This window comes from Vibrio sp. 1249-1 (assembly GCF_033340495.1).
Genome location: NZ_JAWOWJ010000003.1, coordinates 440,261 through 497,931, shown reverse-complemented (window position 1 = coordinate 497,931; position 57,671 = coordinate 440,261). Strand labels below are relative to the sequence as shown.

The 57,671-nt window shown below is 44.9% G+C and carries 37 protein-coding genes and 1 pseudogene (1 of these 38 cut by a window edge); 14 read left to right on the top strand and 24 right to left on the bottom strand.

Features of this window, described 5'->3' with window-relative positions; translation table 11 throughout:
• Nucleotides 1-728 carry the 5' end (the start) of an anaerobic nitric oxide reductase flavorubredoxin gene (gene norV / locus R7Z50_RS08895; RefSeq protein ID WP_318149024.1) on the bottom strand. The gene continues 775 nt to the left of window position 1, outside the view, so the window shows 728 of its 1,503 coding nt (coding positions 1-728); it begins with the start codon at nt 726-728; the stop codon falls past the left edge of the window.
• 190 nt (nt 729-918) lie between these two features.
• Between norV and norR the strand changes: the two genes are divergently transcribed.
• From norR to azu, 4 genes are all read left to right on the top strand, one after another.
• Nucleotides 919-2,451, top strand: coding sequence for a nitric oxide reductase transcriptional regulator NorR (norR, locus tag R7Z50_RS08890; protein WP_005375220.1), 1,533 nt, complete (start codon nt 919-921; stop codon nt 2,449-2,451).
• Between the two features lie 397 nt (nt 2,452-2,848).
• The gene (locus R7Z50_RS08885; RefSeq protein WP_053307894.1) at nt 2,849-3,367 is read left to right on the top strand and encodes a hypothetical protein; all 519 of its coding nucleotides are present in this window, start codon (nt 2,849-2,851) and stop codon (nt 3,365-3,367) included.
• Between the two features lie 269 nt (nt 3,368-3,636).
• Nucleotides 3,637-4,287 carry an HAD family hydrolase gene (locus R7Z50_RS08880; protein WP_053307895.1) on the top strand — a complete coding sequence of 217 codons (651 nt, stop codon included), beginning with the start codon at nt 3,637-3,639 and terminating at the stop codon, nt 4,285-4,287.
• Between the two features lie 335 nt (nt 4,288-4,622).
• On the top strand, nt 4,623-5,075 hold the full coding sequence (gene azu, locus R7Z50_RS08875) for an azurin (RefSeq protein WP_005375211.1): 453 nt from the start codon (nt 4,623-4,625) through the stop codon (nt 5,073-5,075).
• 226 nt (nt 5,076-5,301) lie between these two features.
• Here azu and R7Z50_RS08870 read toward each other — a convergent pair whose 3' ends face one another.
• The 6 genes and pseudogenes from R7Z50_RS08870 to R7Z50_RS08845 form a co-directional block, all read right to left on the bottom strand.
• Complete coding sequence (locus R7Z50_RS08870) at nt 5,302-5,652, bottom strand: ethanolamine utilization protein EutQ (RefSeq protein ID WP_005375208.1); 351 nt, start codon at nt 5,650-5,652, stop codon at nt 5,302-5,304.
• Nucleotides 5,649-6,965: an FAD-binding oxidoreductase gene (locus tag R7Z50_RS08865; protein ID WP_318149023.1), complete on the bottom strand. Its 1,317-nt coding sequence runs from the start codon at nt 6,963-6,965 to the stop codon at nt 5,649-5,651. Before R7Z50_RS08865 ends, R7Z50_RS08870 begins: the two co-directional genes overlap by 4 nt.
• A gap of 12 nt (nt 6,966-6,977) precedes the next feature.
• Nucleotides 6,978-8,261, bottom strand: coding sequence for an NAD(P)/FAD-dependent oxidoreductase (locus tag R7Z50_RS08860; RefSeq protein ID WP_318149029.1), 1,284 nt, complete (start codon nt 8,259-8,261; stop codon nt 6,978-6,980).
• A pseudogene (locus R7Z50_RS08855) lies at nt 8,250-8,411 on the bottom strand (rubredoxin); the annotation flags it as partial. The gene R7Z50_RS08860 and the pseudogene R7Z50_RS08855, both read right to left, overlap by 12 nt.
• Nucleotides 8,412-8,553: 142 nt before the next feature.
• Nucleotides 8,554-9,990, bottom strand: a complete 1,437-nt coding sequence (locus R7Z50_RS08850) for an aldehyde dehydrogenase family protein (RefSeq protein ID WP_318149022.1) — start codon at nt 9,988-9,990, stop codon at nt 8,554-8,556.
• Nucleotide 9,991: 1 nt separating this feature from the next.
• Nucleotides 9,992-11,179, bottom strand: coding sequence for an aromatic ring-hydroxylating dioxygenase subunit alpha (locus R7Z50_RS08845; RefSeq protein WP_318149021.1), 1,188 nt, complete (start codon nt 11,177-11,179; stop codon nt 9,992-9,994).
• A 319-nt stretch (nt 11,180-11,498) separates the two neighbouring features.
• Here R7Z50_RS08845 and R7Z50_RS08840 point away from each other — a divergent pair, with 319 nt between their 5' ends.
• Nucleotides 11,499-13,235, top strand: a complete 1,737-nt coding sequence (locus R7Z50_RS08840) for a BCCT family transporter (RefSeq protein WP_044129598.1) — start codon at nt 11,499-11,501, stop codon at nt 13,233-13,235.
• A gap of 93 nt (nt 13,236-13,328) precedes the next feature.
• Here R7Z50_RS08840 and R7Z50_RS08835 read toward each other — a convergent pair whose 3' ends face one another.
• The 6 genes from R7Z50_RS08835 to R7Z50_RS08810 all read right to left on the bottom strand — a co-directional run bounded on the left by R7Z50_RS08835 (nt 13,329) and on the right by R7Z50_RS08810 (nt 20,494).
• Complete coding sequence (locus tag R7Z50_RS08835) at nt 13,329-14,255, bottom strand: LysR substrate-binding domain-containing protein (protein WP_005385892.1); 927 nt, start codon at nt 14,253-14,255, stop codon at nt 13,329-13,331.
• A 247-nt stretch (nt 14,256-14,502) separates the two neighbouring features.
• Nucleotides 14,503-15,867: a TrkH family potassium uptake protein gene (locus R7Z50_RS08830; RefSeq protein WP_206970760.1), complete on the bottom strand. Its 1,365-nt coding sequence runs from the start codon at nt 15,865-15,867 to the stop codon at nt 14,503-14,505.
• Nucleotide 15,868: 1 nt separating this feature from the next.
• Nucleotides 15,869-16,522 carry a potassium channel family protein gene (locus R7Z50_RS08825; protein WP_005375180.1) on the bottom strand — a complete coding sequence of 218 codons (654 nt, stop codon included), beginning with the start codon at nt 16,520-16,522 and terminating at the stop codon, nt 15,869-15,871.
• A 151-nt stretch (nt 16,523-16,673) separates the two neighbouring features.
• Nucleotides 16,674-17,372: a response regulator transcription factor gene (locus R7Z50_RS08820; protein ID WP_086047254.1), complete on the bottom strand. Its 699-nt coding sequence runs from the start codon at nt 17,370-17,372 to the stop codon at nt 16,674-16,676.
• On the bottom strand, nt 17,369-18,403 hold the full coding sequence (locus R7Z50_RS08815) for a DUF4118 domain-containing protein (RefSeq protein ID WP_176225771.1): 1,035 nt from the start codon (nt 18,401-18,403) through the stop codon (nt 17,369-17,371). The genes R7Z50_RS08820 and R7Z50_RS08815 overlap by 4 nt, the downstream gene beginning before the upstream one ends.
• Before the next feature lie 237 nt (nt 18,404-18,640).
• A complete protein-coding gene (locus R7Z50_RS08810) occupies nt 18,641-20,494 on the bottom strand; it encodes an ABC transporter ATP-binding protein (RefSeq protein WP_318149020.1) in 1,854 nt (617 codons plus the stop codon).
• Between the two features lie 145 nt (nt 20,495-20,639).
• Between R7Z50_RS08810 and R7Z50_RS08805 the strand changes: the two genes are divergently transcribed.
• Genes R7Z50_RS08805 through fhuB form a run of 4 tightly spaced genes read left to right on the top strand, consistent with a single transcriptional unit; the run spans nt 20,640 to nt 26,463 of the window.
• Nucleotides 20,640-22,742, top strand: a complete 2,103-nt coding sequence (locus R7Z50_RS08805) for a TonB-dependent siderophore receptor (RefSeq protein ID WP_206970759.1) — start codon at nt 20,640-20,642, stop codon at nt 22,740-22,742.
• Nucleotides 22,743-22,793: 51 nt separating this feature from the next.
• Nucleotides 22,794-23,579, top strand: coding sequence for an ABC transporter ATP-binding protein (locus R7Z50_RS08800; protein ID WP_206953489.1), 786 nt, complete (start codon nt 22,794-22,796; stop codon nt 23,577-23,579).
• Complete coding sequence (locus R7Z50_RS08795; protein ID WP_206959020.1) at nt 23,570-24,499, top strand: iron-siderophore ABC transporter substrate-binding protein; 930 nt, start codon at nt 23,570-23,572, stop codon at nt 24,497-24,499. Before R7Z50_RS08800 ends, R7Z50_RS08795 begins: the two co-directional genes overlap by 10 nt.
• Nucleotides 24,496-26,463, top strand: coding sequence for a Fe(3+)-hydroxamate ABC transporter permease FhuB (fhuB, locus tag R7Z50_RS08790; RefSeq protein WP_206959023.1), 1,968 nt, complete (start codon nt 24,496-24,498; stop codon nt 26,461-26,463). Before R7Z50_RS08795 ends, fhuB begins: the two co-directional genes overlap by 4 nt.
• A gap of 95 nt (nt 26,464-26,558) precedes the next feature.
• Here fhuB and R7Z50_RS08785 read toward each other — a convergent pair whose 3' ends face one another.
• The 11 genes from R7Z50_RS08785 to R7Z50_RS08735 form a co-directional block, all read right to left on the bottom strand.
• Nucleotides 26,559-27,407 (bottom strand): mechanosensitive ion channel family protein, encoded by an 849-nt coding sequence (locus R7Z50_RS08785; RefSeq protein ID WP_005375171.1) that lies wholly within the window; start codon nt 27,405-27,407, stop codon nt 26,559-26,561.
• 97 nt (nt 27,408-27,504) lie between these two features.
• Nucleotides 27,505-28,410, bottom strand: coding sequence for an OmpA family protein (locus tag R7Z50_RS08780; RefSeq protein WP_206959025.1), 906 nt, complete (start codon nt 28,408-28,410; stop codon nt 27,505-27,507).
• A gap of 9 nt (nt 28,411-28,419) precedes the next feature.
• Nucleotides 28,420-31,935 (bottom strand): hypothetical protein, encoded by a 3,516-nt coding sequence (locus tag R7Z50_RS08775; RefSeq protein ID WP_206959027.1) that lies wholly within the window; start codon nt 31,933-31,935, stop codon nt 28,420-28,422.
• A gap of 68 nt (nt 31,936-32,003) precedes the next feature.
• Nucleotides 32,004-43,301, bottom strand: coding sequence for a hypothetical protein (locus R7Z50_RS08770; protein WP_318149019.1), 11,298 nt, complete (start codon nt 43,299-43,301; stop codon nt 32,004-32,006).
• Between the two features lie 1,365 nt (nt 43,302-44,666).
• Nucleotides 44,667-46,007 carry an HlyD family type I secretion periplasmic adaptor subunit gene (locus R7Z50_RS08765; RefSeq protein WP_206959032.1) on the bottom strand — a complete coding sequence of 447 codons (1,341 nt, stop codon included), beginning with the start codon at nt 46,005-46,007 and terminating at the stop codon, nt 44,667-44,669.
• On the bottom strand, nt 45,982-47,700 hold the full coding sequence (locus tag R7Z50_RS08760) for a type I secretion system permease/ATPase (RefSeq protein ID WP_206959034.1): 1,719 nt from the start codon (nt 47,698-47,700) through the stop codon (nt 45,982-45,984). The genes R7Z50_RS08765 and R7Z50_RS08760 overlap by 26 nt, the downstream gene beginning before the upstream one ends.
• A gap of 152 nt (nt 47,701-47,852) precedes the next feature.
• Nucleotides 47,853-48,443: a calcium-binding protein gene (locus R7Z50_RS08755; protein WP_206959036.1), complete on the bottom strand. Its 591-nt coding sequence runs from the start codon at nt 48,441-48,443 to the stop codon at nt 47,853-47,855.
• Nucleotides 48,444-48,649: 206 nt separating this feature from the next.
• Nucleotides 48,650-49,306: a LuxR C-terminal-related transcriptional regulator gene (locus R7Z50_RS08750; protein WP_031777174.1), complete on the bottom strand. Its 657-nt coding sequence runs from the start codon at nt 49,304-49,306 to the stop codon at nt 48,650-48,652.
• 228 nt (nt 49,307-49,534) lie between these two features.
• Nucleotides 49,535-50,203, bottom strand: coding sequence for a LuxR C-terminal-related transcriptional regulator (locus R7Z50_RS08745; RefSeq protein WP_065275456.1), 669 nt, complete (start codon nt 50,201-50,203; stop codon nt 49,535-49,537).
• A 246-nt stretch (nt 50,204-50,449) separates the two neighbouring features.
• Nucleotides 50,450-50,650, bottom strand: coding sequence for a restriction endonuclease subunit S (locus R7Z50_RS08740; protein ID WP_005375165.1), 201 nt, complete (start codon nt 50,648-50,650; stop codon nt 50,450-50,452).
• A 56-nt stretch (nt 50,651-50,706) separates the two neighbouring features.
• Complete coding sequence (locus tag R7Z50_RS08735; protein WP_017821859.1) at nt 50,707-52,623, bottom strand: methyl-accepting chemotaxis protein; 1,917 nt, start codon at nt 52,621-52,623, stop codon at nt 50,707-50,709.
• A 310-nt stretch (nt 52,624-52,933) separates the two neighbouring features.
• Between R7Z50_RS08735 and R7Z50_RS08730 the strand changes: the two genes are divergently transcribed.
• The 5 genes from R7Z50_RS08730 to R7Z50_RS08710 all read left to right on the top strand — a co-directional run.
• A complete protein-coding gene (locus tag R7Z50_RS08730; RefSeq protein ID WP_033906738.1) occupies nt 52,934-53,890 on the top strand; it encodes an AAA family ATPase in 957 nt (318 codons plus the stop codon).
• 13 nt (nt 53,891-53,903) lie between these two features.
• Entirely contained in the window at nt 53,904-54,830 is a 927-nt protein-coding gene (locus R7Z50_RS08725) for a DUF58 domain-containing protein (RefSeq protein ID WP_033906737.1), read from the top strand.
• Nucleotides 54,831-54,867: 37 nt separating this feature from the next.
• Nucleotides 54,868-55,344, top strand: coding sequence for a DUF4381 domain-containing protein (locus R7Z50_RS08720; protein ID WP_017821862.1), 477 nt, complete (start codon nt 54,868-54,870; stop codon nt 55,342-55,344).
• Nucleotides 55,337-56,341 carry a vWA domain-containing protein gene (locus R7Z50_RS08715; RefSeq protein WP_050550100.1) on the top strand — a complete coding sequence of 335 codons (1,005 nt, stop codon included), beginning with the start codon at nt 55,337-55,339 and terminating at the stop codon, nt 56,339-56,341. The genes R7Z50_RS08720 and R7Z50_RS08715 overlap by 8 nt, the downstream gene beginning before the upstream one ends.
• Nucleotides 56,334-57,671, top strand: a 1,338-nt coding sequence (locus R7Z50_RS08710) for a VWA domain-containing protein (RefSeq protein WP_318149018.1), incomplete at its 3' end; no start/stop codon positions are given. The genes R7Z50_RS08715 and R7Z50_RS08710, both read left to right, overlap by 8 nt.

The window sequence follows — 57,671 nt, the reverse complement described above, 5'->3', positions numbered from 1 at the left end:
AAGTATTGCTCGATGATTTGAACCGGATTATCGCGCCATACAATACCGTGTGACGTTGCGATCATGTCGACAGGCAAATTGAAACTCAGCACTTCTTTGATTTTTGCGGTTACCAAGCTGCTGAATGGCGTTAGGATGTTTGAGTAGTAACGCAAACACTGTTCCATCAACTCATTTTGATCCACTTCATCATTGAATAAGCGTTCATCGCAGTAGTGCTGACCAAATGCGTCATTGCTGAATAATACTGCATCGCCAGTTAGGTAAGTCATCATGCTGTCTGGCCAATGCAGCATCGGCGCTTCCACGAACACCAATTGCTTACCGTTGCCAATATCAATGCTGTCGCCTGTTTTTACGGTTTTGAAGTTCCACTCAGGATGGTGGTGATGACCAACGATGGAATCAATCGCCGCTTCTGTACAGTAAATTGGCGTGTTCGGAATCTTCTCCATTAATGCCGACAATGCGCCTGAGTGATCTTCCTCTGCATGGTTTACCACGATAAAGTCGATAGACTTAAGATCGATTTCCATTTCTAAATTTTGGATGAATTGTTGACTGAATCGATGATCGACCGTATCAATCAATACGGTTTTCTCTTCACGAATTAGATAACTGTTGTAGCTGGTACCTTTTGTCATTTTGTATTCTGTACCGTGGAAATCTTGGACTTCCCAATCGCGTTGACCTACCCAGTGGATGTTGTTTTTTACGTGAATTGTCATAATTACTACCTTGAATGACGGGATAAACAAAACTAATTTCTTCTTGTATTGCACTGGGCATGCCAACTTTTAATTGCCATATATTTCAATATCTTAATTGAAATCCAACTTTAACAAGTGTCATTTAGACACAGTTGAAAATTGTCATTAAGACACTACAATAGTCATATTGACACAATCGGTATTGGCTATGACTTCTTTAATCGCGCAATGGCTACACATCACGCAAGACCTTAACTCGGCCCTCACTCAACAGGCTCGCTTCGATACGTTGTTAACCACGATTCGAGAGGTATTGAAGTGTGACTCTTCTGCCCTTCTTTTGTATGAAGACCAACACTTTAAACCTTTAGCGATCAATGGATTGGCGAAAGAAGTGCTTGGACGCCGTTTCTCCATTGAGCAGCACCCAAGATTAGAAGCCATTGCCCGAGCAGGCGATATCGTGCGCTTTCCCTCTGACAGCGACTTACCTGATCCATACGATGGCTTGATTCCAAACCACGATGACAAACTGCATGTCCATTCCTGCATTGGTTTACCTCTGCTGATCGACGATCAACTGATTGGTGCCATTACGATTGACGCCTTCGACCCCAATCAATTTGATGGGCTACGCAACCAAGAGTTACGTTTTGTCAGCGCGTTGGCAGCAGGTGGCCTACACACTGCACTCCTACTAGAACAACTAGAGACACAAGCGAGCCTGCCACGCGACTCTTACGCCGAGAAGCGCACCTTAAGTAACGAAATCATTGGCAACTCTCAGGGCATGAAGAATCTTCAAGAGCAGATTGATGCAGTCGCCGATACGGAATTGTCTGTGTTGGTCATGGGAGAAACGGGCGTAGGTAAAGAGTTGGTTGCCAGCGCTATTCACCATCGCTCTAGCCGCTCTAGCAATACTTTGGTTTACCTCAACTGTGCGGCGCTGCCAGAATCAGTCGCGGAAAGCGAGTTGTTCGGCCATATCAAAGGCGCATTTACAGGCGCAATCAGCAATCGCAAGGGTAAGTTCGAACAAGCCGATGGCGGCACACTGTTTTTAGATGAAGTCGGCGAACTGTCGTTAGAGCTGCAAGCCAAGTTACTTCGAGCCCTACAATACGGCGACATTCAACGTGTGGGTGATGACCGCCATATTCGAGTCAATACACGCATTGTCGCCGCCACCAACCGTATATTGCATGAAGAAGTGACTGCTGGTCGCTTCCGAGCCGACTTATATCACCGTCTAAGCGTCTTCCCGCTTCATGTTCCACCTCTTCGTGAACGTGAAGACGATGTGGTGTTACTCGCAGGCTTTTTTGCCGAACGTTTAAGAAGCAAATTGGGATTGAACAGCATTCGTTTGTCCCCCACTTTGGTGCAGGCACTCAAAGACTATTCATGGCCAGGCAACGTGCGAGAGCTTGAACATGTCATTAAACGTGCTGGTGTTTTGGCAAAAGCGCGTACCCACGCCATGGACATTGAGTTAGTTGAGCAAGATTTTGACATCCGAACGCCGAATCAGAACATCAAGAACGTTGAAGAAACGGAACAAAAATCTCGGCTTGAGCTACCAGAAGGCGGATTAAAGCCTGCCACAGACGCCTTCCAAAAAGCGATGATTGTTCGAGTTCTGGAAGAGAACCAAGGTAACTGGGCAGCAACGGCACGTCAGCTTGAATTAGATAACGGCAATTTGCACCGATTAGCAAAACGGCTAGGGATAAAATAGACACTAACGAATATCACCTAATATGGCATATTCATCGCCAAATAAAGAGCCGATGCCCAACCGCTCACTCAGCCCACTATAAGTAGTGAGCTGAGTGCTCAGATAGAATAGCCACCTAAGTTTGACGGTATTTTCTTCTAAATTTTATTGTCTTGAACCACCTCACAGATTTAATAACCCTTAACAATAAACACAATAATAGTTAAGGTATTTTTATGAGCCAGATCTAATAAAATTAAATATATAGTATTTATTTTAAGAATCTAAACTTTCAAAGTTCATCATAATAAATACAACCTCTATGTATACACTTTACCTTCAAAAAACATCAAAATATAATCCCTTCGATAAAAACACTTAAATGAATTTAACTGTATAAAAGTGAGGAGAATAAAATATGGGATATGGGGCGACAGTATATTCATTAGATACTGAAAAGGTTTTTAACGTACTAAAGAATGAGCGTAATCCAGAGCTAGAAAAAGCCATCATGGAAAGGTGTCAAGACTCCTTTAAAGTGATTAATGAAATGCTGGAAAGTAGTGGCGAAAGCATCCGAGCTGAAGAGCTTCTTATGCAGATGCTGTCTGAAGAGATAAAATACAGTCACTTGGGTTACGCCTATGCTTACTTGCTTGAAGCTATATGTAAGATCACTGGTTATTACTTATCCAATAACTCTTGGTATCCTTGCGATGTAAACGATTTCTGCGATATTCCATTCACTAATACCGATTATCCCATAAAATTCCCACTCCCTGACGATTTCCCTGTTGTTTTTATGATAAAAAATCAAGATATTCACCAAGATAACGTTGACTTCGGAGGCTTATCAGAGCAACAAATATCTGAAGTCAAGAGCTGGTACACTCATGCAGTCGTAAACAATCGTGACTTGGTATTATTTTATTATTAATTTTAACTATTAATAAATTATCCAATAGTTAAAATAACAATAGAATATTAATAAAACTCTAGCTTATATTAAGATAGAGTTTTATCTATTTAACTGAAATTTTTATAATTTTAAAAATATTATATTTCACACCTAATTTATAGACTCTGTGTATAGTGTGTTCAGAGGCAATGTGAACTCATAGGATCAAAATCAAGTTCTAATTTTTAGAAGAAAAAACGATCTGCTTGTGTCAAAATGCGCCATCCCAACCAAAAAGTCTTAATGTAATGAACTACCAAGCTGCTATTTTTGATATGGATGGTTTGCTCCTTGATACTGAGCGCGTCTGTATGCATATTTTCCAAGAAGCATGTGAAGCCCAGAACCTACCCTTCTATAAAGATGTTTACCTTTCAATCATTGGTCGCAATGCAGCGGGCATTGAAGTGATTTTTCGTAAAGCTTATGGGGATGATCTTGACCGCTTACACCAAGAGTGGCGCGACCGTTACGACGCTGTGGTTAAGCACCAAGCGATACCGGTAAAAGAAGGGGTGATTGAGCTGCTTGAGTGGTTGAAAGGCCAAGGGTTGCCAATTGCAGTCGCCACTTCTACAGCAAAAGAAGTGGCACAGAAGAAGTTGGAGTTAGCGGGCCTAAGCAAGTATTTCGACAACTTAACGACAGGCTGTGAAGTGTCACACGGCAAACCTGATCCAGAGATCTACCTGCTTGCAGCAAGTCGTCTAAGCGTAGATCCAACCAAATGTCTCGCCTTTGAAGATTCAAATAATGGCGTACGTGCTGCGGTAGCAGCGAACATGATCACTTATCAAATTCCTGATTTGGTTGAGCCTTGTGACGAAATAAAGCAATTAGGCCATACTGTCGCACCTTCACTGCATGATGTGTTGCATGCGTTAAAACAAACTCGCTAGGTCTACTTGTCGTCTGTTCTCTAGAAGCTCAGCAATTTAACTGAGCTTCTTTCTTGAAACCTCTCCAATACCGTAAAACCAAACAATTCTGCCAACCGTTTAGAGAGATTATTTTCACCTTAACTCTGGCTAATCACGACTTTTGATTTAACTCACGCAATCGCATGAAATAAGGCATTTGAGTGATCAAATAGCGGAACTGACCAGTACAAGCTTGCAACAAAACGTCAATATACCGATTGAAGCACGTTTTTGGAGTGAAAATTGGCTGATAATGAGAACTATTGGATAAGATCAATCCAAGTCAGCCTAAAATACAAAATGGAGAGTGTTATATGTCTTTACGTTTATTAGCAACAACCTTCGCATTAGTAGGAATGAGCTTTGGTGCCCAAGCCAGTGCCGAGTGTGAAGTGTCATTAGATGCTAACGATATGATGCAGTTTTCTACTAAAACATTGAGCGTACCAGCCACTTGTAAAGAGGTAAAACTGACGCTTAATCACACAGGTAAGATGCCAGCGCAATCGATGGGTCACAACGTGGTCATCTCTGACACAGCCAACCTACAAGCAGTCGGTACTGATGGCATGGCAGCTGGAGCAGAAAATAACTACGTAAAACCAAATGATGATCGCGTCTACGCTCACACAAAAGTAATTGGTGGCGGTGAAAGCACCAGCATTACGTTCAGTACTGAGAAAATGAAAGCCGGCGGTGACTATTCATTCTTCTGTTCATTCCCGGGTCACTGGGCAATCATGCAGGGTAAATTTGAGCTAAAATAAAAGATTTAGCCAAGCCAAAAGAAGACTCATTATAGGGAAGCCAAGGCTTCCCTTTTTGATAGATAAAATAGCAATTGAGAAAGGTCTAACACGTCTGGAAACGTGACCAAGAAACATAGCAAGTAAGAAACCCTTGCTCCATTGAGATTAAGTTCTTTTACGAAAACTCATGGGTAAAAATCGGATTTTTGTTTTGCCTTTCCGAGACACTACTAAATGATAAAAGTCATTCAATACCATGTAACTCTTTCCAGTTTCCTGGATGAACCACATAGCCGAACAGAGCATGCCCACCATAAACCAATTCAGTCCCTTCCGGTATCCACAGCATCTGACCTGGGTGCACAAAATGTGTTTCACCATTTGCGGTCAGCTCGAAACAGCCTTCAATCACGAAAATAACTTCATCATAAAGCACTGTCCAAGCCACTTTAGCGCCTTCCCATTTAGCAAAGCCTACGCCTATGTTTGGTGAAATTTCTGGGCTTAACGCCCTTGCAACATACGCCATTCCCGGCGTATCACCACGAACATTGAAATCTAGACTTTTACTATCAACAAGTTTGACTTGCTTCATAATTCACTCCGGCTTTGCCATTTTGCTAATTGGATACGCGTTTTTACTCCCAAACCTAAAAAAGGCTCTGGCGGATTCAAACAAGGCATTCCTGTCACTTGCTGTATGTCATCCAATGATTTAGATGTCGCACCAACGACATAGTCAGCTAACAGTGTTCCAGAAATGGTTCCCCACGCAGCACCAACACCATTGTCGCAAGCGCTGGCATAAACACCTTCATCTAATTGACCAAAAAAGTTAGTAAAGTTACGAGAGATGGCATATACCCCACCCCATGTGTGAGTAAATGGTACGTCGGCCAGCTCGGGGTAACGCGCCAAAAAGACTTGACGATGATCGTCTCGGATTTGTTCTCTGACTTTATCGTTCATGCTTGAGCCATATTTCGGCACGTGTTTGTAAGTATTGCGGATCAAAATACGTCGATCGGCGGTCATACGTAACGTCGTTCCCGCATGATCAGCTGGAGTTAGGCCCCAATTCAGCTCTCCTCCGTATCGCTGCATTTCTGCGTCAGTCAATGGACGCGTCCAGCTTGCAAACGTCATCACTGGAAGTAGTCTGTTTTTAAGATAACCAAACTCCCGAGTAAAAATGCTGGTCCCAAGCAGCAGTTCAGGGGCTTCAACAGAGCCACTATCTCCATGTAATACCCAGCAACCGTTTTCTTTACTGAGCTTGCGGATTGGCGAGTTCTCTAACACCTCGACGTTCTCTGGAAGGCTTTCCCCTAGCCCACGCACCAAAGCAGCAGGTTGCATTAAATAACCACCTGGCGTGTAAATTGCGCGGCTGTAGTAGTTGGTTCCCAAGACTTTCGCCAGCTCACTGCCATTAACATGGAAGTATGGTTCGCCAAGGTCTTTCATTAGGTGCTCAAAGTGATCGAGATACGCTTCACCGCGCGCCCCTACGGCTCCTTGATATTTGCCCTTTGCTGACCACTGACAAGAAATACTGTGCTTCGACACTAAAGTGTTTAGCTGAGCAATCGCAGAACGGTTGAGCGACAATAACTTTTGTTTGTGCTCAGGGTCGGGATGCTCAAGTGAAAACTTATGAGGCAAATCGATAACAAAGCCCGAATTTCTTCCTGAAGCCCCTTGGCCGATACGTTGCGCATCAATCAGTATAATTCGTGCATTAGGCATAAGTTCAGCTAAACGTCTTGCCATAGCTAGGCCTGAGAAACCGGCACCTAACACGGCATAGTCAGCAATTTGTTTACCTTTTAACGCCAGTTTTTCTGGAATACTTGGCAACGCATGGTACCAACCACACGTCACGTCATCATTGGGTAAATGAATCATCTTTTTTCTCCGCTACGCTGCTGACAGTTTCAATGACAATTGATCTAGCCAAGGGCCGCGTAATGACTGTACTTTTCTTCCTAGCAACGCAAAACCGAGCATTGCTCCTTCTGGTGAATAAAACGCAGCGGTCAATTCATCTGCTTGGTTCTCGATGTACCATTGTCCCTGTTCTTCAGCGGCTACCGGGAAAATCGTGAGTGGAAGAATCGGCGTTTTTACAATCACTGGAGTTGGTGTTAACGAGATAGGGGCGACATCGCCTAGCAAGCTTTTCGCTACAGAAGGGATCATTTGATTAATCGGCGCAATATAGGGCTGCCAACCTTGCTCAGTTTCAACACAGTCACCTAGCGAGTAAATATTCTCATCACTCGTCTGGCCGAATTGATTCACTTTAATGCCGCGGCCCACTTCGAGCCCTGCTTGCTCAGCCAGAGAAACATTTGGCTTGAGTCCAACCGCGCTCAGCACTAGATCTGCTTCAATCTGCTTGCCACTGTTTAGATGTAAAACCGCACTAGATTCCGACCTTGGTTCGATTCTGGTGATACTGTCTTGTAGAGCCCATTGCACGCCTCGATCGGCAAGTGCGCTTTGTAATGATTCACCCAACTGTTGCGGGATCAAACGCTCCATTGGCCATTGACCCAACCCGATAACTGTTACTTCATAACCGCTTTCGATCAGATCATTTGCGAACTCACAGCCAATTAAGCCATCACCTAGGATCGCGATGCGCTTTTTGTCTTGCAGCTCCGCTCTGAAACGGCGGTAATCAACTAAGTCGTTCACACTCATAACCCAAGAGCGATCGCCCTCAATTGGGATTTCAATCGGTGATGCACCTGTTGTCAGTACCAAGCGGCTGTAGGCGTATTTACCGATGGAGGTATGTAACGTTGAATTGGCACGATCGATCTGTTCAACACGGGTATGCGGGTAAACTCGGATATTGAGACGGCTTTCCCACTCCAACGCGCTCTCACTTTGTAGCGCGTCGCCGTCTTTGTTCATGACCAGTGCATTAGACAATGCTGGTTTGCTGTACAAAGCGCCATCATCAGCGGTAAAGATGGTGATAGCAACCGTCTCGGATTGTGCTCTAAGTGCCGCCGCCAACTGGTAACCACTGTGGCCACTACCGATGATAACGATAGGGTCATTTGAGAATACAGGTTGAGTAACTTCAGATGGAAGAGGCTGAGCCGTATTTGGCTGAACAGACGATCCTACCGATACCGAAGACACTGCCGCGACCTCTTCTACTGGCGCATCGTCGGTAATTTCGATCATTTCAAAATCGGCCTTACCCACTAAACAGTCAGGACATAACCAGTCATCCGGTACATCTTCCCATGCTGTTCCTGGTGCAATTCCATCGGATGGCCAACCTTGTGCTTCATCATAGATTAAGCCGCAAATAATACAGAGCCACTTTCTCATCACTTATACTCCAACTACCTTGTTCAGAATTTCCGTGTTTACAAACCGCTGTCAGATTTGTTGTGATTCCATCAACCTCGCCCTAGCTTGTGGTCTGAAATCCAAGCCGGTACGAGGTGATGAAAATACAGTTACACGGTAGCTATACGTTGCTGTCTTGCTGCAAACGAATGGCAATATTGCGTGTCTGGACGTAGCTATAAATCGCTTCTTGTCCTTTTTCTCGCCCAAACCCGGACAAGCCCACGCCACCAAATGGTGTTTCGATGCCACCAGCAAACCATTCATTGATGAACACTTGTCCACCACGCAGTTGCTGTGCCACACGCAATGTTTGGTTTAGGCTTTCACCAAAGACACCAGCGACCAGGCCAAAATCGGTGCCATTCGCGATTTCAACGGCCTCTTGCTCGGTTTCAAACGGTGTAATTACCAGTACAGGACCAAACACTTCTTCTTGAGCAATACGCATATCTGGTGAGGCTTCAATCACCGTCGGTGCCACAAAGTAACCCGACAAATCAGGGGCGTATCCACCCGTTAGGATGTTCGCGCCGTCGGCTTTTGCTTGTTCTATCATTTCAAGCACGCGCGCTTGTTGATCAGCCGATACCAACGGTGTTATATCCGGCTGGCTTTCACCTTGACCAATGGTTAGGTCTTGCGCCATTTTCACTACCGCCGCTTTTACTTCTTCATAACGCTCTTTTTGAATTAGCAAACGAGACATTGCCGAACAAACTTGACCAGCGTTAAAGAAAATACCGACTTGAACGCTTTGTAAAAGCGTTTCGAGACTCACATCTTTCAGTGCGATAGCGGCCGATTTACCACCCAGCTCCATCACCGATGGAGTAGCGCGTTGCGCTGAATCTTTCAGTATGCGTTGGCCGGTCGGCACAGAACCTGTAAAGACAATTTGATCAACATCTTGATGCTGCACCAAGTGGCTGCCAACTACGGAGCCTTTGCCACATAGCAAGTTAATCGTGCCTTTTGGGAAGCCCGCTTTTTCAATCGCTTTAATCAACAACGTCATGGCAAGTGGAGAAATCTCTGGCGATTTGATCACCACTGCGTTACCAGCAGCTAATGCAGGTGCTAATGAGCGTGCACAAATAGAAACTGGGAAATTCCACGGCACAATCTGCACTGACACACCAAACGGCACATATTGGGTGAAATCGACATAATCTTTACCCAACGGAATTGACGTGCCTTCCAGCTTGTCGGCCATGCCAGCGTAGTATTCGAAGTAACGTGCCGATTCTAAAAACTCATCTTTGGCATCTTGCAAAGATTTCCCATTTTCACGACAGGCAACTAACCCACCTTCATCAACCATTTCACGAATAGCCGCGGCGGCTTTTAACATCCACTCGGTTCTGACGGCTGGACGAACGTCCGAAAGAAGGCCTTGATTGACCACTCGACGTGCCGCTGCCATTGCGCGATCTGCATCGGTGATAGTGGCTTCTGCAATCGTCGCATACGCTTCGGCTGTGCCAGGGTTAATGACGGTCAGCGCTTGCTCTGAATCGCACCACTCACCATCAATATAATTAAGGTAATGCATCATATTACTGCTCCAGTGCCGCTTTCACTTGCTTTGCCAACCAGGTTTGGAAGAAATGCGTCGGAACATCCATTTCTGGTGAGAACACACCACCACCAAAGCCAGGTGAGTAACGACCTTCCTGCATACCTTCGACCGCTCCAATATCTTCGCCGAATACAACTCGCCATGACTCAACGGTAGCAGTACGGCACGCCGCGAACTCATCTTTCGTTGCTTCATCACCCACATAGAAAACACGTAGGTGCTCAACACTTTTATTCGCAGTGATTGGTTCAATCATCATTGCAAAGGCATGATCGGCTTGAATACCAAGCAACACGTTTGGAAAGAGTGCAACGTATTCTGCATGACGCAGTTTATCTTCTGGCCAGCTTGGAAATTTAGGTAAGTGTGTTCCTGCTGTATCAGAAAGGTTGTACGCGAGACTACCTTGACCAGCAAAGCGCTCTGCAAACATGATGTTGTAGTGATCCTCTAGGCGAGAATAACTGTTCAAACTCGGGTGCACCCAAGGTAAGTGGTAAGCCTCACAGTAGTTTTCTACGGCAAGCTTCCAGTTACTTTTCACTTCTATCTCTAAGTTGCCACCCATGTTCACGCGGCGAAGAAGACCTAACCCATCTTCACCTAAGAACTGCTGCCAACGTTGCTCTAGCGGCGCGATATGCTCTTCAAAGCTTTCAGCATTGTCCGATAAGTTGACGAATACCATGTCCATCCAAACGGCTGAACGAAGTGGCTTAAGGCCATGCTTTTCACACTTAAATCGGTCATCTTTGTGTTTTGCGATACCACCGATGTGTGGTGTGCCTTTTAGATTGCCGTCAAGATCGTACGTCCATGAATGGTAAGGACAGCGAATCATGCCTTGAACTTCGCCTGCCTCATGAACCAGCTTCATACCTCGGTGGCTACACACGTTGTGGAAGACTTGGACTTCACCTTGACGATTTCTCATCATGAGTAGTGGAAGATTCATGAAATCAAGTGGCATTACATAACCATTTTTAAGCAGGTCTGATGCAAAACCAATACATACCCAAGTGTTACCAAACACCTGATCACGCTCAAAAGTAAAATACTCTTCGCTGGTGTAGGCCTGATTCGGCATTCCTGTTGCTTCACTGATTGGGTTCAGTACATTATCAACAAGTTCAACAGGAATAATGGTTTGGTTGACATTGCTCATATTCTTATCTCCGAGAGTCGAGTTGCATCCAGTGCGTACAACATCGTGTTGTGTTAGTGGAGATAATTTTGATTAACAACCCGGCAACAAACAAACGACTTTTTCGCCGGGCTTGGATGAGTTTTTGTCATTCATGCATTGATCTCGAACAAAAAAATAACCTTTTAATTAACAATGATCTTCTTGTCATGATTAATACTCATTAACCGATGAGTATTAATCAGTTGAAACACAAAAGCCCTCTCTCTACTCTCTTTCAAAAATTAACAATAACGCAACAAACAATAACGTTAAAACAAACGCACTGTGAGGGATGCCTATGAGAGCAACATCTGGGATATTGAAAGGACTCAATCCGACTGTGACAATCGCATCAAAGATCGTCGTTATCGGTTTTGTACTTTTCTGCGCAATTCTCGCCAATCAAGCGGGCCAATACTTCGAAACGATTTCCGGCATTTTGCTACAGAATATGAAGTGGTTTTACATCGGACTTGTTTCACTCGTTGTCGGTTTTCTTCTTTACCTTATGGTTAGTCGATATGGGCATATTCGTTTGAGTAAAGATGACGAAAAACCAGAGTTTAGTTATTTGTCTTGGGTATCCATGCTTTTTTCCGGAGGCATGGGGATAGGCTTAATTTTCTGGTCGGTCGCCGAACCGATGTGGCATTACGCTGACAACCCATTTACTCAAGGCCTGACCAATGAAGCCGCAACAACATCAATGAAACTGACATTCTTTCACTGGGGTCTACATCCTTGGTCTGTCTTTATCATTGTTGCACTCGCATTAGCTTACTTTTCCTACCGTAAAGATCTGCCTTTTACCCTACGCTCTATCTTGTACCCTTTGATTGGTGATCGTATTTATGGGCCTATCGGGCACACGGTTGATATCCTAACAGTCGCGGTGACTGCTTTCGGTATCTCTCAAACCTTGGGGATGGGAGTTATCCAAATAAACTCTGGTTTGAATCAAGCCTTTGGTCTAGACATTAGTTTGGGGATTCAACTCTTTATTATCGTTTCCCTTTGTACTTGTGCGGTTGCGTCGGTGCTATCTGGTGTAGGAAAAGGTATTCGCCGTTTATCAGAATGGAACATGCTGCTTTCACTCGCACTCGTGCTAGTCGTACTTTACATTGGTCCAACTCGCTATATCTTAAATACGCTACTCGAAAGTACGGGGCTTTATGCACAAAACATTGTCGGTATGAGCTTATGGAGCGATGCACAGAATGACTCTGGCTGGCAAAACTGGTGGACGGCTTATTACTGGCCTTGGTGGATGACTTGGGCGCCTTTCGTTGGCATGTTTGTAGCTCGTATCTCTAAAGGACGCACAATACGTGAACTTATCGGTGGCGCATTAATCGTACCTACGCTAATCACGTTTTTATGGATTTCAGTATTTGGTGGTGCAGCGTTGAAGGTAGAGCAAGACGCTCGTGTTGCTCATCAAGAGCAAGTCACTGCGGCACAAGAAGCCAAACAAACACCACCTGCGGATTTTTCTGGCGGCCCGATTCTTGAAGCGACTAAAGCCGATACGACACGCGCTTTGTTTACGCTATTCGACAATCTAGATACAGGTATGTTTGGTAAACTACTTAGCGTGCTTGCGTGTCTATTACTCGGTACTTATTTCATTACCTCCGCAGACTCGGGTACCTTGGTTCTATGTACCCTCGATGCCGCTGGGCACAGTGAGCCTCCTACCTCTATACGCGTATTGTGGGGGATCATGATCGCAGCCATTGCGGGAGTACTTCTATACGCAGGAGGGTTAAAAGCAATGCAAACGGCCTCCATTATTGCCGGTTTCCCTATCGCCATTTTTATCGCAGTGATGAGCTTAACGCTGTTTCATAGTATTCGACGCGAACCTAAGCCATGGGCAATGCTTCCAGAGCACGTTCACCCAGAGCAAGAGAAACTTGATGGTCCTGTTGAACCGCTTGTTGAAAGCAAAACAGTGGTTTCCGAGCCTATCGCTTCAACATCCTCACTAAAAGATGATTCCACACTCAATCAGGGACCAGTACTAAGTTAGTGCGTCGTTTCATCAATCAATTAAAACAAAGCGGGAACTGGTACTCCCGCTTTTTAACATGACCAAACTCTGTTATTTTCTCTGCTTATTGATTTAGGCTAAACCTCGATCACCCACCTCATCTGGCAACTGTTGCAAAAGCCACTCTCTAAAACGCTTGACGCTTGCTGGGATTAAACCTCTATTTTTAGGTTCAAGCATAGAGAAATTGGAAGGTGTTGAAAGCACGTGTTCGACTGGCCTAACTAAAGCACCGCTTTGTAAATAGTCGTCCACTAATGATCCCCAGGCTAACGCGATGCCCTGACCATTAATTGCCGCTTGTAACAGCATTGGATAGTTATTGATGTTCATGCGATTACGAGGCGAAATATTTGGCAATCCTACACTCGCAAACCACTGCTCCCAATTCACCCAATCTCTTTGAGACTCCTCCAGATAGAGTAACGTTTTATTGAAGATTTCTTCTGGCTCACTAGGCTGGCCGATTTTCTCTAAATAAAGCGGGCTACACACAGGGAATACTTCTTCTGAAAATAGCGTTGTCACATCCATTTCCGCAGGTGGAGTGCGACAATAAAACAAGGCGAGATCGCAATCTAATCGGCGTAAGTCCAACACATTATCTGAGGCCAATATTCTTATATCGATGTCATCATGTTCATTTTGAAATTGAGCAACCTTAGGCAACAACCACAAGGCTGCCATTGCATTTGTCGTCGCAACCGTGATCTTTTGTTCGCCCTGCCACTTCTTCACTTCACCCGTGATTTGAGCAATATCGAGCAAAGATTGGCTGACAGCTTGATAATATTGAAGACCTGTAGGCGTTAAATTAATGCTTCGATTGGCTCGCGTGAACATAGCCTTGCCTAAGTATTCTTCTAATTGTCTAATTTGGCGACTGATAGCACCTTGGGTCACGTTTAGCTCGTCAGCGGCTAATGTAAAACTCAAGTGCCGCGCCGACGCTTCAAACGCAACGAGGCTATTTAAAGGTGGGAGGGGTTTGATTTTCATGTATCTTCCAGTAAGGCAGTATTGTAATTATTTTTATTCCCGGCAATCTTATGTTGCACGTGGATAATGCCATTCTGGACAACACCTCAAAAACGACAATTTATAAATGATAAAAAATAGAGATGAATCATAAATTGTTGTGAGAGAGACTGCCGTATACAGTTTCGTGGCTACAACGAGCACAAAAAGAGGAGCAGTTACTCCTCTTTTGTCTAGCCTTTTGCTCACTTTGTACGAGTTAGCCCATTTACCCTATTGCCAGTTTAGTGCTCGCGTAACGCGCTTTTTTCTTTCTTGGACTGGCTAAGAAGTACGCCAAAGTAAGGGGGCCTAATCGTCCCATAAACATCATGAAGATGATCACTAACTCACCCGGTTCGGATAAACTGCCCGTTAAGCCTCGCGATAACCCAACCGTACCCAGTGCCGAGACCGCTTCGAACATAATGTCTAACATAGACGCTTTCTCTGTCAGTAACAGCGTGAATATGGCAAACCAAGTCACCCCCACCGAGATCAGAGTCAGCGCCAATGCCTTGCTGATGGTCTCTTTGGGAATCTCGCGTTGAAAGGCATAGGTTGCTTCATCGCGACGCAAATAGCTGTAAGTCGCCAAGACTAACACTATAAATGTCACAACTTTAATGCCACTTGCCGTACTCAATGATCCACCGCCGATAAACATCAACACCAGAATGATCGCCGTTGTGGCATCTTCCAACTGATCGATAGCTAAAGTGTTGAACCCTGCCGTTCTTGGCGTCACCGCTTGAAACCACGATGCCCACCATTTCCCTGCTTCGCTCAACGGGGCAAGCGTGTTGGGGTTGTCATATTCAATCAGATAAATCGCGATAAGTGCCACCACGTTAATGATCATCGTGCCTAAGATCATCATTCGACTGTAAACGGTGAGTCGATGCCAACGGCGATTGCGTTTTAAGTCAATCCAAACCGAGAAGCCTAAACCACCAATAATGAACAAACTGGTAATGGTGAAGTTAACGATCGGGTCGTCCAAGTAAGGCATTAAGCTATCGGCACTCAACGCAAAACCTGCATTGTTAAACGCACTGATGGTGTAGAAGAAACCATGGAACAAACTGGTTTCCCAACCCAGCTCTTCACTCCAATAAACGCTCAAAATAGTGAAACCAATAAGTTCAACGAGCAGAGCGAACATCAATACAGATTTAGCAGTGGCAATGAGTGTCGATGAATCAGTCTGGTTGAACGCCTCTCTCGCGACTGCTCGCTCCAAAAAGCCAATTTTTCCGCCCAGAGCCAGCAAGGTCACGATAGCAAACGTCATCAAACCTAGGCCACCACATTGAATCAGGAAAGCAATAACCACTTGCCCAAAAGGCGTAAACGCCGTGCCCGTGTCCACCACAACTAATCCCGTCACCGTAATGGCCGATGTCGCAGTAAACAGGCTTTGAATCCAAGTGATGGGCTCTGTGGTGGCAATCGGCAGTTTGAGTAAGACCGTGCCGAGCATGATCAAGCACGCAAAGCTGAGGCTAAGTATCAATGGCGGTGCGCCCAACAATTTTTTGCCCGCTTTGGGTTTTCGCTCGATTGGGATAATAGAGGGATGCCACAAAACCATGTTACACCAACCTTGGAGCGACGTATTTCAGCTCAGCGCGACTACCGCAAAGCAACAGCGTGTCGAACTCATTAAGCACAAACTCATCATTGATATTGGTGTAGACGGCTTCTTCGCGCTTCACCAATATCGGCTGAATGTTGTAACTGCCTCGGCTGATCAACTTAGAAAGCGGTGTATCGTGCAGATTGGATTTAACGTGGATTTCCACCACATACAAACCATGCCCCATTTCCAAATAGTTATTCACCATCGGATAGTTGAGTGCCTGCGCGACTCTTACGCCCATCTCCTCTTCCGGATGAATAATGCGTTGTACACCAAGCTTAGACACGATGGTATGGTGCGCTTTGGTGCTAGCTTTGACCCAAATAGATTTCACACCCAGATTTTTCAGCGCCAGCGTACACAACAAACTGGCTTGCATGTCTTCGCCAATCGCCACCAACACCACATCACTGTTCGCTAGCGCTAACTCTCTGAGTGCACCTTCGTCTGTTGCGTCACATATGACCGCTTGCGTTAACTCTTCGACGTATTTTTCGACGATTTTCGGGTCGCTATCCACCCCCGTTACGGTGTGTCCAAGATGAATAAGTTCTAAGCTGGCGGCAACGCCAAATCGCCCTAAACCAATTACTGTAAAGTGAGCCATATCAATACCTAACTGTGTTTTATGTATAGAAAATGCTAATGCGTTAAGGGCTAGACTGATTTTCCGTCGCGGAAAATAGGCAACACGAATCCTGTTCGAGTGCTGATAACCAGCACTAAACCTTGGCATTAACGTTGATTAAATTTGGAATTTAGTGGTGCTTGGACGTCTCAAGCACTAAACGATAACCCAGCCCCGGCTCGGTTTTTAATAGCCGCTGTTCGTCAGCACTATCGTTCAGTTTTTTGCGTAGTTGACTCACTAGCACGCGTAAGTAGTGAGTATCTTCGACATGACTTTTTCCCCAAATCACCGCTAGCAAATGAGTTTGCTCAATGAGTTTTCCCGGCTTGAGAATCAATTGTTCAATGAAAGAAAACTCTTTCTTGGTGAGTGGAATTTCCCTCTGATCCAACCAAAATTGGTGAGTGCTTTTGATGATTTTGACTCGGCCAGCCACCAGCTCATCAGCGATGGATTGCTCATCCACCAAATCTCGAACCAGCACTTTGATGCGCGCGATGAGCTCTTTTACACCAAAAGGCTTGCTCAAGTAATCATTCGCGCCCGCTTCTAAAAGGCGGATTTTTTCCTCTTCTTGATCGCGAGCCGTCAGCACTAGCACTGGCGTTTTATACGTCTGACGAAGCGTAGTGAGAAACTCCTTCCCATCGCCGTCGGGCAAGCCTAAATCTAGCAGAATGACGTGCGGCGAATGTGCTTCGAAACACGCTTTGGCTTCTGCAATGGTACTCGCGCCAATGTAATCAAACCCTTCAGCAGACAGCGAAATTCGAATAAAGGTATGAATGCGAGGCTCATCGTCCACGACTAAAACTTTGTAACTCACGCCTGCTCTGCTCCTTGATTGAGTGGAAGTAGAATGCGGATCAGCGTCCCTTCTGATACTGGCATAGATTGAATCTCTCCTTGGTGTGCGATGATGATGCCTTTGGCAACCGCGAGTCCCATTCCGGTGCCTGAATCGGCCGATTTGTTGTTCGCGCCGGAATAGAAAAGGTTGAATATTTTTTCCGCATCTTCAGCTTTGATGCCAATCCCCATGTCCCGAACATCAATCACGCACGACAAACCCTGCTTAGAAAGTGAAACCTCAACAGATTCATTCTCTGGTGAAAATCGCATGGCATTATCCAGCACATTAAAAATCGCTTGTTCGATGAGCGAACGACTTACTGATAAATAACCAACGGAATCATCCATATTCATGGACACTTTCTCGGTGTAATTCGGCAAACGAGAAACCGCATCCCGCACAATATCTGCAATCAGCTCATCTTTTTTGGTAATTTTTAATGTGCCATGCTGGAGCTTAGTCGCCTGTAAAAGGTTCTCGATATATTGGTGCAAACGGTGGCTTTCTGAAGTCGCACTGTCGAGCAATTCTTTGCGCTCTAAGTCATTGAGCTTGGGCATGTACTCGTTGAGTGTGGTCAATGTTCCAATAATGGTTGCCAGCGGCGTGCGTAGGTCATGGGACACCGATAGCAGGATGCTGTTTTGCAGCTTGGTTTGTTTTAACTCTCCCTGCTGGCGACGATAAAGATCCGCAAAGGTGCTGGTGATAAATGCCACCACCATAAACACGACTAAATTAAAAATGTCTTCCGGACGAAACATCTGCAAAGAGTAACGAGGCGTCGTGAAAAAGAAGTTGAAGCTCAACGCTTCGATCACCGCCGCTGCATAAGCGAATCGCGAGTTGCATTGAAACGCCACTACCACGACCGCTAACTGTAAAATCAGCAGGACTGCGGCTGTAGAGCCAAACAGTTGGTCTAACAGCCATGAGACGACAACCGCACCAACAATCACGGTAGTAGAAAAGAGAAAGGTGTTATCTCGCCATTGAACAAACATAAAATACATCAACCAAAATTCGATGTAGAAAACTTTAGCAAAAGCCCATTCGGAGTTCGCGTAAAAAAAGCGTAAAAAATTCAATAACGACAGTGAGTTATAAACATAATCATCATTAAGTTGGCCTAACTCAATGAATAATCACAAGTTAACGTTGCCCATTAACACCTACTTACTCGGTATAAACGACAGACACAAAAAAGAGGAGCATTTGCTCCTCTTTCGTGTAGCGTCATATTAGGTGACTTGCAGTTGAGCATCACCTTGCTCAGACAAAAATCCGCCGGTTTGATGCTTCCACAACTGAGCGTAAACACCACCCAATTGCAGCAGCTCGTAATGCGAGCCTTGCTCAATGATTTTGCCGTCATCCATTACAATCAAACGATCCATCGCGGCAATCGTTGATAAACGGTGAGCAATCGCAATCACTGTTTTTCCTTCCATCAGAACTTCAAGGTTTTCTTGAATTGCCGATTCTACTTCTGAATCAAGTGCAGACGTTGCTTCATCCATGATCAAAATTGGCGCGTTTTTCAGCAGAACGCGAGCAATCGCCACACGTTGACGCTGACCACCAGACAGCTTCACACCGCGTTCACCCACTTCAACGTCATAGCCAACGTTACCTTGCTCGTCTCGTAGAGATTGAATGAAATCATGAGCATGTGCTTTCTCAGCAGCTGCGATAACGGCATCCATTGAAGCATCTGGATCACCGTAAAGAATGTTCTCTTTAATTGAACGATGCAGCAAAGAGGTGTCTTGCGTGATCATACCGATGTGTTGGCGAAGCGACTCTTGTTCGACTTGAGAAATGTCCTGTCCATCAATACAAATCTTACCGGTATTTACGTCGTAAAAACGCAGCAACAAGTTGACCAACGTGGATTTACCTGCCCCAGAACGACCGACAATGCCGACTTTTTCGCCCGGTTTGATAGTCAGGTTCAAGTTCTCAAATACCGCCTTCTCGTCACTGTAGTTAAAACCTACGTGATCAAAGCAGATCTCACCTTGGGAGATTTGCAAAGGCTTAGCATTTGGTACGTCTTTCACTTCAACATCGTTTGAAATCGTATTAATACCGTCTACTACTGTACCGATGTTTTCAAACAGTGCGCTAACTTCCCACATGATCCACTTCGACATACCTTGTACGCGCAACGCAATACTGATGGCAATCGCAATAGCACCAATTGTTACAGCGTGATCTAGCCATAGATAAACCGAAATGGCACTAATAGACATCAGCAGCAAATAGTTGATGGCATCCACACTAAACAGTAAACAAGTCACCATGCGCATTTGGCGGTAAACCGTCACCAAAAATTGCTTCATGCTGCTTTCTGCGTATTCCAACTCTCGTTGCGAGTGTGCGAATAGCTTTACGGTAGATATGTTGGTGTAAGAATCGACAATGCGCCCAGTCATTACAGAACGAGCATCCGCTTGCTCTGTCGCTACTTGTTTCATTTTAGGGATAAAGTAGAACTGGATAACCGCGTACATTCCTATCCAAATCACAATAGGTAACATTAGCAAACCATCGGCTTCGCCCATCATCCAGAGCATCGAAAGAAAATAAACGCTGATATAAACCAGTACATCCACCAGCTTCATGACCGTTTCTCGTACCGCTAACGCACTTTGCATCACTTTGGTCGCAACTCGGCCTGCAAAGTCACGCTGGAAAAATCCAACCGCTTGTTTTAGCAAGTAACGGTGAATCAACCAACGGATAGACATCGGGTAGTTACCCAATAACGTTTGGTGCATCACCATTGAGTGGACAAAACCGAGAGCTGGCATCACAACCGCCACTAAGAACAGCATCATTAGCATGCGATCACCCTGGTCTTGCCAGAATGTTGCGCGATCTTGATTAGAGAGAATATCGACGAGCTCGCCCATATAACGCAACAGCGTCACCTCAGTAATGGCAATAAGCGCACTGAACACAGCCATAACGAGTAAAGGGGCTTCAAAGCCACGAGTGTAAAAACGACAAAAGCCAAATAGCGTCTTCGGTGGCTTTTCGGTTTCCATCTGGGGAAAGGGTTGGGTCAGCTTTTCAAACCAATTGAACATAACAATGACTTTAGGTACCGCGAATGAATTTGCGAACGTTTTACTATCTTTTGATACAAAAGTCAGTAAAATACCGAAACAAAAGCTCAAATGATAATAATTACAATTAAGCTTAGCGTTAATCATAATTATCGGGAATAGATTTATGCAAAAGAATAACTCACTGACCATCGCTATCCGCAACGCGTTGGTTTGTGCTTTAGCACCTACAGCAGTGGTTGCATTCACAGCACAAGCTCAAGAAGACGTCGTACAAGATGACGTGATTGCCATGGAGACCATAACGGTCACCGCGCAAGCACTTAAAGTAGAAACCCCGGCAGCAGAAACGCCGCGCAGCGTATCTATCATTTCTGAAGATGAACTTCGTATTCGTGCACCGAAAAAGCTAGATGAAGCATTACGCTACACGTCTGGTGTAACCGCTCAGCCTTATGGCGCAGACAACGACACTGATTGGTTCAAAGTTCGTGGATTTGATGCAGCGACTTACCTAAACGGCAACCGCCTATTCCGCGATGGTTACTACACATGGTTGGTCGAACCTTACGGCCTAGAAAGTGTAGAAGTCGTTAAAGGTCCATCGGCTATTCTGTTTGGTGAATCGGCACCAGGCGGTATCGTGAATGCGGTTCAGAAAAAACCAACGTTTACGCCTCAAGGCGAAGTAAAAGTCGAAGTTGGCAACAACCAACACCAATCCGTAGGTTTTGACATTGCTGACGAAGCAAACGACGCAGGCACTGTGCGCTATCGTTTGGTTGGCTTGATGACAAGCCAAGATGGTGAACTGGACGGCACAAATAACGAGCGTTTCTACCTAGCGCCAAGTGTCGAGTTCGACATTTCTGACCGTACAATGCTGACCGTTTTGGCAACTTACCTTCATGATGACGGTGTACCAACTAACCCATTCTTCCCGGCAGCAGGTACTCTGATTGGTTCTAACTTTGGCAAAATCGATCCTTCGACTAACCTTGGTCAGCCAAACTACGATAAATACGAACGCACGCAGTTTTCTCTGGGTTACTTACTAGAGCACGACATCAATGACACGTGGTCACTCTCGCAAAACCTCAACTACGGTTCGAATGAGTTGTACTTGCGCAGCTCTTACGCGTTCTCAAACAACGATCCAGCGAAAGAAGAGTTAACGCAAGGCATCGTATTCCGTGACGGAAAAAACCAGAGCATCACGTTCGATAACAATGCTGTCGGCAACTGGATGACAGACAACGCAGAGCACACAGTGCTTATCGGTATGGATCTGCAATTCCACAAAACCGATGGCGACGAGCAAGACAACTATGCATTTGGCACTATCAACCCGTGGAACCCAGTTTACGGCAACTTCACCCCTCTTGATCCTGCCGACAACGTGAAACGTGAGATTGAGAAATCTCAAGCAAGTCTCTATTCACAATACCAATTGAAACTGCATGAACAGTGGATTGGTAACATCGGTGCTCGTTACGACTGGGTGAAAACAGAAAACTCTGGCAAAGGCGCTACCGTTGATCAAAGTGAATCTCGTGATGATGGTCAGCTATCTCTAAGTGCGGGTGTGATGTACCTTGCAAACAATGGCCTGTCACCTTACGCAAACTACTCTCAGTCGTTTGAAGTGATCAGCACTATTGATACGGCAACCAATGAACTTTACAAACCGCTGGAAGGCGAGCAAGTAGAAGTGGGGGTGAAGTATGAGCCAAGCTTTATGGATGGCTTTATCAACCTTGCATGGTTCGACATCACGCAAAAGAATGCATTGGTCACAAACCCATCAACATGGATTGCGACACAAACAGGTGAAGTGACATCTCAAGGTGTTGAGCTAGAAAGCACGGCGCAGCTAACCGACGATCTAAAACTGATGGCAAGCTACACCTACACTAAAGCGAAAACAGATGAGAGCTTTGGCCAAGGTAAAAAACAAGCCGCACTTATTCCTGAGCACCAAGCTTCTGCATGGGTAGACTACAGCGCCTACAGCCTGATTCCAGGCCTCAATATCGGTACTGGTGTGCGCTACGTAGGTGAGTCAAAAGATAACCCTAAGAGCTCGAACCTAACGGTTCCTTCAGTCACTCTTTGGGATGCGTCAGTCACTTACGACATCACTTCACAGTGGCAAGCACAGCTAAACGTGAACAACATCCTAGATAAAGAGTTTGTTTCAGGTTGCGATTACTGGTGTTACTACGGCCAGTCTCGCTCTGTTATGCTAAACGCAAACTACCGCTGGTAATTGTACTTCTACTCCCCTCTATTGAGGGGAGTTTTCTCCTAAGAGCCATCCATGTTTCAACTGTCTAATATTGAGATCGTGCGAGGTGGACGTCAGATCCTCGGCATCGAACAACTTAACATCCCAACAAATGAGCTAACGGTCGTTTTAGGCCATAACGGTTCAGGTAAGTCGACACTGGTGAACCTGCTTTCTGGTCAAATGCCACCAGATAAAGGCATGGTAACACTAAACGATACTTCCCTTTCATCACTCAAAACCAAAGAGTTGGCAAAACAGATCGCCTATTTGCCACAAAAGCTGCCCTCTTCAGCTGGTTTAACGGTAGAAGAGCTAGTGCGCTTAGGTCGCTTTCCGTGGCGTGGGGCACTTGGTCGTTGGAAAACTGAAGACAAACAAATCATCACGCAGGCTATGGAACGAACAGGAGTTACACCTTTTGCTCAAGCTTTGGCGGATGACTTATCGGGCGGCGAGCGCCAACGCGCTTGGGTGTCTATGCTACTGGCTCAACAATCGCCAATTTTAATTCTCGATGAGCCAACCTCGGCGCTCGATGTTCACCATCAGTTTCAACTAATGGCGCTGCTGGCAGAACTGAATCGAACCGAGAACGTAGGCATTATCGTGATCCTGCACGATCTGAACTTAGCCCTGCGCTACGCCACCCACATTGTTGCGCTCAAAAAAGGTAAAATTGCCTTTGAAGGCAACGCCGACATGTTGTTAGACGAGGCACGCCTTTCTAAACTATATGAGTCACCAATTAAGCTGATTGAGCACCCAAGCCCGGCTAACACATTAGCGAGCCAAAAGGTGGCTGTTGTATGCGCATAATGGCTCGTTTACTTACCGTGGTTACACAATCTGCTTTTCTCCTCGCATTTTTTATGACCAATGCACATGCAGTCATCACCGTTACCGATGAATATGGCGAGCATAGTTTTGAGCAAGCGCCTCAACGCGTTGTAGCCTTAAACTGGGACATCTTAGAACAAGTTTTGGCGCTAAACGTAGAACCAATCGCAGCCCCAAATTTACCAGGCTACCGCCAATGGGTCGTCAATCCAACTGCACCAGAGTCAATTGAAGATATTGGAACCCGAGCAGAACCCAACTTAGAAAAAATAGCCAGTTTGAAACCAGATGTCATCCTTGCTGCGTCTCCACAGCAAGACTTGATTCCGTTACTCAAACAAATTGCTCCGGTAATCTATTTACCTAATTTTTCTGAAAATGAGGCCGCAGCTGAAACGGCCATTCGTCACTTTCGTACGCTCAGCAAGCTATTCAATAAAGAGGCACTTGCTGAACAGAAACTGGCAGAATTAGATGCTTCATTTGCGCAGATGCGCCAGCGAATTCGCCACTATTACTCTTCTCCACTCAGCGTTCTTGTGATGCGATTTTCAACTCCGAATACTGTATTACTTGCAACCGAAAACTCCACCACTGACTACGTGGTTAGAAAACTGGGATTACAGGCTCCAATTAAAGAGGACCCACGAGCGTGGGGAGTAAAGCAAGATCGAATCAATCGGCTTCAGGGCCTTCAAAACAGCTACGTTCTCTACGTACAACCTTTCCCAGAAGAACGAAAACTGAAAGAGTCGCCACTTTGGCAAGCGATGCCGTTTGTGAAAAAGCAGCGGGTAAATTCAGTCAGAGCAGTGTGGGCGTATGGCGGTGCCATGTCTTTGCAATACACCGCTGAAGCGATTACCGACAGTCTAATAGAGTTGGCACCAGAACAATGAGAACGAAACATTATATTGGTTATCTGGCGCTGATTACGTTACTTAGCGTCTTTAGCCTACAAATTGATACTAATTTATCACTTTTCGAACAATGGCAATTATTAACAAAACCAGAGGTAGCAACCGAGTTTCGTGATGTATTCTTTACGCAAGCGCAGCTTCCTAGGTTAAGTATGACCCTGCTTGTTGGTGCCATGCTTGGTCTCACCGGCAGCTTAATGCAGCAATTAACGCAGAATAACCTCACCTCGCCGTTGACTCTTGGCACCTCTTCTGGTGCTTGGCTTGCATTAGTCGTGGTAAACATTTGGTTCGTCGATTGGGTCGCCGATTACTCTGCATTAGCCGCAATGTTTGGGGCTTTAGTGGCGTTTGGCCTGATCGTATCAATTGCCGGTGTGCGTAATATGACAGGTTTGCCGTTGGTCGTTTCGGGGATGGTGATCAATATCTTGCTCGGTTCTATCGCCACAGCCATTATTATTTTAAACGCCCAGTTCGCACAGAATATTTTTATGTGGGGAGCAGGAGACCTCTCTCAATACAGCTGGGATTGGTTTGAGTGGTTATTGCCTCGCTGCGCTATCGCAATCGTAATTTTGATCGTCGCACCACGTATTCTGACCTTAATGAAACTAGGACAAGAAGGCGCAGCAGCCCGAGGCTTAGCGGTATTACCCGCGTTTGGTGCGTTAATGGTGATGGGTATTTGGCTGGTATCCGCCTCCATCACCGCAGTTGGTATTATCAGCTTCATCGGATTACTGACACCCAATATTGCCAGAGCGATGGGGGCAAGAACACCGCGCGACGAATTGATCAGCAGCATGCTTTTGGGCGCAATGCTACTAATCATCACAGACTCTGCCGCTATCTCGCTGAGCTTATGGTTAGAGGAAACCATTCCTAGCGGCGTAGCGGCTGCAGCTATTGGCGCTCCCGCTTTAATTTGGTTTACTCGTAAAAAGCTGACGGCAACCGATCAACTTAACCTTTCAATGAGCCAAGGAAAAACGGCGCTTTCTAAACGCGCGGTATGCAGCATTGCGCTATTCAGTCTGGTTGGGATTCTAGCTTACTCATTCGTTACCCATGGTATAAACGGAATTCAATGGTCTGTGCCAGGTGAGTTCCAATGGCAATTGCGTTGGCCGCGAATGTTAACCGCACTTTCTGTCGGTATTGCGCTATCCGTTGCCGGAATCATTTTGCAACGCATTGTTTATAACCCTCTGGCAAGTCCCGATATTCTCGGTGTGTCTTCCGGAGCCACGTTTGCCATTATTACGACAGGAGTCATCGCTGGGTCGCTTCTCTCCGCATTTAGCTGGGGTATCGCTTTTTTCGGAAGTATGTCCGTATTGATGTTATTGCTGATTATCGGTAAACGAAGCCATTTTAATCCATCTAACTTCGTGTTGTCCGGCATCGCACTAACGGCACTATTAGAAGCCCTCGTTCAATTTTCGCTAGCTCAAGGCTCAGGTGACAGTTACAAAATTTTATTGTGGCTAACTGGTTCTATTTATCGAGTCACAGCCGACACCGCACTGATGCTATGTTTGGCCATAATAGTTCTGGTTGCCGCTGTATTCTCGATTTCTCGTTGGCTAACACTAATTTCCATCGGGCGACAATTCTCAAATGCACGAGGGCTTAACCCTACCGTAGCCAATACGCTTATGCTCACCATCGTTGCTTTGTTATGCGCCTTTTCTACCGCTACAGTTGGTCCAATATCTTTTGTTGGCTTGGTCGCTCCCCATATGGCGATGATGTTAGGAGCAAGAAAAGTGAAAGAGCAACTGTGTGTCGGTGCCTTAATTGGCGCAACCCTAATGTTGTGGGCAGATTGGCTAGGACAAATCGCTATTTATCCAAGTCAGGTCGCAGCTGGCACGTTGGTCGCTATTATAGGCAGCACTTACTTCCTATTTTTAATGCTGAAGAGTAAATTCAGCTAAGTTGGGAATATTGTTACAGCCTAAAAATACGCTAAGAAAAACAAACCCCGCTATTTTGATAGCGGGGTTTGAAATTAAAGGCGAAGTACGATGCTCTATTCTTCTCGCACTACAGGAAAACGTTGCTCATAAAGTTCCATAAAGTCCTTACGAATTAAGTGCTCTAAGTGGTTCGCTTTATCGGTTGGGCAGAAAATCATCACGTGCAGAATTTGTTCACCATTAATGTTGCTAGAAATATGCATATGTGGCTCAGAACCAGGAAGGTCAACACCGGCATGTTTTTCAATCATCGCATTGTAACGATGTGCAACATCAGCAAAGTAACTGCAATGTTCTTCAATTTTATCAGTTAAAATCGGTAACAGTGGATACAAATTGACGAAGTCTTTCACCACTACAGAAAAGTTGTGGTAAACGTACCGCTTCATGAAGTTGAGGTTCTTTACTGGATAGGTAAAGAACATACTATTAGGCAATGTCGCTGTTTTGCCGGTGTAATGATATTGCCCGTGATGCAGGTCGATCTCTTGAATCACCGTCGCCATCATATTGTGCTCAATCACTTCACCACACAACTTCCCGACCTCAATCCAGTCTCCAACGCGAAAAGAACGCGAACTTGCTCTTTGAATCGAACCCGTAAAACACAAAATGATTTCTTTGGATGCCACTACAATGGCAACGGCAATCGCCGTTACACTCAGAGCAAACTCGTTAATTTCTGATTGCCATAAAATAAATAAAATCAGTAATGTAACAGCAAAGGTGCCATTTTTAGTTCTGGACATCCAACTACGCTGATCTTCTGAGAGAAAAGCGTGATCACCACGAATCATCGATAAAATTGCACGACGAATTAACCACATAATCGCAAAGATCAGTGCGGTAAAAATCAATTTATGAGTGAGAAGAAAATCGACGACTAACTGCACTTTCTCCATTACCCGACTCCCTGTTTGGTTTAGATAGGTTGACCTTTCATGCTAAATATCGCTCAGAAAACAGATAGCTAGCTTGCGAGAGGACAACCTTACCAAATTATTCAGTCGGTAGCCCCAGTTCACTCTCTTTAAATACGATAAACGCACGGCGGTTTAAAGCATTGGCTTCTGGAGATTCTTCGTTGATCACAGGTTGAAGCTCACCAAAGGCTTTTACTTCCCACACAAACTGCGATGGATCGAGTTTCGTCTTGAGATACGCCACCACGGTTTGCGCTCTTCGCTCCGCCAATTGTTCATTATAAGAGAGCGAACCCACTTGGTCGGTATGACCAGCCACCATAATGCTACCTTCTAAACCTTGCAGTTTTGCGATGAAATCATCTAATTGTGAAAGGTCTTCCGGTTTTAATTCCGACTTATCGAAATCGAAGTGTGGTGTCATCGCCATGTAGATCTTACGTTCTGGTTTTGGCGGCTCACAGAAAGGCATCTCTTCGTACTTCTTCGCCTCTTCAAACATCACGTAAGCACGACGGTTTTCAGCACGAGCTTGATCCGATTTACCCAACGCTAGCGGCTGCGACTCACCAAAGTGCTTCACTTCCCAATCGTATTGTTCTGGGTCGAGTTGCTGCTGAAGGTACGCTTCTACCGATTCAGCGCGTCGCATAGACAGCTTCTCGTTATATTCGTCAGAGCCTTTAAAATCGGTGTGACCAACAATCGTGATGCGTCCGCTCAAGCCTTGAATATCACGGATGAACGCACCTAGGCTTGCCGCATCGGCTTCACGAATGATGGATTTATCGAAGTCGAAATGCTCGGCTACCGCAATATGGATTTCGCGTTGCGGTGCCAAACATTCACTGATCAGAAACTTGGAGACATTGACATCGGCAAACTTTTCTCGGTTCTCTTGGCTTACATACGCATCCGCCGAACAACCTGCCAATATTGCCCCTGCGATCATGCCGCTTAACAAACGAATCGTCGTTTTCATATCGCCCTCTTATAACTTACCAACTAGGTTAATGAACACGCCTGATGCATCGTAATCGTCATCATTCGCTAGATTGCCATCAAAGCCTGAGAAGTTGTAACCCACGCCGACTTTGAAGTTGTCGCTCAAATGTTTGTTAACCGAAACCAATGCTCCCTGCTCTAACTCGTCGTAGGTGCTGTCCGTCTTCCAGTGGTACTCACCAGTCACGTCCCAATCTTTCATAACACGGTAAGAGGCACTCAAACCGTAGAGAGAAATTTTACTGTCGACTGGAATGTCTTCGCCTGACTGACGAGTGAAGATTTCATGCTTGTCCTTATAAGCGTATTTCGCGCCTAAATCCCAGTTTGCATCCAACGAGTAGATACCTTCGATTTCGATGATGTGGCTTTCTTCATCTTTGTAATCCACATCGCGGTTAAGTTGGTCGAAGTCCACCAAATACGTATAACGAGAAAGTACGTTCAAACGGTCGTTGTAGATTGGGCGATATGCTAAACCTGCGGTCGACTCAATAAAACGAGCCAACACTTTATCGCTCGATTTGCTCTCTGAGCGTGAGTAGTTGAACTTACCAAACAAGGTGTACTCTTCCGTTAGATGATGTGTGTAACGGTTAGTCGTCACCCATTGGTCGACACGTTTTTTATCTGGGTCTGCGGAATCATCGGTCTTGTCGACACGGTACTCGACTTTGTTCTTGAACAATACGTCATCGACATCGATGGATGTGCTCACACTCACGGCTTGGCGCTCTGTGGTGATCTTCTGGTCGTCTTCAATTTCGCCTTTTTGATAGCCAATCCCCATGTCGATGTCGTCGTTCATGTCGTAACCAAAACCAAACGAGTCAATACGACCTTTGCCGTTGTTCTCATCTACAAATTGGTTTTCTTGGTAGAAATCGACGGTTGAAGTCAGGTCTGCACGTTGACCGACAATCACGTTGTTTTTGCCTTCGTAAGTGTCGTCTACGTAGGTTAAGTAGGTGCTGTAATCTTCCGTTACGTCATACGTCACGCTCGCTTCTGCGGCATCGCCGCGATCACCCGTGGTGTATTCCGCGCCAACCACAAAGTCTTCTAGAATTCGCGTTTCACCACCGAGCGTGACGCTGTCGTTCTCGTCGTATTCGTCTGTTTGGCCTACGGTTTTCTGACCTTTGATGTACACGTTGTTGTCGCTGTCCCAGATGTAGTCAGCACGCAGACCCGCTAACGTGCCTTTGCCTTTTTCATCTTGGTTGTTTAGCTCTTCAACTTGTTTACCCGCTGCCGAGATCTTGATGTGTTTGGTGACTTTAACTTGGGTTTCCAATTCCGCTTGCTGGGTATCCGTTCGCAAATCACCATCGGATTCACGCTCTTCAACCGAGGTAAAGCGCGTCTTAACAGCAACTCGGTCAGTGGCTTGGAAACGAATTTCGGTACCGTAAGACTCTTGCTCTAAGTCATCATCTTGGCTAGCAAAACTGTAACCTGCGTCTTTGGATTTGTACCAAGCTTTAACGTCGTTACCCACCGCAGAGAATACGTTAGGAGCTAAGTCGTAAAGGTTCATCACCCCTTTCACTTGGTAGATATCACCTTCACGATCTTCCGCGTTGCTGCCAATTGGGGTAAAGGTTAAACCGCCATCGAAAGAAACGTAGTTGGAATCGGTTTGACGACCTTTACTGTGTCCGAATTCGGCTTTTAAGTACGTCCCTTCAGATGCACGCAAGGTTAAGTCCGTGCCGTACGCTTCGTAATCTTGGTTGTCTTTTTCTTCGGTTTGGTAGTTTGCACCCACACCGATGTAGTCGTTCACCCAACCTTTCACACGACCACCAGCGGTCATTGCGTCAAGCGCGTCACTGCCTTGAGGGACGTATTCATAGTCCACCGCAAGATAGTTTTTGTATCCTGAACTCGGTTGGTCGTTTATCACATCACCAAAGTTATCCGAAATGATGTTGTTCAGCGGTCTGGTCAGAATAATGCGGCCTTGGTATGGGTCGATTTCATAGTCACGCCCCGATTGCAGCGGCATTTCTTGCACAGTGATGCTGCTGTCTGGGTCGACAACTTTCACCATCACTTTGTCACTGCCCGGTACCACTTCACCATGACGCAAGAAGTACAACGAACCACCAGTACCTAGGAATTCATCGTGAGCGAAGAGTGAATCAGATTCAGCCGCAAAGCCAACAATGTTTAGACGATCTTCACCAAACTTGGTGGTTGAACGAGTACGGTAGTCACCTTTAAAGCCGTATAAGCTACGGTTGTAATCGTTGTTGTCGGTGCCAGTAATGCCAGTGTTGTAGTTACCCCACAACACATTGGATTTGTCGTACTCAACGTTGAGGTAAACCTTACCTTTGGTATTTACCACTTTGTAGATGTTGGAACTGTCACCATAGTTGCCGTAATACATCTCATCGTCGTCTTCGAGAATGTCGAATACGCTGGATGAGTCAGAGGCAAACGGGTTCTTAAACATGTCTCGCACGTCACTCTCTTTAGTATCAAAGTGAGTGGTAACTCTGAGTTTGTCGCCAAATTTACCCTGACCAAAGTACGCCAAGCGTCCTTGGTTATAGATGTCATCTTGGTATTGCTCGTCGACGGCTAATGCGGCGGAGTTGCCCGTCACTTTGTTTTTACCGATGTAGAAATCCGCAAGACCTGCTTGTACCCAATACTCATCAGGAATACGCACGTACAGTTGGTAGCGACGCTCTTCACCGCTGTCGAATACTACACGAGTAGGGAAGAGATACGCATCTGCTGGCAAGTACTGTTCTGCGTATAACTCGCCCTCTTCCACATCAAACTCGTCTTCGCCAATCACGACTTTATCGACGCCTTTTAGTCCCGTACCCATGAATCTTGCCAGACCCGCAGAGGTTGGAATGTTGTGACGCATCAACTGAGCTTTACCAAGCTTGCGGCTTTGCTCTTCTTCACCGTCGTTCTTGTCGATATCGACTTCAGAATCTGGCTCGACAAGGTCAATCACACCAACCGTCGTCACGTCCATGTTGCCGTCTTTATCGAAGGCTTTTAAACGGAACAACAGCTGTGTGTTGGATTCAAATTGATACTCTTGGTCGGTCGCGCCATCCCAAACAATGTTGAAATCGTTGGCAAATTGCTGACCTTCAACCACTGCTAAAGGGTCAACCAAGCCACGGTCACCACCACGGAAGACTTCCAGTTGGTAATGGTCAACGTAGTAGCTGAAGTTGGTTGTGATAGCAAAGCTCATCTCTTGCAATGGCTTGCCATCTTTCACTTCAACATCGCTGCTAATGCTCAGGTCAAGTACCGGGTCAAATCGCATGATGTCGCGGCTTACCCAAATCGCACCTTGGTCTAGGTAGATACGCGAGTTATCCGTTTGTTCGTGAGCTTTTACTTCAATACCCAGTGAGTCACTGTCAAGTTTCTCCAATTGGCTGGTGTCTTTCGCGTACGAAAGTATTGGCAACGCAGCCGCGATACACATTGTCAGTTTTGATTGTCTAAATCTAATCATAATAATCCTGCTTAACCGCTTGAGTGGTTGGCTGGGTCTGGCCCAGCCTGCGTCTGTACTGCGAACGGTTAATCATCCCCACTGCTTTGAATACTGAAGTTAAATTTCGTCAGTTTGTTTGGTGTGATTCGGCGTACTTTCGGGTTCTCACTGACCACCATCATGCCTGTCGGTAGCGAGTCTGTGTCGACTTTGACCAAGAACTGCTTACCTTTTTTATTCAACACCCACTGATCTGGAACGTGGTATCGACCATATTGGTCTGTCTCGATGATGATGCCTTCGACCGTTAACAGTCGAACGCCTGGGATACCGTCTTCGTAAAGTCCTTTGTTCTCTACAATGATTTCCCATAAGTACATATCCCCATCTCGGTAGAGGTTTCTCACCACGTCGATGTTCTCTGCCGACAGACCTTTTTTCTTATCTCCTTTGTGCTTGGTAATCGCGTTACCTTGCTTATCGAACTCGATGTGCGTGCCGTTATCCGTTGTCACCTTGAACGGGAAACCTTGGCGAGTTCGAGTATTAAACTGGAACACCACTTTGTTGCTGTGTTCGAGGGTACGGTTACGAGATAGACCAAACAGCTCATCGACTTCATAGCCTTTGTCCACACTCGACATAACAACGTCTTGGCCTTTGAGTTTCACCTTCACATCTTTAAGTTGGGTTTCAACGCCATCTTGAGTAATGAAAGTTGAGCCCAGTACGTAATCGCCTGCGGCAAGGTCTACATCAATATAAATGTCATCTGCCGTTGCGTCTGCTTGGAAACCGTCACCGTTGTGGTCTTCAAACACCTTGCCGATGATCGAAGCGGTGTCGAATACCTTATCTGGCATGACTTCAACCGTTGCACTGGCGAGGTTCGACTTCACAACGTAGTTGGTCGTGGTGTTTTGTGCCGAGAAGCTTTCTGCCGGTGGCGCTTCGGCCCATGCTGTGTTGGTGTAAACGCCAAAGGTAGCACCGACGCTTACACGCATTAGGTAACGGATACGAACAGCATCAGCGGTTTTCGAATCGCCCTTGCCGTAAATATTCATGTCGCCGACTTCGAAGAACAGTTGATTGGTCTTCGTTGGCTCTACGGTGATTTGGATGTCATCCGAGGTATCAAATACGCCATCAGGACCACTGTTGACCATCTCTGTCGAGTCTGGGATGTAAGCAAAGCCGCCCGGATAGCGGTCAACCAAACGTACACCCGTGAATGGGTTGTCGTTTTCATTGGTAATCACGACTTCGTATTCAACAACTTCACCGACGCTCGCCTCTGACTTGCTCGCTACCTTGGTCACTTTCAGCATGCCTTCGTTGTAAGCTTGCTTCTTAACCTTGATCGTGACGTTGGCGGACGCGACTTCACCTGTCGATGCTTTCGCGGTAAAGACGTTCGTGAAGTTGTCATCAATGCCTTGGTTGATCTCACCTGTCACTACGATTTCGTATTCATTACCTTGGTACGCCTTCATAGTGTGGTTTGAATCGACATTGCTATCTGAATCGACAGAAACCACCACACCAGACTTAAGCTCAGTGATGGTCGCTTTCCATGTGGTGAACAATGGATTGCCGTTGTTACCAATAAGCTTATCGATTTCATCCAACAGGTTGACGCTTTCTGCATCTGCAGAGCCTCGGTTGGTCGCCGTCATCGTGAAGGTAATTTCATCGTCGTCGTTGGTGTATTCCGCTTTATCTGCCACCTTGGTCACCGACAAAATGATCGGCAGTGGTTTGATAGTTGCGAAATCATCCGCCAGAACATCACTTTCTGACTTGTCGTAGGCATACGCGTGGTTGGTGATTTCTCCCATCGCATCCGCGTTGACGACACCCGTGATTTCAATGTCCAACTTATCGTTTGGCGCAATAATCACACGGCTATTCACGTCCAGATTGTCACCTTGAATCTGTGGTAACACGATGGTGCGGTCATCACTGTATGAGCTTGTCATGCTCCAACTGGTAAACGCTGGCGCTTCGGTGTCATGAATCGTATTTACCTTCAACTCTGAGATAAGATCCTTAAGCACTATCTCTTCGGTAAACGATCCAGATTCATTACTTAACACCACGTGGTAAGTGACGTTTTCACCCGGACGGTAGTACTCATCATCGACGGTCTTCTCTAGCTTGACCGACTCTGGCATCGCCAATAGCATCGCGCTTGCTTCTTGAGTTTCACCGCGGAACAACGCACTTGCTGTGTTCTCAATCTCGCCCGTTGCGTATTGATTCACCAAACCAGTGATGACGAACTCCACTTCATCATTCGCTGCAATGGTCAGCGTTGAATCGATGTCCGTATTTACGCTTGGAATATTGGTAATGTCAGTATCGGAACTGCCCTTGTTAACTTCGATACGCCACGAATCGAACGCTTTGACTGTCGTGCCATCTAAACGAACCACTTCAAGATCACTAATGGCATCTTTCACCTCGACATCTGTTGCTGGCACCGTACCTTCGTTCTTCACTTTGACGCGGAATGTCGCTTCTTTGCCCGGAATGTAGAACTCAGTGTCAGCGGTTTTCTCGATAGAGATACCTTGCGATTGAGGCTGAATAGTCGCGCTCGATTGTTGTGTGGTGCCATTCAAATCAGCGGTGGCAGTGTTGGTAATTTCACTCGCCGCTAATGGGTTGGTTTTCGCCGTAATGGTGAACTCAACAATGTCATGCGGCGCGATATCGATTACTGAACGAATGTCTTGGTTATCGATAGGCATTGGCGTGATCGTTGTGCGGCTGTCAGTGTTGGTTGTTTCAATCGTCCAGCTTTCAAACGCTCGCTCATTAACACCGTAAATGTTGGTCGCTTTGATACCCGATAGCATGTCATCCAATTTAATGTCGTTATCGAAACCATCGGTACCGTTGTAAACACGAACATGGAAAACCGCTTCCTCACCCGGAATGTAAATTGGTGATTCTGCTGTTTTCTCAATCCAAACTTCTTCAGGTAAGGTTTCTAACGTTGCTGTTGCATCGGTGGTCGCACCGCCGAACTCAGCTGTCGCGGTGTTAACGATGTTAGCCACCGCACTGCTGTTGACTGTACCTGTGATGGCAAATTCAACCGTGTCGCCAGGCGCGATATCAAGGTTGGTAGAAATGTCACCGTTTGGTCCTGGTACCGTTTCGATATTGGTGCGTGGGTCGCCTTTAGTGGTCACGATGGTCCAATCATTCAATGCAGGCTCCATTGCTCCACCCGAGGTTTCCACTTCGAGTGAAGAAATGATGTCCTCGACTTTTACATCGGCCGCAAAGCCAGAACCGTTGTTGGTCACTTTGACGCGGAATGTAGAGAACTCTCCCGGCTGGTAGTAACGCTCATCGGTGGTTTTCTCTAGAATGATATCGCCCGGACGCGGTTTCAACGTTGCCGTTGCCGTCACGTCTTTACTGTTGTGATTCAACGTTGCGGTGTTAACAATGTCGCCCGTCGCTTCTGTATTGACTAGACCAATAACGTAAAGGGTGATGGTGTCGTTCGGTGCGAGGTCGATGTTGTAATCAATATCCTTGTCGACAACGAGTGAGTTAGCATCGACTGTGGTCAGTGAACTGCCCGTAACATACTGAACCGCCCATTGCAGGAAGGCTTGGTTCGCCGAGCCATCAATGGTGTTCACGGTTAGCGCACCAATTTCATCTTTTAGGTTGATGTCATTCGCGTAGCTGTTGCCTTCGTTGACGATTTTCAGGATGTAACCTGCCGCTTGGTTAGGGCTATAAAACTCTACCATTGGCTCTTTGGTGAAGGTTAAATCTGGGATCTTCGCCGTGCTGGTCGCTTCTGCGGTTTTAGTCGAACCGTTGTAGGTCACTTCAACTTGGTTGGTGACATCGCCCACCACTTCTGGGTCAAGCTCCCCTTCCGCCGTAATGGTCACCACATCATTTGGACCGATGTCCAAGCTGCCATCTAAAAACTCACCAGTGGACGATGGGAACTTGGTGTCACCCGTCTGTGAAGATGCATTGAAGAAGATGGTGCCAGATTCAAACGCTTTTACTGTCGCGCCCGTAATACTGGTTGAAGTGATGTCGTTGACCAGATCTTTGATCTCCACATCACTCGCCCAGTTGGCGGTGGTGTTTTCGATCTTGATGGTATAGGTCAGCTTGTCACCTGATTCGTATTGGCTCTTATCAACTGTTTTATCGACCGTGAGGTCAGCAGTTGCCGCCACGTAAGTCGCATCCGCAGTTTGAGAGCTGCTTGAATCGCTCACTTCCACTACGTTGGTGATATCGCCAACAAGGTCCGCTTTTACAACACCTTCAACATGAAGTTTCACTGTGTGATCTGGGTGAATGTTGTAACGAATCTGATAACCATTGTCGCCAGTCACCTCAGAGCCCGCTATGGGTTGAGTCAACGTTGGATCGGTACCATCAACGCTCACAGATTTTGCTGACCAAGAATCAAACGCACGCACAGGTAATGTTGCGCCAGCTTTCTCAGCACGAATTGTCTTCCAAAGGTCTGAAATCAACACATCGGTCGCATAACCTGTACCGGTATTTTTCACCTCAATGTCGTAACCAATGGTATCACCCGGATGGTAAATCGCAGGGGTGATTGAGGTTACTTTAGTCACAGCAAGGCTTCCCGGTTCTGGGACGATAACTTTTTCTTTGAGGTTGTAGGTGAAGTACTTGGTTCCTGAATTCAGCTTACCTTGTAGTTGGTTTGTAAACTCACCAACGGCATCATCACGAACATGACCAACGACTTCGATTAGGATTTCACTTTCTGCACCGCCATCCACTTTACCATTCATTTTCACGGTAACGTCGATGTCAGTATTGGCTGCGATAGATTGGAGCGGTGTAATGTCACGAAAACCAGAAGCGTTACCGTCGCTCACCACACTTGCTGTTACTGCCCAATCTTTAAGTGCTGTCTGTTCAGAGCCATCAGCAACTTCAACCTTGTACGTCGAGATCAAATCTCGAACATCAATTTCTTCGTTAAGTAGCGTTTCATTTCGAATGCGCATTTCATAACGAATCTCGGAACCCGGTGTGTAAGTTGGTGTGCTGGTCGACTTCTCTGCCGTTAAGCTTGAAGTACCCGGATCCAACACAATCGCATTACTATCAACATCATTCACTTTTGCAATATTTGTGATTGTGCCAGACGCATCCGCCGCTACCGTGCCGTCAATCTCAAACACAACCGCATCACCCGGCATCAAGTCGAACGCTGCATTCAGTGGCACGGTTCCTTGGTAGTTACCCGTAATAGAGAATCGGTCTGGATCAGGCGCACTTACGATTGCCACACTGTAGTCTTGGAATGCAGCCTTACCATCTGATGTATTAATGGTGTTTAGCTCATCAACGATAGTCGCGCCATTGGTAATGCTGTCGCCCACGTTGGTCACACTAACTTGATACTGAACTTGACCGTTCGGGTTGTAGTGACAATCTGTACCCGTCGTTGATGGGAAAGTACATGTACCACTGTCTGCGGTAGTACTCAGCACTGACTTCTCGAAGTTCAATACAGGCACAACTGGTGGAATTACATCAGTTGTATCACTTTGGTTGCCTGCTTTACCCGTGTTGCCATCGATATCACCAAGTGCATCTGGGCGAACTTTACCAGTAACCGTAAACTCAATGACTTCTTCCGGAGCGATATCGACTAACAGGTCAAGATCATCGGTTGCATCATAAGATTCGATGTAAGTGTCTTGTGTTCCCGTTGTACCTGTTGAAGTAAAGGCATGGGAGATGTTGGTCTCTGAGAACGCAGATTTCGTCGTCCCGCCAATCACCTCAACGCGAACGTTAGAGACGATATCTTGGATAACGGTTTGATCACGCCACACGGGTTCGGTGTTGGTCACCGTGAATTTGTAGATGACCTCATCTTCCGGTTTGTAAGTGTCACCGGATACATAAGATTTGCCATCGATAGAGACAATTTCTTTACTCACCGACAGGTTACTACCCTCTGGCGTGACTTTCGCAGAATTGAAGTTGCTGCCGTTGTATTTCGGAGTCGCAACAATCTGGTCGAGCGCGTCTTGGCGGATCTGTGACTCCATGACAAAGTCAATCCAACCACCCGGCGCAATTGAAAGTACAGGAATGTCGATATCTGCATTTGCGCCGCCGGTATAGCCATCAATTAGCGTCGTCGCTTCACCCGAGGTCGTCGCGGTCACTGTCCAACCATATTGGCCAAATGCCTGTAGCGTTTGTGAGTCAGATTCGCCTGCTGCGTTTTGCGCGACACGTACTTTGACGTTTGAGAACAACTCTTTCAGTGACTTGTTGTACTCCAAACCTTTACCATTGTTCTCAATACGCAAGTGGTAAACGATCTTTTCGCCGTCTGTCGTATGGTTGTATGTGGTCTTGTGTGTCGCTAGTGATGTATCAGTGTACGCTTTATGCGACTTAGCAATGCTCACCGGCAGCATGTTCACGGGTTCTGACGGTAAATTATGGCTGTTGTCTACCACCGCAACGTTGAGAATTTGGCCAACGGCTTTCTCACTGATCTTCGCTTTAATGGTGTAAGTAACAAAGGTTCCACCTGTCGCGAATCCGTTTGCGGCTAAGTTGAAATTAGTGTCGATATCACTGTTATTGCTGACAGAGCCTGCATCACTGATGCCACTCGAATCGGTACTGGTCACGATGGTCCATGAATCAAACGCACGACCTTTACCGCTTCCATCGAAGTAATCAGTCTGAATCTTGCTGATTTCATCCTTGATTGGCATCTCATTGATGTGAACGTTGTTCAAGTTCTTCAGTGAGATTTCATACTCGATGTAACCACCCGGCGTGTAACCACCGCTTAACTCGGTAGTGCCATCCTGATCGTAGATTTTGGTGACATGTTTAGAGAAGTCGTACTTCTCAGCAGACGCTTTGGTCTCCGCACTCACGGTATCACCATCGACAGTAAGCAAGTTCAAGATCTCACCGACGGAGTTGTTGTTCACCCTAGCTGTGACAACGTATTCAATGGTTGTGCCTTTAGGGATGGATGCATGAGTATCGATGTCTGCGTTATCAGCAATCTTGCCATCCAGATCGAGAATAGCCGAGGAGCTGCCACTGACGATCCTTGGAACAACCGTCCAACCCGAGTCAAACGCTTTACCGCTTGTGCCATCGACAAGATCGACCATGATATTGGATAGTCGGTCGATGACAGGAATGTTGTATGCGTTGCCCTTACCATCGTTTTCGATCGTTAAGCGGTAAACCAGAGGTTGTCCCGGTTCATAGCTTGATTGATCTACCGTCTTGGAGAACGCTAGATGGTAGCTGTTCGGAATAACCGTGATGCCACCAATGGTGATTGTGCCAGTCGCGTCTTCTCGCACTACACCAACAACTTCAAAGGTAACAGAGTCTTTTCCTGCGACATCGATCGTTGTGTTGATGTCTTGATTATCCGCAACGGTGCCATCTAACGTGCCATCTGTTGTACCGTCGCCACCATTAGAATCGTCCTTCGAAACATCTACTGTGAAACCTTTATCAAATGGCGTAGCCAAAGAGCCATCCAACAACTGAGTCGTCACACCGGTGATGTTTTCACTTACTGCGTGGTCATTGACATAACCGGTTTGAGAAGAAACCGTCACTTGATAGGTAAGTGTATCGCCCGGAGAGTAGAATTTTGATTCCACGCCATTAACCAATAGCTTTCTGACTACATCACCACCGTTGTATGCGCGCTCCATCTCGTGATGAGAAACGTGTGATTCTTCAGTCACTTGGCCAAAGTCACGGTATACGTAGGCATCATTCTCAATTTTGTCATTTAAGTTACCCATTGAATCCTGAGAACCAATGACATTGTCTTTAACACGAGCTTTAATTCGGAAAGTACGCAATTCGCCCGCAGCAAGTGTCATCGTGTTCGATGCATCACCCGGTGGGTAAATAAAATCTTCTGTAGTTTGAGATTGAAAACCGCCACCGTCATCGAAATCAAACTGCCAGTATTCGAATGGAGATTGATCTGGGTAGTTTTCATATTGATTGTCTTTGTCATTTGCCAACACAGAGCGAATGTCTGTCAGTAAATCAACGACCTTAAGACCATTTTCAACATTCGCGCCGTTGTTCAAAACACGAACCTCATAAGTGACGTCATCGCCAGGGACAAAACGTACTTTGTCCGCTGTTTTCAGAATAGAAACGTTAAGAGAATCCCCCGATGTACCACCAATTTCGGCAGAAGAGGATTGGTTTAAGTTCGTCGATGGGTCATAGATCTCTGCGGTATTAGAGATCTCATCTTCTACATAGTCATTTTTAACTGTAGCTTTAATGGTATAGACGACATAACCTTCTGAGCCATTGATCTTAGGGTCAATATCGATGTAGCTATTGATGTTGCCGCCATCTGGAAAACCTGACTTCTCACCTTCATAACTGCCTGTTTTAAAGGGTGAGTTATTGGAGTCTGTCGACGCTGTAATTGTCCAATCTGAGAACGCATTTAGGCCGAGGATATCATCCGTAACATGCACTTCGTTGGCATAGCCTGGACCAGTATTGACGATTGTGACTTTAAACGTCACCTTATCGCCGGGCTTGAAATCATCGTTTGGCGTTGTTTTGGCAACAATAACTTTCGGATCGTGAGGATAAACTACTACCGTGTCCGAAGCTGAATTTTGAATGCTTGAATCAGGCGTTTTAATTTCTGCCGTGTTATCAAATCGAGAGTAAATGATCTCGTTTTCATTTGAGCGATCGATTTGTGCCACGATGGTGTAAAGCACTTCAACGTTTGGCGGGATATGCGCTGTGGTGTCTAGATCTGTGTTATCGCTAAAAGTACCGACATCTGTATAAGCAGGGTTGCCATCAAGTTGAGGATCATCCGAGATGATCTCAGCACTGATCGTCCACGACTTGAAGACTTGTTTTGACGTCGTGTCTGGTTCCAATATCTTCGCGGTGATCGAAGATAAGGCGTCTTTTACCGCCACATTTGTCGCATAACCGTTTTCTTTATCGTTCTTCAGGCTGATTTGGTAAGTGACCTCAGTATCCAGCTTAGAATAAGCCGTCTGCTCACCATGAAAACCTGAGTCAGTATTGGTCTTAACGCGTTTGTTTAGCTCAATCGCAAAATCACGAGGATCAGAACCTCGGTCTGCATAAACAGAGCCATCCACCGTGACTTCGTTTGAGATATGACCATTTGCAATTGGGTTAGTGTCAGCAACGATGGTGTATTCGATATAGGAGTGAGGTTGAAGCGTTGCGATGACATTTAAATTGTCAGGGTGTTTAACTTCTCCGGTCATCCCCGTATTTGAAGCAGTTGCTGGTGTGCCATCGTCTTTAAATGCTTCAGCGGTGATCGTCCAATCCGAATAAGCATTGATTTCTTTGCCGTTGATATCGGTTGTTTTCACTGAGTTCAGGTCATCTAGCACCTGAACTTGGTTTGCAAAACCATCACCATCGTTCGTCACGGTAATGGTGTAAGTAAGAGTCTGGCCTGAAGAGTAAAAGCGACTATCTACATCTTTACTTGCGCGCAAGTTGTCATCTGGTGTTTGAACACCCGAGCCTTCTTCAGTGACGTTATCGTTAGAACAACTTGGATCGTCATCAAGAATAAGACCAGTGCTGGTATCATTGGTTTTCGCAGTCAGCTTGTACTTGATGGTTTTACCTGGAGCGATATCTGGGGTTAGCGAAAGTGGATTCGACGTCCAAGTGCCGTAGCTAAAGGTGCCTGGGTCCGAGCCAATCGAGTCCTCACCCGAAATAACCTCAACTTTCCACTGTTCAAAAGCTTGGCCATCCCCTGCGCCACCCGCTTGCTCAGTCTTAACACAAGTTAGGTTATCTTGGACTAACAGGTTGTTGGCAAAATATTTTGATGAGCCATTTGTAACGGTAATTTCGTACTCAATTTCACCACCTGGTACATATTCGGATGCAGAAGTGGTCTTCGAAATAGAGATATCAGAATCCGTCACACTCAACACTTTTTCAGCATCAACCGTATCCGAAATACTGGAGCTTTTGACCAACGAGCCTGAGTCATCCGTTACAGAAGCAGTAAAGCCTTGCAAGGTACCAATCGTGATTGGGGTAAGGGTTGCTTTAATTTGGTAGGTGATCGACTCGCCCGGATAGATAGAAACGGTATCGTCAAAATCGACATCCGTTTGTGCGCTGCCTTGGTAGTCAGAAAGTGAGTTACTGCCAATGCTTGAAACCGTGATATCCCAGGTCGTGAAGGGGTTACCATCCACATCGGTGTTGTTGTAAGAAGGGGATAAATTGTTAGCTAAACCATTGCGGCTAATTAGGTCGCTAATATTTTGTTTTACATGATAATTATGAGCAATCGCACCACCGTTGTTACTCACCTTCAACTCAAAATCCACCTCACCGTTAATCAGGTATGGCGATGTTGAATTGAGCGTGTGTTCCAGTGCAATTTCAGGCTCAGATGGAGGCGTTGATAGCGGGTTGCCGTCGACCGTACCAGCACGAGTCGTGGAGCTTGCTTGGGTATCAATATCGGAAACTAAGTCCGCAGCAACCGTCGCTTTGATGGTGTAAGTAATGTAACCACCAACAGAGATCTCCGCATCGGTGACTGACAAATCTCCTGTTGTTGCAAAGGTACCCGCATCGCTCCCCGATGAAGCCACGGCACTAATGGTCACGCTGCTAAATGCATTCCCTGTTGTGCCATCTAACTTTTGTCCTGTTAAAGACGCAAACTCTTGCTCAATATCTAATCCTTTAACCGCATAAGCACCATTATTGGTTGCCGTTAAAGAATAAGTCAGTGTGCCGCCAACATCGTATTCGGTCGGGCTAACGTATTCTTCGAGAAGATAATCGTATTCAGCCGGAGGGAAAGTAATTGTATCTGGGTTAGTAAAAGTCGTCTCTGTGCCGGAAACCGTTCCTTTTACTTCGGTGTTGCCAAGAACAATATCTTCAGCAGCATCATCAGCAACCGTCGCTTCAATTTGATAAGTAATACGCCCTAGCGGTAATAAGTTTGCGCCGGTCACATTCAGGTTGCTATTGCTAGAGGAGTAAGTACCTGCATTCGTACCTAGCGTATGAGTATCAGTGATCTTGACACTACTGAACGCCCTATTCGAACCAGACATCACATCCCAAATGGCATTCGTTACGGAGACATCACTGATCGTGCTGATCGTCGTATTTCGAACTTCAATCGAGTATGTAATGACCAGTCCATTTTCGTAGGGCAGACCGAATGTTGGATTAAAGGATATTTCTATTTCGCCTGCAGCTAATGCATTTTCAGAGTAAAAAAAAGCAATCAATAACAAGATAACACTAATCTTAAACATTGATGTAATGCTTTCCAACTTGTATAAATTTTTATTAGTCATTTTTAAGAAAGTATAATCCATAAAAATATAATATTTAGCGTAATAACACTGTTGAATTTAAAATAATAAAAATAAAAACCAAAATTAATCCCTGTTTTTCATGATAAATACACAACATTATTATCAGCCTAATGGCACAAAGTAATTTATATTTAAAATATAATAATCAATTGCAAATAGTAACAATAAATAAAATATATTGTTATATAAAGAATAGTTATCAGATTTGTCTTACAAAGAAATAAATGTATGGCTACAAAGTGGTAAGTAAAAAAATGCACATGATAATTTGTTTGAATCGTACACATGAATAAAACCACCATATATTCATTAAATCTATCATTCGAAAAGATTTTAATAGAAACCTCAGATGGGATTCGGATAAGTAATTTAAGCTATTATTCCTACCGTGACCTTTCACAACCTACATAACCTTTCGATTGGGTATAGACTCGAGCTTTATGTTGTTCTAACAGGTGATAAATCCCACCGACCAAAGCCAAGTTAAATTTTTATCCCAAAGTTCGTTTCCTTTTTTAACTTTCAGAAAAATTACAATATCTTCGCTATTTACCATACCACACTTTTCTATCTCCCTTGCGACAATACTTTGAACTACAGTACACCTGTAACATGACAGTAAGTTCTCAGCCTATTTCTTCAATAATTAATATCTAATCGTAATTACGTGTCGCTGACTACACCGGGTGAACTATATAAATTAACAACGCAATCTATTTAAAGCTTTTTAATTTTTTTGAGTTGTAAGAACGATAATTCCTGTATTTATATTTTAAATTTCCCTATACAATATTATAAGATTTTATATGATAATTAATGACGATATAACGTCGTATTTATTTAATAAAACACATTACCAACAATAAAATAAGATTGTAAAAAAGAAAAATTTTAAATTTACTGATATGATAATACATTTTTATTTTACAGCAAGGTTTAATGTACTTTATCTGAAATACTTAATACTCCATATTGTTTATTTTTAAAAAGTATCAAATAATTCATCCAAGTTACTAATACTAAAAAATTATGGATATAAAAATAAATTATCACTAAGTTTTCAAAAATGCTCTAAGATACAAACTATGAAAATGAATAGAGTACTATATGACATTTCTACCACAGTTAACCTAAAAATAATTAGCTAGTAAAATATTGATATTCTTCACTAGATCAGAAAAACTAAAAATTACAAACATACGACTTTAAGAAAAAAACCTAGACTTTAAACTGTTTATTTAATGATGATATGTAATTGGATTCGATACTCTTTGACAATACTCTTCAAAAAGCACTTAGAAATTACTCCTCTCTGAAGGCGCGATTCATGCTTTCTGTAATTGGCTTTATTAGGTAGCTCAATGGCGTTCGTGGCTCAGATAAAATCAGCACTTCGGCATTCATGCCTGAGGTTAAACGATGTTTTGTCACATCTTCCGGTGAAATTGCAATTCTAGCGAGATAAAAATCTTCTTGGTTTTCTTGCGAGAGCTTATCGGCAGAAATCGTCAGCACTGTACCGTCTAAAGGTGCCAACGTCCGTGCATTCAGAGCGGTCAGACGAACATGCGCTTGCTGGCCTGGACTCACTAAATCAATATCCTGAGGATTAACACGAGCCTCGACTAACAACTTATCGTCTTGCGGGACCAGTTCTAGTAACGTTTCACCCGAGCCAATCACACCTTTTTCGGTAAACACTTGCATGTTGACTACGCGACCAGAAATAGGTGCGTTGATCGTTGTTCTTGCGACAATATCTTGAGCGGAGCGATATTCTTCCCGAATTGCGACAATTTCCGTTTTGGTGTTTCGTAGTTCCTCTACAATCTCATTCAGCCTTTCAAGCTTCAACTCTTCAATTTGCGCTAGGTTCTCATCTAACCTTTTTCTAACGGTGAGCGATTGCCTGTCTAACTGGCTTAAGGTACTTCTCACCTCCGCTGCTAGGCGCTTGAGTTGAAGTAAGGTAGATTTTCCCGAGAAACCTTTTTGCACCAAGGCTTGGTTGCTGTCTATTTCTTCAGCAATAAAGTTGAGCCGTTCCGTCTCAATCACTTTGGTTTGCTGAAGGTTTTCAAGCTCTAAATTTGCTCCAGAAATACTCTGCTCAATGATACTCAGTTTACTATCAAAGAATCGCTTTCTCGCTTCAAAGATCTTGTTTTGAACCAGTTGTGCTTCTTGTACGATATCGACACGGGGAATGCTTTCAAGATCATCAGACCATACAATCGTTGGAAGCTCATCAAGCTCCGCACTTAAACGGTTTTCCTTTGCTAGAGTATGGATAAAACGACCACTTAACGAGTCCAACTTAGCCATAGCTTGACGCTTAGAAAGTTGAATTAATAACTGACCTTTTTCGACTAAATCCCCTTCCTGTACATATAGCTTTTCAATAATACCGCCTTCTAAATGCTGAATTTCTTGTCGCTTAGTGAGAACTGACAAATCACCATAAGCAATCGCTGCACTTTCTAATTTGGCTGTTGCAGCCCAGTAGCCAAGACCTCCAAGAAAAACACTTAAGGTCACCACACCGAGTAAAATTGGTTTTCGAAAGCTTAGTCTCGCTTTGGGGCTAAAACGATATACGATCTCGGTAGAACTCTGATTAACGGTTGGCAGTTGATTGCTCATTTCTTACCCTTGGGATATCTGTTCTTTCTTCGCCCATCAAACGTTTTAATACTTCATCTTTAGCGCCGTATAACTTGACTCGGCCGTCAGCCAAATACAACAGCCTATCCATTTGTCGTAACGTACTCGGATTGTGGGCAATGACGATAATCGTTGTACTCTGTGCTTTTAAATGGGCAATCAAACGTTGATACGCAGCCTCTCCCTCACCATCGAGGTTGGCATTCGCTTCATCGAAAATCACAATAGAAGGATCGCCATAAACGGCTCTTGCAAGAGCGATTCTCTGCCTTTCCCCCCCAGATAAACCACGGCCATTTTCACCAATAATGCAATCATAGCCTTTGTTTTTCTTGAGTATTAATTCATGACATCCTGCTAGTTGAGCCGCCTTGATGACTTTAGCGGGGTCTTCTTCTTTAAAGCGCGCGATGTTCTCTCGAATTGTGCCAGGAAATAACTCCACCTCTTGAGCGAGATACCCAAAATGCACGCCGCGATCTTCAGATGCCCATACGGAGACTTCCATTCCATCAAGAGTCACTTTACCCGCTAATGGCTTAACCGTACCTAATAACAGCCGAGCAAACGTCGATTTACCCGTACCAGAAGGGCCAATCACCCCAACAGCAACACCCGGAGGAATCGATAAGTTGATCGATGAGAGCACTGGTTCGGTTGCTCCAGGATGGCGATAGGCCAGTCCGGTAAGCTCATAGTGTCCTTTTGGTTTAGGCAGTGGCATATCTGATTCATCTTGGCGCACGATCGCATCGATTTCTTTCAACCTTTTATAGGCGCCTTTAGCAGACATCGCACTTCGCCACGTGCCTATCGCCTGCTCCATCGGCGATAATGCCCGACTCATTAATATGGAGCTCGCGATCATCGCCCCTGCCGTTATCTCATGTTGGATAACTAACCATGCACCACCTCCCAGTAAAAATATCTGTAGTGATCCACGCACAAACTTAGAAAAGTTAGCCATGTAGATGAACTTACCTGCAACTCGCTCTTCAAGCACATTCACTTCACTCACGCGCGACTGCCACTTCTCTAAAAATGCATTCATCATCCCCATTGCGAGAATTGAATTGGAGTTTTGCGTGGCTAATTCTGCTTTGTTGATATGAGAAATCGCTCTGACTTCGCTCTCTTGCATTGTTTTACGCGTCATTAGCTCATTAAGTAGACCTAGGCTAAACAATACGATAGATCCAAGTAACGCGATGTGACCTAGTATCGGGTGCAATAAATACACAAATAAAATAAACAGCGGTGTCCAGGGCGCATCCAACAGTGGATAAGGTGCTTGACTGCTCAAAAAGCTTTTGATGTTCTGAATGTCTCTCAGAGTTTGCGAGGTATAACTCTTCCCAGTATGTGATTGATATTGAATCGTGCGCTTGAGCATGAAAGCGGAGAGTTTTGTGTCCATCCAATAACCAAAAGATTTACTCATTTGTGCTCGTGCAATGTCGATGATGGACATGGTTAACAGCGCGACAATTACGATGACAGTGAGCAAGAATAAAGTATCGGTTGAGTAGGAGGATATCACTCGGTTGTACACTTGAAGCATGTACAGCGGAATAGAGAGAACCAATAAGTTGATAAAAAGGCTAAAAACGATCAGCAAGCCCGCAAGCGTGCATAGTTTTTGTTTCACTTCTTTGAAAACCGTTTTTTGCACGACTACTTCCGTTTAACGTGAAAATTGTAGGCGCCAGAAATACTAGCGCCTAGCTTAAGGTAACCTCAAATCGCTCTAGAGTGTCCGGTTAGTTCGCTTTAGCATGGCAGAGCCACGCAAACTAATTCCCATCCAGAGTTATTTTCAGTCGTTTAGATTACGAACAGATCTGCACCATAGGTGTTGATGTCAGTTTCAGTCACGCCAATAAGTTTCACTGTTAGATCAGCCCCATCGGTAAACACTGCATTCCCAACTGCATCGTAGCTAAAGCTTAAATCACCGAAGGCTGTAACCGAGTCGCTAACAATGTGCAAAGAATCTTCACCAATGGTGAAATCCATAACCTTTGCTTCGCCATGGCCACCAAACTTATCCGTGAACACAAACTTGTCACTGTCACTCCCACCTACCAATATGTTATCTCCAGCCCCTACAACAAGAATATCATCACCAGTGTTTCCTAATAGCTTGTTATCACCCAACAAACCTAAAAGCTTATCGTTTCCAAAACCTCCTTTTAATAGATCATCACCAATCCCACCTTTTAACAAATCATCTCCAGCACCACCAATTAGGCGATCATCACCGTCGCCGCCGATCACATAATCATTACCGCCACCGCCAACAAACGAGTCATTACCACCAAAACCGATAAACAAATCATCGCCGCCATCGAAATCAGCAAATTGGTTATTTACACCTGCATCGCCTAAATACGTGTCATTGTCACTTGCGCTCATTTTTATTCCCTCTTGGCTTATTAATTGAATAGACCTTCTGTTCCACGTCTGACTAGATTCGTCACGACATGAGAAGTCTAATAGTCAACTGAATAGGAATAAGTTTGAATATGGGATGATATTTCAGACTGACATTTTAATAATAAATATAAAATTTAGTACTTTATAGAGTATTTTCTTTTTATTACAGCAAGTTAATACTAGTACTACAGGTTTCTCTTAGCCCAACTTGTAGCTTGCGTACGGTTCTTTACTTCTAACTTTCTAAAAATATTGTATAGATGTGATTTAATAGTATGCTCGCTGATAAATAAAGAATCAGCGATTTCCATATTTGAACCACCTTCTTTCAACATTTTTAAAACCTGAACTTCACGCCGAGTAAGCTCAACCTCAATAGCAGGTTCGATAATGCTATTTACTTCTCTGCCTCGATAATAATTTACTAGCTGATCAAGTAATCTTCGAGACAGCCAATTATCCCCTTTTATTATTGCTTTTAATCCCTGACAAACCTTGTCCATTGAATCTCCTGGACCAAATATACCTTTTACATGAGGCCAAGAAGCGAGTTCTTCTGTGTCTAAGTCATAACCTAGATTAAGCATTATGGTTCCTAGCACTTTATTACTATCTTTTAAATAAACTAAAGTTTCGGAAGGAATCTCAACTGAAAAATCAACAAGCAAAAAGTAGCGTTCCGGAATGAGTTCATGATAACTAGGGTTTTTAGTATCAATGATCGTTATTTTAGTTTCTGTATTTTTAGAAAGCATTTCCTTAAAGTTTTCACTCTGTAAACTTTGTTGAGTGAGCATTAGGATTTCAGGCTTTTCCATATACTGTTCCATAATGTTTCTCATACTTTCAGTGACTTAACATTCTTAAATTAGTAGTTAATCGTCAGCACTTAGTTTGATATGTAAGTGCTAGTTCACAGAGTAAAGTTATTTGCTACTTTTTTAAATTCTAAAGTTATTAAAAAGAGAACCAAAAAAAGTGTTTCTCATAAAAGAAACACTTTTAACACATTCAGGTCACAGAAATTATTAAGAGTTTACTAAATTAGGCAACCTAATATTGCAATAGCATTACACCGGTAACGAGTTGTCTGAAATATTTTCCTTTGCCCAAATAAGTGCTTGAACTCTATTTTTCACATCAATCTTCTTGAAAATATTATGTAAATGCGTTTTTACCGTATTCTCGCTGACAAATAATTGTTCAGCGATTTGTTGATTGGACGCCCCCATGGAAAGAAAGGTAATTATTTGTTGCTCTCGTTTGGTCAGAATAGCGGAAACATTCTTATTTATAGGTTTGCAATGTCGACGAAGGTAAGTAATGTACTGCTGAGAAAACTTACGACTGAACCACATATCTCCTTGAAGCACCTTACCAATACCAACTTGCAACGTTTTTATATCATCAGAGGTATAGAAAATACCGGCCAAAGTACGCCAAGCAAAGAGATCTTCTGTCGATATGGATTGCTCACAATTAATTAAGATTTCAAGCGTGTCTTTCTGCTTGGCCGCTTTAAACTCCGCATAACGGCGAAAAATTTCATCCGTGATCACGCTGCAATCAACAATAATGGCTGATGAAAGAGATTCATGTAACACTCCGTGAATCAGATTATCTGGCGTGATTAGAGCAACACTAATACCGAGTTTGGTCTCCAATACATCTTTCAACAGAGATGACTGTAGACTTCCCTCCGTGATTAAAATAACGTTTCTTTTTTTTTGCTGCTCCATCCTGATCGCATTCCCTTGGTCGTTTTTATTGAAATACGCAATAGATTTAGATAGAGCGGTAGTATTGTCAAGTATGAAAATCACTAGTACTAATTAATAACTCATTGAAATGTCAATAATTTTTAAGTGGCAAGTATGTGAGAGGTATTAGCATTTTTCAGACATTAAAAAAGGGAGTATAAACTCCCTTTTTGTGTTTGAGCAGGTGATTTAATCACGCACGTTAGAGGTAAAACACCACCTAACTTAGTGGATTGGAACTGCGTTTTTTTGGTTAAACTTACCAAAGTGTTGTTCTAACACTTCTGGCGTCAGCTTACCTTCCGCTTCCAGCTTTTTCAGCTCAGCGACGATCGCTTTTTGCTCTTCTAGCGACGGCAGTTTTACTTCTGGCTCCTGAGCGGTTTCTTGAGAAATTTGCTCTAGTTCTTTTTCGAAGTCATTCATAGTACTTACCTAAAATTAATGATTGAACTTTTAAACTTCGCCTATTCTATCCAACTCTATAACTTGAAGCTACCAACCATCTTGTCTAAACGAGAAGAGAGCGCTTGAAGATCGCGACTTGCATCCGCCAACTCTTCTGCTGTCGCGGTTGTCATTTCATTTATCGCGTTGATTTCTTCGATATTTTGATTAATGGTATGCACCACCGTGGATTGCTCTTCCGTCGCCGTTGCAACTTGTGTATTACGATCAGAGATGTCGGTGATTCGTTCAGAAATACTGATTAATACCTCGACTGCTTCATCGGTAGAAGTAACCCCTTCAATGGTGACCGCTTTGCCCGCTTCCATAGCACTTACCGCGTCTTGTGCGTCACTTTGAAGCTGATTGATCATGCGCTGAATCTCTTCTGTAGAATCAGCCGTGCGTGAAGCTAGGTTTCTTACCTCATCAGCAACAACCGCAAAACCACGTCCCTGCTCACCAGCACGAGCAGCCTCAATTGCAGCGTTTAGCGCAAGTAAATTCGTTTGCTCAGAGATGTCACGAATTACACCCAGAATCGAGCCAATATCTTTGGTTGTCGATGCCAACTGCGTAACAACAATATTGGTTGTTTCAACATCATCGGCTAGGCGGCTGATCACCTCTTTTGCTTTCATCACAACTTCTCGACCAGTTTGAGTGTTATCTGAAGCCTGATTTGCCGTATCAGCAGCGGTAGCAGCGTTCGATGCAATTTCACTGATGGTCGCACCCATTTGGTTGATAGCTGCAACTACTTGAATGGTTTGATCACGCTGCTCTTGGCTGTTGTCGTGTGTGGATGTTGCTTTCGTTGACACACTTTCTGCCGCTTGACTTAATGAGCCACTGGTTAAAGCAACCTCTTTCATCGTGGCATGAATCTTCTCAATAAATCCATTAAAGCCTTTTGAAAGCTGAGCAATTTCATCATTACCCTTAATTTCAATACGCTGCGCCAAATCGCCTTCACCTTGCCCAAGGTCGGTAAAACGATCGGCAATCAGTCGGATTGGTTTCGTAATGCTGTTTGCCAACCATACGCCCATGAGAATGAATACAACGGCAACAATGATGGTCGTAAACAGCATTTTTTTAGCTGTCGCATTCAGGTCTGCGAATACTTCATCAACGGGAACCACGCCAATAACAAACCAGTTCATTGAAGGAACATACAAACTAGAAACAAAAGTATCCTGCCCTTCAAACTCCACATTAATTAGGTTGAAGCTATTTTTGTTCAACAGCGCACTTGCGTCACTACCAAATAGTTTAGTGATAGAAGTTTGGTTCTTACCTTGTTGGCGGTGTATTTGAATCTGGCCTTGTTCATTAGTGAGGAACACGTAACCCGTATCTTCAATTTTAAACCCATTGAGCAAAGCAACCATGTCTCCCATAGATTTAGAGAGACCTGACATTGATGTACCATTAAGATCTTGGAAATTGGCAAACATTTTCACTTCGCCATTTGCCTCTTGGAACACACTCACGGACGTTTCTTGACCAGACGACGTAAATCCAAAGAACCAAGCATCTTGCGTTCGGTTAAGTTGACGTAAGAATCCGTTTTGGTTCCAGTAATATGCCGTTTGACGATTCGCTACCGACGCATCATTAAGACCATACTGTGATTTAACATTATTGAGCTGCTGCACCAACTGAACTTCTACTGACGGATCACGGTCTGTATTAGATAGGGCTTCAACAATAAATTCGTTTGTAGCCAGCTGTTTTGCCGCTTGTTGCATTTCGACAACTTCGCGGTCAATTTCGGTATTGATTTGCTGCAACATCGCAGGTAGCTCGATGTCAATAAGACGATGGCTCAATACATCTCTCGCATGACGCTGAGCCATAACACCAACAATGATTGTTGATGCTAGAACAGCAAACGTAATGCCAAGTACAACCTTCTGTTTGATGCTCAAGGAATGAAGTTTCAACATATTCGGACCTTTTAAAAGAATCACTTGTTATTGGCCCCACAAGGGGAATCAGGTGCATATCTCATGACACGCACACCACGGAATCTTTATCGGCTCATATGTACAAAACTAGAGGCATTTCTCATTATATTATGAAAAATAAATGTAACACACTGTCAAATAAGCACTTTCAGAGATAGCACGTACTTGCAATTCTCTGTAGCGTCCCAATATTGAAAAGATAAATTGCAATAGAGCATTGGAACTTTTTTCACATGGAAAATGACCAATACTCAACACGAAAATCACATGGATACCGAGAGTCCAAAGCATGCATAAATCTAACTTCGAAACTCTTCAGCAATACTTAGAGTCGCAGATCATCGGACAGCAAGATCTGGTAAAGCAACTGCTTGTTGCGCTTCTTGCGGATGGGCATATTTTAGTTGAAGGCCCTCCTGGGTTAGCAAAAACCCGTGCAGTAAAATCACTCTCAGACTGTGTTGAAGGCGACTTCCACCGCATTCAGTTCACCCCTGATTTGCTGCCAGCCGATTTAACCGGCACCGATATCTTCCGTCCCGAAACCGGAGAATTCACTTTCCAATCAGGTCCTATCTTCAACTCGCTTATTCTTGCGGATGAGATAAACCGTGCACCAGCCAAAGTACAAGCGGCAATGCTTGAAGCAATGGCAGAGAAACAAGTCACAGCAGGTCGTCATACCTACCCGCTGCCAGAGTTGTTTTTGGTTATGGCAACTCAAAACCCGATAGAGCAAGAAGGGACCTACCCCCTTCCTGAAGCGCAGCTAGACCGCTTTTTATTGCATTTAGAAGTGGAATACCCAGATGCGGAGCATGAGCTATCTATCTTGCGTATTAACCGCGGAGAAGCAAAAGGCGAAGCAAAGGTTGAACGCCCAATGTTAAGCCAACAAGATGTATTCACCGCACGTAAAGAAGTGTTGGATATTCATATGGCGGAAACGATAGAGCAGTACATCGTCCGTTTAGTTATGGCGACACGTCAAGCCAACGAATATGACACTGAGTTGGACAAGTGGTTGTCAATGGGTGTGAGTCCGCGTGCCACCATCGCTCTTGATCGCTGTGCACGTGCGCACGCTTGGCTTGCAGGTCGTGATTTTGTCTCTCCGGAAGATGTTCAAACCATGGCTTATCCGGTACTGCGCCACCGTTTATTGTTGAGTTACCACGCTCAAGCGGAAGGCATTACGGCAAACCAGGTCATCGATAAACTGCTAAACCTTGTTGGCAGTGCATAAACAGGTGAGTGATATGTCCGCTACACATTCATTACCACCTCATGCGAATGGGGTGACATTAACCCTTGAAGAGCTGCTCCAATATCGCACTCAATCTGTACGTTGGTTACCACCAGCACAGAGTCTCTGGTCGCAGATGAGTGGTAACCATACCAGTCGCCAAAAAGGGCGAGGTATGGATTTTATGGAGGTGCGCCAATATCAACCTGGCGACGATATTCGCAGCATTGATTGGCGAGTCACCGCTAGGACCGGTAAAGCACATACGAAGTTGTTTGCAGAAGATAAAGAGCAAGCGGTCATTCTTTATCTTGATCTAAGTTCTAGTCTACATTTTGGATCTAAGTATGTACTCAAATCCGTTCAATTGGCCCACTTTGCCAGTGTTCTAATTTGGCTAACTCTAGCTAAAAAAGATCGCATCGGCGCAGTGATTGATGACGGACATCAATGTCTTGAATTTCGCCCCTCTTCTTTACAAAGACAAGGGCTGCGGATTCTTAACGCCATAGTCGACATACATAATGCGCAAGTAACTCGTACTGCAAGCAACGACACTCGTACACTGCCGTATGCACAAGTATTGGAGACACTTCATACGCTCACCCCAAAAGGCAGCGAATTGATTATGCTCAGTGATTTTGCCCACGTAACACCAACGGAACTGGCACAACTACGTCGACTCAAACAACACAATAGCGTAAGGGCTGTTCAGTTTTATGATCCGTTAGAAAGAGGCGAAACAGACTTTAGAGGTCAAGTGAAAGCTTCGGATGGGCTGCATAGTCAATGGTTTAACTTTGGCTCTAAAGGACAACGAAGAGAACTCGAAAACCACTTTACCCAACATCAAGAAACCATTAAGCAGCAATGCCATTCAATAGCAATTCCATTTAACACGCTATCAAGTGGCCGGCCCTTAATTTCACAATTAAGCTAACAAACTGACAAGCAGTATTTATTAAGCAGTAATAATAATGACAACAAACAACCAAAGCCTAGACCTTGAACCTTTGATTTTGCCAAACGCACCGGATTGGTTTCCGCTCGCTTGGGGATGGTGGGTGGTGCTTGCAGCAACCTTGCTGTTCGTTTTCGGCATTTGTCTTTATGTGAGATGGCGTAAAAAACACTTACGCGCAAAAAAGACAGCATTAACACTTTTAACTCAACCTACCGCGCCTCATACCCCTTCCTCTGCTCTGGAAATATTGCGCCAGGCAGCATTGAGTTACTTTCCGCGTGAAGAGATCGCACCATTAACTGGAATCGCTTGGTATGAATTTCTCGATAGCCATACCAAAGAAAGTCGATTCGTAGACAAACAACATCAGTGGCAAGAAGCGTTGTATCAGAATTCTTCCCAAGGGCAGCATCAAAGCTTGGTAGACGATTGTGTCTTTTGGATAACCTACGCTTTGCCACCAAAGAAAAAGGCAAATAACCGTGACTGAGCAAACACTCATAACCGATCTTGCCCAATGGCTAAACATTGAATTTGTCTGGTGGTGGGCACTGTTTTTGTTGCCCATCCCCTGGCTGGTATACAAGTTTCTGCCACAAGAATCTCAACAAGCCGAGATCAAATTGGCGTACTTACCAACTAATGAGAATCGCAGCAAGCCTAAGCAAGCGCTGCAAAAAGCACTTTCAATCGCGATCTGGGGCCTTCTTGTCGTCGCTTGTGCGCGTCCAGTTTGGTTTGGCGATCCCGTTGAATTCCAACCCAAGTATCGGGACTTGATGTTAGTCGTCGATCTGTCCGGTTCGATGCAGCAGGAAGACATGGAACTCAACGGCGAATATATCGATCGCCTCACAGCAGTCAAAAAAGTTCTGTCTGATTTCGTAGCAAAGAGAAAAGGTGACCGTCTCGGAGTTGTTTTGTTTGGCGACCATGCTTATTTGCAAACACCACTCACTGCAGACCGCAAAAGCGTCATGCAACAGATTAATCAAACCGTCATCGGCTTGGTTGGTCAACGAACCGCCATTGGTGATGGTATTGGGTTAGGCACAAAAACCTTTGTAGACAGTGATGCTCCCCAACGAGTCATGATTTTGCTCAGTGACGGCAGCAATACTGCAGGGGTGCTCGAGCCGCTAGAAGCAGCGGAAATTGCGAAAAAATACAACGCCACTATTTACACCGTGGGCGTGGGCGCTGGTGAAATGATGGTGAAAGAGTTTTTCATGACTCGCAAAGTCAACACCGCAGCCGACTTAGATGAACAAACACTGACTAAAGTGGCAGAGGTGACAGGTGGACAATATTTTCGAGCGCGAGATACGGAAGAGCTCGAAAAGATTTATGACACCATCAACCAGCTAGAACCCGTATCTAGCGACACACAAACTTGGCGCCCACAGTCTGAATGGTTTCCATATCCATTAAGCGCTGCATTTGTATTATCGGTATTGTTATTCCTATTAAGGAGAAAACATGGCTGAGTTTATTTTCCTCAATCCTTATTGGCTTTTGGGGCTCATCGTGATCCCTATAGCACTCTTGCTTAATCACAAATTTAGAGCCCAAAAGTCCACACTGATTGCCCCTCACCTATCGCGGATGCTCGGACAAAACACGCAGTCTAAGCATTACTTCACTCTATGGGGTTTAGCTTGGGCAATAACTTGCATTTCATTAGCGGGGCCAAGCTGGCAGTCCAATGCTCGACCAAGCTTTGAGTTAAACCAAAACCGAATCTTGGTGCTTGATATGTCTCGCTCTATGTTTGCTACAGACATCAAACCCAATCGGTTAGCACAAACACGTTATAAGGCGCTCGATTTGCTGCCTAAATGGAAAGAGGGAGCCACTGGACTTATTGCTTACGCTGGCGATGCCTATAACTTAAGTCCACTGACAACTGATTCCAGCACGCTTGCGGGCATTATCGAAAATTTGTCACCAGAGCTGATGCCTTTTCAAGGAGCAAACCTGCCTGCCGCGATTGAACTTGCGATCAACCAGTTTTCTCAAGCTGGCACGCAACAAGGCGATATCATCGTGTTAGCGGATGATCTTGATACGTCAGAGCTGTCTCGCGCGTTAGATTTAGTCCAAGGTACAAAGTTTCGCATTTCTGTTCTTGCCGTCGGGACTCCTAACGGTGCGCCTATCGCGCTGCCCGATGGCTCTCTGCTAAAAACTGCACAAGGCACAACCGTCGTAGCGAAAACAAACCTGAAAAATCTACAGACGCTAGCGAATAAAACTGGCGGTCTATTTGTTCCTATTCAGCACACCAACCGTGATGTTGAAAATATCGCGGCCTTTACTAATAACATTGGTAGCCAGCTTTCTGCGACCCAAAGCGAAGAAGTTAAAACTGATTCTCGTCTCAACAGTGGCTTTTGGTTACTGCCGTTGTTACTTATTCCTGCGGCTTTACTGTTTCGACGCGGCCTGATTTGGGTGGTAGTTGCGACTGTAGTCCCAGTAACGTGGACACCGCATGCAGAAGCTAATCCGTTCTTAAATGCCGACCAACAAGGAGCGGAACTCTACAAGCAAGGTGAGTATGAACAGGCGCAAAACCTATTTACAAACCCAAGCTGGAAAGGAGCCGCCAGTTATCAAAAAGGTGACTACGAAGCCGCTATCGAAGCATTTTCTCATGATGCCTCCCTTAACGGCCTCTATAACCTCGCCAACTCGCTCGCTCAAAATGGTCAATTAGAAGATGCGGCTGATTTGTATAAAAAACTGCTAGAGGAAAAGCCTAACTTTGAAGCCGCGAAGAAAAACCTATCGGTTGTAGAAGAAAAGCTAAAACAG

What these genes read in the sequence shown, in the direction of transcription:
- norR (WP_005375220.1), top strand. Translation starts at nt 919, where the DNA reads ATGACTTCTTTAATCGCGCAATGGCTACACATCACGCAAGACCTTAAC.
- R7Z50_RS08885 (WP_053307894.1), top strand. Translation starts at nt 2,849, where the DNA reads ATGGGATATGGGGCGACAGTATATTCATTAGATACTGAAAAGGTTTTT.
- R7Z50_RS08880 (WP_053307895.1), top strand. Translation starts at nt 3,637, where the DNA reads ATGAACTACCAAGCTGCTATTTTTGATATGGATGGTTTGCTCCTTGAT.
- azu (WP_005375211.1), top strand. Translation starts at nt 4,623, where the DNA reads ATGTCTTTACGTTTATTAGCAACAACCTTCGCATTAGTAGGAATGAGC.
- R7Z50_RS08870 (WP_005375208.1), bottom strand. Translation starts at nt 5,652, where the DNA reads ATGAAGCAAGTCAAACTTGTTGATAGTAAAAGTCTAGATTTCAATGTT.
- R7Z50_RS08865 (WP_318149023.1), bottom strand. Translation starts at nt 6,965, where the DNA reads ATGATTCATTTACCCAATGATGACGTGACGTGTGGTTGGTACCATGCG.
- R7Z50_RS08860 (WP_318149029.1), bottom strand. Translation starts at nt 8,261, where the DNA reads ATGATCGAAATTACCGACGATGCGCCAGTAGAAGAGGTCGCGGCAGTG.
- R7Z50_RS08850 (WP_318149022.1), bottom strand. Translation starts at nt 9,990, where the DNA reads ATGATGCATTACCTTAATTATATTGATGGTGAGTGGTGCGATTCAGAG.
- R7Z50_RS08845 (WP_318149021.1), bottom strand. Translation starts at nt 11,179, where the DNA reads ATGAGCAATGTCAACCAAACCATTATTCCTGTTGAACTTGTTGATAAT.
- R7Z50_RS08840 (WP_044129598.1), top strand. Translation starts at nt 11,499, where the DNA reads ATGAGAGCAACATCTGGGATATTGAAAGGACTCAATCCGACTGTGACA.
- R7Z50_RS08835 (WP_005385892.1), bottom strand. Translation starts at nt 14,255, where the DNA reads ATGAAAATCAAACCCCTCCCACCTTTAAATAGCCTCGTTGCGTTTGAA.
- R7Z50_RS08830 (WP_206970760.1), bottom strand. Translation starts at nt 15,867, where the DNA reads ATGGTTTTGTGGCATCCCTCTATTATCCCAATCGAGCGAAAACCCAAA.
- R7Z50_RS08825 (WP_005375180.1), bottom strand. Translation starts at nt 16,522, where the DNA reads ATGGCTCACTTTACAGTAATTGGTTTAGGGCGATTTGGCGTTGCCGCC.
- R7Z50_RS08815 (WP_176225771.1), bottom strand. Translation starts at nt 18,403, where the DNA reads ATGTTTGTTCAATGGCGAGATAACACCTTTCTCTTTTCTACTACCGTG.
- R7Z50_RS08810 (WP_318149020.1), bottom strand. Translation starts at nt 20,494, where the DNA reads ATGTTCAATTGGTTTGAAAAGCTGACCCAACCCTTTCCCCAGATGGAA.
- R7Z50_RS08805 (WP_206970759.1), top strand. Translation starts at nt 20,640, where the DNA reads ATGCAAAAGAATAACTCACTGACCATCGCTATCCGCAACGCGTTGGTT.
- R7Z50_RS08800 (WP_206953489.1), top strand. Translation starts at nt 22,794, where the DNA reads ATGTTTCAACTGTCTAATATTGAGATCGTGCGAGGTGGACGTCAGATC.
- R7Z50_RS08795 (WP_206959020.1), top strand. Translation starts at nt 23,570, where the DNA reads ATGCGCATAATGGCTCGTTTACTTACCGTGGTTACACAATCTGCTTTT.
- fhuB (WP_206959023.1), top strand. Translation starts at nt 24,496, where the DNA reads ATGAGAACGAAACATTATATTGGTTATCTGGCGCTGATTACGTTACTT.
- R7Z50_RS08785 (WP_005375171.1), bottom strand. Translation starts at nt 27,407, where the DNA reads ATGGAGAAAGTGCAGTTAGTCGTCGATTTTCTTCTCACTCATAAATTG.
- R7Z50_RS08780 (WP_206959025.1), bottom strand. Translation starts at nt 28,410, where the DNA reads ATGAAAACGACGATTCGTTTGTTAAGCGGCATGATCGCAGGGGCAATA.
- R7Z50_RS08775 (WP_206959027.1), bottom strand. Translation starts at nt 31,935, where the DNA reads ATGATTAGATTTAGACAATCAAAACTGACAATGTGTATCGCGGCTGCG.
- R7Z50_RS08770 (WP_318149019.1), bottom strand. Translation starts at nt 43,301, where the DNA reads ATGTTTAAGATTAGTGTTATCTTGTTATTGATTGCTTTTTTTTACTCT.
- R7Z50_RS08765 (WP_206959032.1), bottom strand. Translation starts at nt 46,007, where the DNA reads ATGAGCAATCAACTGCCAACCGTTAATCAGAGTTCTACCGAGATCGTA.
- R7Z50_RS08755 (WP_206959036.1), bottom strand. Translation starts at nt 48,443, where the DNA reads ATGAGCGCAAGTGACAATGACACGTATTTAGGCGATGCAGGTGTAAAT.
- R7Z50_RS08750 (WP_031777174.1), bottom strand. Translation starts at nt 49,306, where the DNA reads ATGAGAAACATTATGGAACAGTATATGGAAAAGCCTGAAATCCTAATG.
- R7Z50_RS08745 (WP_065275456.1), bottom strand. Translation starts at nt 50,203, where the DNA reads ATGGAGCAGCAAAAAAAAAGAAACGTTATTTTAATCACGGAGGGAAGT.
- R7Z50_RS08740 (WP_005375165.1), bottom strand. Translation starts at nt 50,650, where the DNA reads ATGAATGACTTCGAAAAAGAACTAGAGCAAATTTCTCAAGAAACCGCT.
- R7Z50_RS08735 (WP_017821859.1), bottom strand. Translation starts at nt 52,623, where the DNA reads ATGTTGAAACTTCATTCCTTGAGCATCAAACAGAAGGTTGTACTTGGC.
- R7Z50_RS08730 (WP_033906738.1), top strand. Translation starts at nt 52,934, where the DNA reads ATGCATAAATCTAACTTCGAAACTCTTCAGCAATACTTAGAGTCGCAG.
- R7Z50_RS08725 (WP_033906737.1), top strand. Translation starts at nt 53,904, where the DNA reads ATGTCCGCTACACATTCATTACCACCTCATGCGAATGGGGTGACATTA.
- R7Z50_RS08720 (WP_017821862.1), top strand. Translation starts at nt 54,868, where the DNA reads ATGACAACAAACAACCAAAGCCTAGACCTTGAACCTTTGATTTTGCCA.